This is a genomic window from Hyphomicrobiales bacterium, from assembly GCA_002869065.1.
Lineage (GTDB): Bacteria > Pseudomonadota > Alphaproteobacteria > Rhizobiales > Rhodobiaceae > Rhodobium.
The window spans coordinates 346029-387291 of record PKTR01000003.1; the positions used below are offsets into that span (position 1 = coordinate 346029).

Here is a 41263-nt window from a genome sequence, read left to right on the forward strand (position 1 = left end):
CCGCCAGTCGCTGCTCGACAGCGTCGGCTCGGCAACCGACGAACTCACCCGCTCGGCGGCCAGCCTGGAACACACCCTGGTCAACCGCAGCCGCACCGTCACCGACGATCTGCGCGAGCGTTCCGCCGAACTCAACACCCTGTTCGGCGCCCGCACCGCGGAACTGGCGGCAATCATCGAAAGCCAGGGCGGCGGCCTCGTGGAGGCGCTCGAAACGCGCAGCCGCGACCTGTCCGGCAAGGTCTCCGAAATCCGCGACGCCATCGTCAACGCGCTGTCCGTCAAGGGCCGCGACATTACTGACAGCATCGCCCGCCAGAGCGTCGATGCGACCAAGGCACTGTCCGAAACCGGCGACGCGATCGTGCGCACTCTCGAGGAAACCAGCGGCAAGACGCTGGCCGCCCTCGGCAGCACCAACGATCGCCTCCAGAACGAGGTCGGCGACATCCTCGGCCGCCTGGAATCGTCCAATCTCACGCTGCAGGACGTGCTCTCGAATGCCGGTGAGAACCTCGCCGAAATCGAGAACAAGCTCGCCCGCCGTGCCGGCGAATTCCGCTCGGCCATCGATCGCGCCGTGGACGACACCAACACCTCAAGCAGCGTCATCTCCGAACAGGTCACCCAGCTTCGCTCGGTATCCGACTCGGTGCTTGGCGACGTTGCCCGCATTGCCGCCCGCTTCGAGGAGCACGGCCGCACGCTGACCGACGCCGCCCGCATGCTGGAAGACAGCAACCGCACCGCGGAAACGACCATCGAAGACCGCCGCGCGGCCATCGATGCCATCGCCCGCGACCTGCAGGAGAAGTCGGAAGCCATGGGCGCCGTGCTCGGCTCCTTCACCAACGTCATTTCCTCGACGCTGGAAGATGCCGAAACCCGCTCGCGCGACGTCGCCGGCCTGCTTGCCGAGAGCGCCGAAACCGCGGCCCGCACCGTCTCCGAACAGTTCGAGTCGATGCGCGTGACCGCCGGCCTCGAAGGCCAGCGTGCTCAGGAAGCGGTCCGTTCGGCCCAGTCCGACATGTTGCGCGAGATGAACCAGGCGGTCGCCGAGGCGTCCGAACGGTTCACCGAAGCGAGCTCCCGCATGAGCGAGATCGCCCGCGAGATGCGTGGCGAACTGCAGCAGACCCGCGATGAGATGAAGCGCGGTATCTTCGAGCTGCCGAAGGAAACGCAGGAAAGCACCTCCGCCATGCGCAAGGTGGTGTCCGAGCAGATTCGCGCGCTCAACGAACTCTCCGAGATCGTTGCCCGTCAGGCCGGCTCCTTCGACGTCGCCCAGCCGGCGAAGCAGGAACGCGCCCAGGCCGCCTCGGCTGCCCGCAGCGCCCCGCGCCCGGCCGCCCCGCAGCCGGCCCGCCCGGCGCCTGCCGCCGCCGCACCGACGCTGCGCAAGCCCGCTCCGGAACCGGCTCGCAGCCAGCCGCAGCGCCCTGCACCGTCGCTCGACTACGACCGCCGCCCGAGCGCGCCGGCCGCTGACGACGGCGAACAGCGCGGCTGGGTCAGCGACCTGCTGCACCGCGCCTCGCAGAACGGCGAGACCGCCCAGAGCGGCCGCGGTGCCAGTGACCGTCAGGCCCGCCAGGTGGTCACCGAACGCTCGCCGCTGCACATGGTCGAGTCGCTGAACTCGCTCTCGGTCGATATCGCCCGGGCGATCGACAACGACGCCTTCGTCGATCTGTGGCAGCGCTACCAGCGCGGCGAACGCAACGTCTTCACCCGCCGGCTCTACACCCTGCAGGGCCAGCAGACGTTCGACGAGATCCGCCGCAAGTACAGCCGCGATCCGGAGTTCCGCAGCGCCGTCGACCGCTACATCGGTGACTTCGAGTCGCTGATCGACGAGGTCTCGCGCAACGATCGCGACAACATGCTGAGCCAGACCTACCTGACCTCCGACACCGGCAAGGTCTACACCATGCTGGCGCATGCAAGCGGCCGCCTCGACTAAACAAAGAGACCACAGCCGAGCTGGCTGGCACTGAAACGAAAACGGGCGCTTCCTTCACCGGGAAGCGCCCGTTTTGTTTGCGTCTGGAGACACGACAGAACGAGTGGCAGCAGCGGCATCCGTCGCGACAACCGGCGCACCAAGTCCTCCGGCACACGGCCAGACGCCCATACATTCAAACGAATAGAAAAATCAGATCCGCACGAGGACCCATTCGACCAGTTCGACCAGCACGCTGTGAAGCGCGGCGTCGAGGCCCTTGACCGCCGGATCGATGCTGTCGCCTCCGGTCGGAACCGCGGCGCGGAAGGTGCGCGTCGCCACCACACGACCGTTGCGGTCGTTGATGATCTTGGCGGCGATTTCGACGACGCCCTGCGAGCCGCCGTCGACCTCGAGCTGGAACGCCCGCACATTGGTCGAGATCTGGTAGTGGATCAGCAGACCTTCGCCAGGGCGGCCGATGGCACGCACGCGACCGGAATTCTCGAACGCCTCGATGACGCGGGCCTGCACCAGAACCGGCAGCCGGTCGGACCACTGGCCACCGGAAAAATAGGTGATGACGGTGCCGTCGGATTTGACTGCTATCGCATCGGTGTCGAGCGCCTTTACCGCGCTTGGAACCGGAATGAGGATCTGGGCCTGCGTGCTGCCGCGCACATCCTTGAACGAGCGCGGCGCATCGAGATCGTAAATGGAGGCAGGCGTCTTCGGCCCGAGGCCGCCTACACAGCCACCGAGCAGAACCGCGATCATCGCGCTTCCCAAAGCTCTTTTAATCACGCTCATGCCCCTACGGCCGTCCCGCGTCGCCTTCTACACAAAAGCATCGTCCCTGCCGGGACGTCAAATGCCCTTTGGCGGATAGCGCCGCGATGCAGTGCCTCTTTTTCAACCTGCTGCCAATTTACCACAAATGTACGCCGCGTTTCGTTAACGCCGTCGCGGCCGGTATTGCGGTGTACTTGATCCACCGAAGATAATCTGGCTCGGATCCCGCTCAAGATTGGAGAATGCCCGCTCGATTACGCTGAGCGTGCGTTGAGTTTGTCCGACAACCGCTTCGACGTTGCGCAGACCCCGCGTCGAAAACCGTTCGAGACCGGCGGCGATATTGTCGGCGCGCTTCTCGAACGCCGACGCCGCCTTGGCGATCGAGCGCGCCGCTTCCGTCGCCTCCGTGATGAAGCCCTTGCCGTCAGCGTCGATCATGTCGTCGAGCTTGACCAGCAGATTGTCGAGGCGTTCGCCGGTGCCGTTGATACGGTCGGCGAACTGCCGCGCCGATTTGACGATGCTGTCGATGTCTTCCTTGTTCTTCTCGAGCCCCGAGGTGAACCCGCGCACATCGTCCACCGCGCCTTTCGCATTGGTCATCATGGCGTCGAAATCGTCGGCCCGCGCCATGATCCGGTTCGACACCTCTTCGGCATTGGCGACCACCTTCTTCAGTGCGTCGCGATCCACATCGGTGACGATCGCATCCACCTTGGCGAGCGTCTCGTTGATGTTTTCGCCGAATGCCGAGAGATCCCCCGCCGCCTTGCGGATATCGGCAATCACCGCGTCGACATCGCCCGATGCCGCCGCCAGCTTGTCGGAAACGGTGACGGCGTTGTCGATCACCTTGCCGACCTTCTCGCTATCGACCGCGGTAACGAGGCTCTCGGCCTTCTCGACGAAGCTCTCGATACGTCCGGACAGACCCGACACCGTGCGTGCGGCCTCCGCCACGTCGGCGAGGAATGTGTCGACGCCATCGCTGTTCTTGGCCAGCGCGTCGGAGAACTTCTCGACATTCTTCACCGTCGTCGAGATCGACTCCTTGTTCTCGGTGGCGATTTTCTCGACCGCGTCGAGCGTCGTATTTGCCTTGGCAAGCAGCGTCTGCGCGCCCTCGATGAGGTTTTCGAACGCCGACATATCCGCCTGGATCACCGGCGTCCCATCGGTGTCGAACAGCGACTTGGCGTCCGGAGAGCCACCCTTCAACTGAATGTGGGCAACGCCGGTCAGGCCCTGATAACCGAGCTCGGCCTTGGTATCGGTCTTCAGCGGCACCGTGTTGTCGACCCGGGCAAGCACCAGAACCTTGTTCGGGTCTTCCGGATTGAGCGACATCCTGGCGACGTCGCCGATCTTGATGCCGTTGAACAGCACCTGCCCGCCGATGCCGAGTCCGGTCACCGTGCCGTCGAAAACGATGACGACCTCGCTGCTCGACTTGGTGTCGGACGTGTTCGACAGCCAGTAGACGAAGCCAAAGCCGGCGAACAGAACCGCCAGAACGAAGGCGCCGATCGCAACAAAATTCGCGCGTGTCTCCATTCCGTCCTCAAGCCCCGATGCGTCTTGCCCGCGTGCCGCCGAAATAGGCGTGCACCCAGGGGTGATCGTAGGTTCTCAGCTCTTCATACGTGCCGGTCACGAGAACCTTCTTGTTCCCGAGAACGGCGATTCTGTCGCAAACTGTATAAAGGCTGTCCAAATCATGGGTTACCATGTAGACGGTCAAACCCAAAGTATCCCGCAGTTTTCCGATCAGATCATCGAACTCCGACGCACCGATCGGGTCGAGCCCCGAGGTCGGCTCGTCGAGGAACAACAGCTCCGGATCGAGCGCCAGCGCACGGGCAAGGCCGGCTCGCTTGATCATACCACCCGACAATTCGGACGGATATTTGTCCGCCGCATCGGCTGAAAGACCGACCAGCTCCAGCTTCAAGAGCGCCAGCTCGTCCATCAGCCGGTCCGACAGCGACAGATGCTCGCGCATCGGCACCTGAATGTTCTGGCGCACGGTCAGCGAGGAAAACAGCGCGCCGTGCTGAAAGAGGACGCCCCAACGCTGACCGATCGAGCTGCGCTCGGCAACGTCCCTTGCATCGAACGGCACGCCGAACACCTCGACCGAGCCCTCGCGCATCGGCAGCAGACCGAGAATCGCCCGCATCAACACCGTCTTGCCGGTACCGGAGCCGCCGACGAAGCCGAGAATCTCGCCCGGATAGACATCGAGGTCGAGATCGTCCAGCACGAGATGGTCGCCGAACCCGACGACCAGATCGCGGATCGACAGGATCGGTTCGGCATCGGGGCGGATCGGTCGGCGCTGTACGGTTCCCATGGTCATCCGCCCCTACATGTCGATCGCTGCAAAGAAGATGGCGAACAGGCCGTCGACGACGATCACCATGAAGATCGCCTTGACCACCGAAACCGTGGTCTGGCGGCCAAGAGATTCCGCGCTGCCGGCAACTTTCAGACCTTCCGACGCCGCGATCAGCCCGATGATCAGCGCCATCATCGGTGCCTTGACGAGCCCGACGATCAGCGTGTCGAACGTCACCGCCTCCTGCAGCCGGGCGAAGAAGGCATTGAGCGGCAGGTCGAGATAGACCGCCGTCATCATCCCCGCGCCGAGCAGAGCCGCTAGGTCGGACAGGAAGGTCAGCGCCGGCAACGCCAGCATCAGCCCGAGAATGCGCGGAATAACGAGCACCTCGACCGGCCGAAGGCCGATCACATAGAGCGCGTCGATTTCCTCGCGCATCTTCATCGAGCCGATCTCGGCCGTGATCGCACTGCCCGAACGGCCGGCGACCATGATCGCGGTCAGCAGCACACCGAGTTCGCGCAGCACCAGAACGCCGACCAGATCGACGACCCACAGATCGGCGCCGAAGGAGCGCAGATAGAATGCGCCCTGCTGGGCGATGATGCCGCCGATCAGGAACGACATCAGCATGACGATCGGCACGGCGCGCAGGCCGGCCAGATCGAATTGATTGACGATAGAGGTGAAGCGCAGGCGGCGCAGCGTCACCAGACAGGTCGCGAGCCCGGCGCTGAACGCACCGAGAATGTCGAGAATGTCGATCGCGTCCTGCCAAGTGTTGTTGGCCAGACGCCCGATACGCTCCAGACCGGCGCTGATCGGATTGCGTCGTGCCGGCGCCTCCGGCTCGACCGGCTTGTGGTCGGCGATTTCCTCGAACAGCGGCATTTCGCGCGGATCGATCCCGGCGAACGCAATCGTCCGGCCGGAGGCGCCAAGACCATCGCGCAGGCGGAACAGCAGCCAGGCGCCCGCCGTATCGACCGTGCCGATCCCGGAAAGGTCGAGGCTGTTCGCCGCCGGAGCCTCGGCAATGAGCCGCTCGACCAGTGGCTCTGCCACCTCCGCGGTCGCCACCGTCCACTCGCCGACGACCGCAATACGGTCGCCCTCGCCGGACAGGCGAAGGTCGGGAGCGTATTGGCCGGCGTGAACATTCATATCGGTTCGGTCCGCGCAGAAACGGCAAGCGCCGGCATCATCCGGCGTTTTCCTTGGTCATTAGTACAGTCTCCCGCCGACCGGCGTCGAGAGGATGACGGACGCAGGTCCACCCCAGGTGGGCCCGGGACCTGAAAAAAGTCCTGATTCCCCGCCGCTTTTTTCGAACCTGTTGCACAGCCGCATCGCGCATGGTCTCATCATTGCCGCGAACCCGCACCCGAAAGGCAATCCGACAGCAGTGCACTGATTCCCCACCTCCTCCCAACGGGGAAGCACGTCTGCGGTATCGATGCCTGTACGGGGCACCGGGCACGCACCTTGAGGTCACGGAGCCCTACGGCCATGGAAATTGCCCATCCCTATCTTTTGTTCCTCGGCGACGTCGCCGACGCACTTGCCGCCAAGACCGCGCTTGGCATCGTCGACTGGCGCCGCGACTGGTGCACCGGCCAACTTCGCCTGCCCGGTTGCGCCGCCGACACCGGACTACCCGACATCACCATCGCCGAAGCGGCGGCTGCCGGCGTTCGCACCATGATCGTCGGCGCCGTCAATGCCGGCGGCGTTCTCCCTGACAACTGGGTAGGCACCATCGTCGAAGCCATCGAAGCCGGCCTCGACGTCGCCAGTGGCCTGCACATGCGGCTCGCCGACAATCCCGACATCGCAGCGGCCGCCAGCCGCCATGGCCGCCGCCTCATCGACGTGCGCCATTCGCGCGAAAGCTTCTCGGTCGGCAAGGGTATCCCCCGCTCGGGCCGCCGGCTGCTGACCGTCGGCACCGACTGCTCGGTCGGCAAGAAATACACCGCGCTGGCGCTTGAGCGCGGCATGCGGGAGGCCGGCCTCAATGCCGATTTCTGCGCCACCGGCCAGACCGGCATCTTCATTTCCGGCCGTGGCATCGCCATCGACGCCGTCGTCTCCGATTTCATCTCCGGCGCCGTCGAATGGCTGGCGCCGGCAGCGGACCCGGACCACTGGGACGTGATCGAGGGCCAGGGCTCGCTGTTCCACCCGTCCTTTGCCGGCGTCTCGCTCGGCCTCCTGCATGGCGCACAGGCCGACGCCTTCGTCATCTGCCACGAGCCGACCCGCCAGAACATGCGCGGCGTGCAGCACCCGCTGCCGAGCATTCGCGCCGTCATCGACCTGACCATCCAGCTTGGCAAGCGCACCAATCCGAAGATCCGTCCGGTCGGCATCGCCGTGAACACGGCAGCGCTCGACGAAGACGAGGCCCGCGCGTTGCTCGCCCGTATCGCCGAGGAACACGCCCTGCCGGCGACCGACCCGGTGCGTTTCGGCGTCGAGGAGATCGTCGCCCAAATCGCCGCGATGGGGCCGGCCGCATGACCCGCTCCCTGAACGTCGAACATCAAAGCTGGCCGATCACCGGTACCTTCACCATCTCGCGCGGCACCAAGACGAGCGCCGAGGTCATCGTCGTAACGATCCGCGAAGGGCGCCATGAAGGCCACGGCGAGTGCGTGCCCTATGCCCGTTACGGCGAGACCATCGACAGCGTGGTCACGGCCATCGAGGGCGCGCGTGACGCGATCGAGGGCGGCTGCAGCCGTAAAGCCCTGCAGGATCTGCTGCCGGCCGGCGCCGCGCGCAACGCGCTCGATTGCGCCCTCCTCGACCTCGAGGCAAAGGCATCCGGCACGCCGGCCTGGCAGATCCTTGATCTCCCGGCGCCGACGGAACTCATGACCGCCTTCACGATCAGCCTCGGGACGCCGGAAAAGATGGCCGCCGACACGGCGAAAGCGGCGGACCGGCCCCTGCTCAAGGTCAAGCTCGGTGGCGAGGGCGACGCCGCACGCATTGCCGCCATTCGTGGCGCCGCGCCGAATGCCCGCCTTATCGTCGACGCCAACGAGGCCTGGAGCGAGACGACTTTTGCCGACAACATGGCGGCCTGTGCCGCCGCCCGCGTCGAGCTGATCGAGCAACCGCTGCCGGCCGACAATGACGGCCTTCTGGCGCGCGTCGACCGTCCCGTCACCGTCTGCGCCGACGAAAGCGTTCACGTCGCAAGCGACCTTGCCGCCCTCGCCAGCCGCTACGACGCCGTCAACATCAAGCTCGACAAATCGGGCGGCATCACCGAGGCACGCCGCATGGTCGCCGAGGCCGACCGACTCGGCTTCAAGGTGATGATCGGCTGCATGCTGGCGACCTCGCTCGCCATGGCACCCGCCTGCCTGATCGCCGGCAAGGCCGACTTCGTCGATCTCGACGGCCCGCTGTTGCTGACCCGCGACCGCGACCCCGGCCTCGTCTTTGCGGGGTCGATCATCGCGCCGCCGAGCCGCACCCTTTGGGGCTGAACGGGGCAACCTGCAACGGAACATCCCGCCTTACCCCGCGATGAGGTCGACCCAGTTCTCGTGCACCCAGCCCTTGCGGCCGTCATAGGGCACGGGGCGGTCAACGGTCGAATTGCAGCTCAGACCCGGCGTATCGTAGACGATGCCGATCCACTTGCCCCGCTTGTCGAAGATCCACACCGGATCGTCGTTGTGGAGCTCGTCGAGCTTGCGGTAGGTGCTGCCCGGACCGGAGCGAACGGCGAGGAAACCGTCGCCATCGGCCTTCAGGCCCTTGATCTTCCCCCACGCGCAGGTGTCGGTGAACTCGTCGGCATGTTCCATCACCGGAACGTCGAGCTGTTCGGCTGCGGCAGGAAGCGCCGGCAGCGCGACCATCGCGGCGCAGGCGAAAAGAATGGCTTTCGTCGTCTTCATGGGATCTCCGGTGTTTCTTGAGGATTTCGGTGGAAACGCGATCCTCAAGGGATCGCCATTTCGACGCGGGTCGTGCGCCCGGCCATGACATCGAACGGCTTGGAGCGGTAGGTGCCGCCGTCATTCGCCGCCTCCATCACATAGCGGCCCGGCTCAAGCGCTTGCGTTCCCTTGGCGTAGATGTAACGGCCCGCGACCACGGACTTGCCGCCGCCATTGTCGAGCTTGAGGAAGCGCAGCTGGAAGGCGAAGAACTTGCCGCCCTTGGCCGTGACCTCGTGCTTCAACAGACCCGCATCGAGGTTGAACACCGGTTCCGCACGTTCGCCCGCGCCGACCTCGGCCGGAAAGATCCGCACGACCCGCGCGCCGCTGTTGTTGTTGAAGTCATAGACCGCCTTGACGAAATAGCTGCCGGGCTTCAGCGCGAAGCTCTTGCCGGTGAGGCCGAATTGCAGCCGGTTCTTGCCGCTCTCGGCATCGGCCTTCGATGCATAGACCTCATAATCCGTGCCCTTCGCCGCCGGACCGCCCGACCACACTGTCGCGGCGGGTTTCAGGAACCCGATGCGCATGTCGAAGCTGTGCTTGGTGGTCTGACCCGGCCGGATCTCGATCTCGGCACTCGCCTTGACCGTATCGTGGGTCGCCACGACGCGGTAGCGGCCGGCCGGCAGCCAGGTCAGCCCGTTCGAGTGCGCGGAGACGTCGAGCGGCTTCGCCTGCGCCTTGCCGCCGGCAAACGGATAGAACTGATAGAAGATCGGGTTGGCCGGCACGGTCTTGCGATCGGTCGCATAGGCAAACAGCGAGGCGCTACCGCCATTCAGATTGACCGCGCCAACCTGCTTGCCGTCCTTGCCAATTTCAAGGCGAGCACGGCGAACCAGCGCGCTCGAGTGATAGCGCACCGTCACATCGTAGCTGCCCGGCGCGATGGTCGGTCCATCGGAATAGAGGACGCCGAGGCCGTCATAGAGAACCTTGCCGTCCTTGCGCACATTCCAGTGCGCCTCGATGGCCGGCAGGCGGTCGCAGGAGGCGCACAGCTTCGCGTGCAGCGAAAGGGCGATCAGGCGCGCGGGCGCTGCTGCCGGTTTCGCCGGCTTCACACGCATCGGGGCTGAGACCTTGGAGTCGGACCTCGCCGGTTTGGCCGGAACAGGTTTCTGGACCTTGCGCGGCGCAGGCTTGCGCACATCGGCGAGCGTCCGGCGCAACGCGCTGTTCAACTCGCGTGCATTGTTGGCACGATAGAACTTGCCGCCGGTCTCCGTCGCGATGCATTGCAGCGCGCGGTATTCCTCCTCCGTCACGTCGAAACCGATGACGTAGGTCTTGGCAATTGCGTTGACCATCTTGAGCGAGCGGGCGACCGCGCAAGGATCTCCTTCGCACGTCTCCAGCCCGTCGCTGACCAGCACGATTGCCGTCTGCTCGCGGCGAAAGCCGAGCTTGTTCGAGGCCCGAATCAGCGATTGCGAGATCGGCGTTTTGCCCTTCGGCGAGATGGCCCGGACCTTGGCGATCAGCGAACGCTTGTCGACCCGGCCGACAGGACTGAGCACGGCAATATCGCGGCAATCGCCCTTGCGGCGGTGCCCGTAGGCCATCAGCCCCATATCGGTCTTCGGATCGAGATCGCGGATCAGCCCGGCCATGACATCCTTGGCGATCGTGATCTTCGGCTTGCCGTCGATCCGCCCCCACATGCTGCCAGACCCGTCGAGGATCATCATCACCCGGCTGCGTATGTCGGCCGCCTCGGCCTGAAACGGCAACGCCAAAACCAAAAGCACCATGACCAGAAAACGCATGGCTATCCCCCCTCGCTGTCTACCTCTTTGGAAATACTAGAGGGACGGAACGAAGCCGGGATGTGATCCGCATCACAATCGGGTTATCGGGCGGGTTATCGGGCGGGTTATCAGGCAGTACGCTTTTCGAGCAGCGCCGCAAGGGCGACGATCGCAAGTGCCAGCACCGACAGTCCCGCCATCACGAAATAGCCATGTACGGCGAAATCGCGATAAAGCGGCCCTGACGCCATCACCATCGTCGCCATCGCCGCGCTCACCGCGGTCGCAGCGAGCCCCTGGCCCGTGCTCGCCAGCCTTTCCGGCAGGCTGCGGGCGACGAAATGGACGATGCCGAGATGGGTCGCGCCGAAGGTGAAGCCGTGCAGGATCTGTACCGCGAAAACCGCCGGATAGGCCGTGACCAGCGGCAGCAGGCTCCAGCGGATGATCCCTGCGCCGGCGCCGATCGCCAGCAGGCCAAGCGGACTGACCCGCTGCAGCACCGACGCCGATGTCCAGAACAGAATGATCTCGGCGATCACGCCAACGGCCCATAGCGCGCCGATCTCGCCGCCGGAAAAGCCGATCTCCTTCCAGGCGAGCGATCCGAAGCCGTACAGAAACGCGTGGCTCGCCTGCACCAGCCCGGCCGCCGCCAGGCCCAGCACGAAAACCGGGCGCGACAATAGCTTGCGCGCCGGAATGCCCTCGTCGCTATCGTCGTGACCGCGCCGTTCGACCTTCGGCAGGAACAGAGACATCACCGCAACCGAAGTCAGCGCCAGAACGAGAAGCAGATAGACCCGGCTGCCGCCCTCAGCCTCGACCACCGCGCCGGCGCCGATATTGGCGCAGATGAACGAGATCGACCCCCACAGCCGCATGCGGCCGTAATTGGCGCCGTCGCGGCGGGAAACGGCAACGGCAAGCGCATCGCTCAATGGCAGGAGCGCGGTCCAGAACACCGCCATCGCCGCGATCACGGCGAGAATGCCCCAGAACCGATCGACCAGACCGATCAGCGAAAACAGCGCAACGCTGAGCACGGAATAGAGCACCAGCGCATAACGCCGGTCGGACACCTTGTCGGCATAGAGCGAGGTGAACGGCGTAGCGATGATCCGCACCACCATGGGGGTTGCAACGACAAAGCCGATCTCGGCTTCCGACAGGCCCTGAATCGCGAGAAACACGGGGAAGAACGGCAAATACGTGCCCTGCGCCAAAAAAATGGCGACGAAATACCCGGCCATGCGCACCGACGATCCCGTCGGGCGTGAAAAGCTAAGCATTGCGGACATCCGATCCGGTTCTTAAACTTTGGCTAAAGATTCGTTCGGTAGGTTTACTGTGAGAAGGCTTACCATAGCGTCGACTTCGACAGAATAGCGGCCCAGACAATGAACGAAAAACCGCTTACCCCGCTGCGCGAAGAGGATTACGAGGCCATTGAGGCCGCCGTAATGGAAACTGAACGCGGGCGTTGGTTCCTCGCCGAGTTCACGGTTCGCAACCGATCGGCCGACACGCGTATCCTGCTTGATGCCATCCAGAAACTGGAAAAGAACATCACGCGCGATCGCGGCAGCGACGACATGGACCGGGTTCGCATGGAACTCGCGGACATGGCATCGGCCATTCAGCGCACCAAGCAGGAAATCGCCGATATTCAGGGCGACACAGCAGAGGCCGACCGCTTCACGCAGGCCGCCAACGAACTCGACGCCATCGTCAACCAGACGGAAAAAGCGACCCAGGACATCCTGAATTCCGCCGAGATGGTTCAGGAAATGGCTTGGACCCTGCGCGAGAAGAACGCCGATCCCGAAATCAGCGACACGCTCGACCACCACGCGACCGAGATCTACACGGCCTGTTCGTTCCAGGACCTGACCGGCCAGCGGACCCGCAAGGTCGTCAATGTGCTCGCCTATCTCGAAGCGCATATCAACCGGATGATCGACATCTGGGGTTCGGACGAGATCACCGACATCATCGAAAGCGTCGATGCCAGGCCGGAGCCGCCGCATGTCGATCCCGACGCTCATCTGCTGAACGGCCCGCAGCTCGAAGGCCACGGCATGGACCAGTCGGCCATCGATGACCTGCTGGTCGATGCGGATTTCGATACCGGTTTTGATCCGATCGACACCTCCGACTCCCCCTTTGGCGGAAACGATGAAAGCGACCTGGCAGCGGATGACCTCCCCGAGGCCGTCGAGACCGCAGTGGTCGAAGACACCGAACTCGCCGCCGCCGTATCCAGCGAGGACAGCTCCGTATTCGAGGGGTTGGAAGAATCTCTGGCCGGCGTCGACGCAGACGCCATCATTGCCGATGCGGCCGACACCGAATTCGACGCGGTGCCGCCGATCGCCGAAACCGCTGAGACGGAAAGCGCCAACGAAGCCGCGATCCTCGACGGACCGGCGTTGGAAAACCAGACTTCGTTCGCCGGCATGCAGGTCGATGTCGATCTGAGCGCCGAGGAGTTCGGCGAAGCCGACGTTTTCCAGACCGACAATGCGGTGCCCGTATTCGAAGAGGTGGGCGACGACGAGGCAGACGCCTTCGCAGCCATCGCCAGCGACGAAGACGCTGCGACAAGCGAGCCCGATGTGGCTGATTTCGCCGAGGATGACTTCGCCGAGGCCGAATTCACCAACGGCGAAACAATGCCGGATACGGTAGAAGGGGATTTCTCAGCGGCCGAACAGGATTTCGATGCGGTCGAGGAAAATGCCTCCCTTGAAGCCGATACCTTCGAGCCGGCGGAAACCGACGAAAGCGCCGACGAGGCCGCAGCGCTGTTGTCGCAAGCCGTTGCCATCGCCGAAGTCGATGACACGCTGACCGAAACGTCCGACGTCGATATCGTCGAAGCGCATGTCGACATCGTCGAGGCCGATCTGGAGTTTGTCGAGTTCGACGAGCCTGCGCAGGATGCGTCGCAGCCGGCAGAAGCGGACGCCGACGCCGACACGATGGCCGATGCTGCGGCGATGGCCGAAATCGCCAAGTTCATCGTTGCCGAAACCAGCGACGTCGAACTGGCCGACACGGTATCCGAGGACGACACCGCCAGTTTCGATGCAGCCGGCGAAGCCGATGTGTTCGACATCGAAGCTGGCAATGACGAAGCCGCCGATGACGACTGGGGTCTCGACGACAGCGCCGACGATTTCGCAGCGATCGATGCGGAAGATGCCATCGACGAAACGCCGGAAAGCCCGGAAACGGTCGAGCTGACCCCGGAAGCAGCGGCCCTGGAAGAGATTGTCGAGGATCCCGAAGCGCTGGTCGCCAATCTGGAAGCGATTGCCGCGATGATGGCGGAAAAGGATGACGAGGAAGATCCGACCGCGCATCTGAGCGAGGCCGAACGGATCGCCCTGTTCAGCTGATCACCCGTCCTTGCCGATCGCCCTTGCCAGCATGTCCGGCTCGATATTGCCGCCCGACAGCACCACGACGACCGTCTTGCCGGCGAACGCGGCCTCGCCGGAGAGCAGGGCGCCAAGGCCGACGGCCCCGCCCGGCTCGGTCACGACCTTCAGCTCTTCCGCGGCCACACCGACCGCGCTGAGCGCGTCATCATCGCTGACCGCCAGGCCGCCCGCCACCTGATCCCGGTTGATCGCGAAGGTGTTCTCGCCCGGCGCCGCCGCGAGCAGCGCATCGCTGATCGAGCCGCCAAGTTTTTCGTTGTGTTCGCGCGCACCACTCGCGAGAGACCGGCGATGATCGTCGAAACCAGCCGGCTCCACAGCGTAGATCGCCACATCCGGCAATGCCGCTTTCAACGCCAGCCCTGAACCTGCAAGCAACCCGCCGCCGCTTGCCGGAATGAGCACTGCGTCCGGCACGACGCCGAGCGCCGCCGCCTGCGCAACGATTTCAAGCCCGACCGTCCCCTGCCCGGCGATCACGCGCGGGTCCTCGAAGGGATGGATGAAGGTCGCCCCAGTTTCCTCACCGATCGCGCGCGCAATCGCCTCGCGATCCTCGCGTACCCGGTCATACGGCACGACGCGGGCGCCGGAGCGCTCGGTACGCGCGCGCTTCAACGCCGGCGCGTCGTCGGGCATGACGATGGTGGCTGGAATGCCGAACAGCCGCGCGGCTTCGGCCACGCCCTGCGCGTGGTTGCCCGATGAGCAGGCGACGACGCCACGAGCGCGCACCTCCTCCGGGATCAGCGAAATGCAATTGTAGGCGCCGCGAAACTTGAAAGAGCCAGTGCGCTGCAGGCATTCCGCCTTGAACAGCACCCGCGCGCCGAAGCGTGCGTCGAGCGCAGCGGAAGAAAGAAGCGGCGTCTCCTGCGCCTTACCGGAAAGCCGCCCCGCAGCTGCACGGATATCGTCCAGGGTCACCTTCGTCGCCATCACCGCCTCCTGCAGGTTTGCACTGGAAGGCGGGTATCAGCTTGTCCGCAGCGCAACAAGAGGCGCTGCCGGGAAGGACCTATGCGGCGTTGCGGGTGGAAATGCCGTGTGCCGCGTGAATGTTGCCAAGAAACTGCGCAGCACTCGCTTCCCAGGAAAAGGTCAGCGCGAAGTCGCGACAGAAATCGCGCGGCACATCGAGCGCGCCGAGAGCCGCCTGCTGCAAATCCCAGTCGAGCACACCGGCCCCTGAATCGCCGATGATGTCGATCGGCCCGACCACCGGATAGGCGGCAACCGGCACACCGCAGGCAAGCGCCTCCAAAAGCACATTGCCGAACGTGTCGGTCAGGCTCGGGAACACGAACACATCGGCCGCGGTGTAGTGACTGACCAGTTCGTCGCCGACCTTCGCGCCGGTGAACACCACATCGGGATAGCGCGCTTGCAGCGACTGCTTTGCCGGCCCATCGCCGACGATCACCTTGGTGCCTGGCAGGTCGAGCTTGAGAAAGGCTTCGAGGTTCTTTTCCACCGCCACGCGACCGACATTCATGAAGATCGGCCGCGGCAGATCGGCCAGCGCCGGCGCCGGCGTCATGTCGGGACGGAAATCGCCCGCATCGACCCCACGCGCCCAGCGCATCAGATTGCGGAAGCCATGGGCCGCGAGTTCCTTTTCCAGCGTCGCGGTCGTCACCATGCAGCCGCTGCCGCCATTGTGGAACCGGCGCAGCCAGGCATAGGTCCAGCGCTCGGGCACCGGAAAGCGCGCCGAGAGGTATTCCGGAAACCGCGTGTGATAGCTCGTCGTATAGGTCTGCCCCATCGCCAGCACGGCACGGCGCGCGGAGATGCCGAGCGGCCCTTCCGTCGCGATGTGGACGTGATCGGCGCCGATCTCTTCCAGCCGCCGCCGCATCCGTCCGCTCGTCGTCAGCGACAGCCGGATTTCCGGGTAGGTCGGACAGGGAAGCGTGCGGTAGTCCTGTGGGGTGAGAAACTCGACGGTTTCGCCGACCTTGGTCATTTCCAGCGCGACACGCTCCAGCGAGCGCACGACGCCATTGATCTGCGGATGCCAGGCATCCGTCACGATAAGGATCTTGCTCATGCGGCGGCTGCCTGCCCGATCTTTGCCGGCTCGACGGTGCGCGCCGCGTGAACATCGGCCCAGCGGATGATTTCCAACGTGCCGTCATGGTGCTCGGCGATTGCCGTGCAGCTTTCCACCCAATCGCCGGTATTGTGGTAGGCGACGCCCTGCTCCTCACGGATAACCGCATGGTGGATGTGGCCGCAGACGACGCCGTCCGCTCCGCGCCGCCGGGCCTCGTTGGCAAGCGCTTCCTCGAAGGTACCGATGAAGTTGACAGCGTTTTTCACCTTCAGCTTCGCCCAGGCCGAGAGCGACCAGTAGGGAAAGCCGAGCTTGCGCCGCACCAGGTTGAACCAGGTGTTGAGGCCAAGCGCCGTGACGTAGGCCCAGTCGCCGAGCAGCGCCAGCCACTTGGCATGGCGGACGACGAGGTCGAACTGGTCTCCGTGGATCACCAGCAGCCGGCGGCCATCGGCGGTTTCGTGAATGGCGTCTTCCATTACCTCGACACCGCCGAAATGGGTGCCGACATAGTCGCGCAGGAACTCGTCGTGATTACCGGGGATATAGACGATGCGGGCGCCCTTGCGCCCCTTGCGCAGTACCTTCTGCACGACGTCATTGTGCGCCTGCGGCCAGTACCACGAGCGCCGCAGCCGCCATCCGTCGACGATATCGCCGACCAGATAGACGGTCTCCGCATCGTTGTAGCGCAAGAAATCAAGCAGCAGATCGGCCTGGCATCCGCGCGTTCCGAGATGAATGTCGGAGAGGAAAAGTGCGCGATAGTGTTTCGCGTCTTCGGTCTCGCTCATAGTCGCTTCCGGCGGCTTCAGGCCGTGTGGGCGAATTTGACACGCGGCCTAGGTCTAACTGCCGAAACTTAAAAGCGATTCACGTCTCAGTTTTATGACGCCGTGTCACAAATCTCCGACCCGCCGCCAAGGACGCGGCAAGAAAGCCGCCTGTGTTCGTGCAAAGAACAACTCCGCGGCAACCTTCTTTATACGATCATCGGAATGACGGTGACGATCAGCAGCAGCGCCATGGCGCCATTGGCGATGGCCGCCTTTTCCGGCGAGCGGAAGATCCCGGCCATCATCCGCCCCATGGCGCACCACAGAAGCGTGCAGGGCAATCCACACAAGGAAAACATCACGACGATGGTCACCGTTTGCGAAACGCTGTCGGCATCCGCGACCAGGAACAGCGACATCGCCGCGAGCGCCATGCTCCAGGCTTTCGGATTGACCGCCTGGAACAGGGCCGCCTCGTGGGGCTTCATCGGCCGGACCGTATCGCCGGCTTTCGCATCAATCGGCCCGGCGCGGGCGATCTTCCAGGCGATGAACACGACGAAGGCAACCGCAACCGCCTTCATGACCATGTGAACGCCCGGATTGTCGTTGACCAGCTGCGCGAAGCCGAGTCCCGCCAACACCATCATCGAGGAAAAGCCGAACCAGATACCGGCGATGTGCGGCAAGGTCCGCGCGACGCCGAAATGCGCGCCCGAGGCCATCACCATGATGTTGTTCGGACCGGGCGTAACGCTGCTGGCAAAAGCAAAGCCGGCAAGCGGCAGAAGCTGCTCTATCATGACGGGACCCTCGCGCGGTTTCCTCCGGCAATCTCGTTGGATCGCCGTTATTAGGTCAGAATCACTGACATAAATAGCGCCGTGTGACCAGACCTGTCCGCGCACGCCTCCCATGCGGCGAACACGCGGGTCGCCCCGCCCCTTGCGCATTCCAGCGCAGCTATGGGATGACTTCTCATCAACGGGCACCAAATACCCGAAGGGTCCGCCATGAGCCGGCGGAACCCCGAATGAACGTTTTCGCCGGCAGCCGCCGGTGTCACACCGCATGTGAGGAGGATTTCATGGATCTGGGCATTTCCGGACGCAAGGCTATCGTCTGCGCCTCGAGCAAAGGGCTCGGCCGCGGGTGTGCCGAAGCGCTTGCCGCCGCCGGCTGCACCGTCGTCATCAACGGCCGCGACACCGAAGCGCTTGCCGCAACGGCCGACGCCATCGCCAAGGCGAGCGGTTCGACGATCATTCCCGTCGCCGCCGACGTCTCCACCGCCGAAGGCCAGAAGGCCATTCTGGCGGCCTGCCCGGATCCGGATATCCTCGTCAACAACAATGGCGGCCCCCCGTTCCGCGATTTCCGCGAGCTTGACCGCGAGACGATGATTGACGGCGTGGTGCAGAATTTCATCACCCCGGTCGAACTGATCCAGAGCGTCGCTGACGGCATGGCGGAACGCGGTTTCGGACGCATCATCAACATTACGTCGCTGTCGGTGGTCATGCCGATCCCCGGTCTTGACCTGTCGAGCGCGGCGCGTGCCGGCCTCACCGCCTTCCTCGCCGGTGTGCGCGGCCAGTTTGCCGGCAAGAACGTCACCATCAACAACGTCCTGCCCGGCAAGATGGACACCGCCCGCCTGCGCGGCGGCTTCGACCGCAATGCCGCCAAGCTCGGCACGACCGCCGAAGCCATCGCCGAGAAGCAGCGCGTCGAAATCCCGGCCCAGCGTTTCGGCACCTCGGAGGAATTCGGCCAGCTCGTCGCCTTCCTCAGCTCGGTGCATGCCGGCTACATCACCGGCCAGAACATCCGCGTCGACGGTGGCTTGACCCCGATGGCGTTCTAGAGCGCATTCCCGAAAAGTGGGGACCGGTTTTCGGATAAGAATTCGCGAAATAAATGCGTGAGTATCCCGAAATCCGACAATTGCGGGAAAGCCCCCAGGCAGCGTTCCAAAACAAAAAGGGCCGGTTCGCGCGAACCGGCCCTTTTCCTTGAGAGAGTGGCGCGTGAATGCGCCCGCCGTCGGCCCGATTACGAACCGTTCGGACCACCGAGCGTGTAGCGAACCGAAACGCCGACGATGTCGAGGTCGGTCTCCGCGGTACCGATGAGCGACACGCCCGCATAGTCCTGATGGCCCGGAGTGATGCGGATATCGGCGTCTTCGACGAAGATGTGCGAGTAGCCGAGATCGACCGACAGGCGATCCGTGACGTTGTAGGAAAGACCGGCGCTCAGCCACAGACGGTCGTTGTCCGGCAGGCGGGTCGAACGGATGTTGGTGTCGATCGGCGACAGCTCGTAGCCGACACAGCCGCGAACAGTCAGCTCTTCGTTGATGGCATATTCACCACCAACCGCGAAGAACCAGCCATCTTCATAGTTGAACGGCAGGGTGGTGGCGACAACGCCACCGGTCGTCGTAACCGGGATCGTGCCGAGCACGCTCCAGTTGGTCCACTCGACCGTACCGGTCAGGGTGAAGGCGTCGGTGATGCGCTGGCGAATACTGGCCGTGATCATGTCCGGCGTGGTGATCGAGGCGTCGATCGGCAGGCTGATGGCACCGGTGAACAGCGAGCCCGAGAGCTCGTGCTTGATCTGCGAACGGTAACCGATACCGATCTCGGTGCCTTCCATCGGCGTGAAGGTCACACCGAGCGTGGCGCCGAAGCCCCAGTCGTCGCCTTCCAGCTCGGCCGACGGCGCACCGGAGAAGATGCTCGTCGCGCGCGAAAGGCGAACCTTGAGATACTGCGCCTGCAGGCCGGCGGCGATGCTGACCATGTCGTTGATCTTGTAACCGACGGTCGGGTTCACGTTGACCGAGAACACCTTGGAAACGCGCGAATAGACCTGACCGGCCCAGGCGGTCGGCGCATTGGTCGCCAGACCGTACTGGCCGTTGACGGCGAGGCCTACATAGACCTGCTCGGACACCTTGTAGGCCGAGTAGAACGACGGAACGAAGGCGCCCTGGCCGATGTCGTCGCCATTGCCGACGGCCGCGCCCGGGATCAGGCCGAGCGGCGTCGGCACGATCGCGAACGGCGGATCGAGCGTCGCGGAGGTGACGTTGATGTCGGAGTCCGGCACGACCAGCGTCGAGTGGCTTTCCACGACGAGGCCTTCGGCCGTCGTCACCGTCGCCGGGTTCCAGAACATCGAGCTGATCGACGGTCCCGGTGCGGCGCTACCGGCAAAGGACATGCCCTGGAAGTAGGCGCTCTGTTCGCGCAGCGCAAAACCGCCGGCCTGAGCGGCCCCGGCAGTCGCCATCACGGCAATCGCGGTACCGGCAAAGAGCACCCGGGAAAGGGAATTCGTCATGGCGTTTCCTGTCTATTTTTTTGGTCTGCCCCCCGGCGCGCGGAAACGCTGCCGGATTTGGTCATGAAGATGTCACTTTTTTGGGCAGGACGGCAATTCGCGGGGTTTTCCTAGCCGGCGCGGCACAACCGGCCCGGCGCGCCTGGATTCATTCCATTTCGAGCGAAGATTTATTGAAAAAACAAATTGATAAGCAGTTCTGTCGCACCCGCCTACAGACCTGGGGAGGCCCGCTAACCGGTTTGACATGGCTCGTTTTTCTGCGCTTCTGTCACTTTTTTGCAATAGTGCCGTAACGGCACCCCACTGCGTTTTTCGCAGCTTTGCAGCCGACGCCGGCGCCAATGGACCGCAATCGCGATCTCACGACCGCGATCCGGCGACGATTCCCTAGCCCCGATGAAGCCGAAAACCGCGCTCCGCGCGGGGAATGCGTGTCTAGCCTCGGTCGCGCGCGGCGAGAAAGCTCGCCTGAGAGATGCGGCTCCACGGCGCCTGGCGATTGCGCGCGGCGACGAACGATCCGACGATCTCGCCGGTCAGTTCATCGCGCGCCGCAAGGTCGGCAAGAACCGCATCCGCCGTCGTCTTCATTTCGGCGAGAACCGCGCTCGGGAAGAGACGCACATCGACGCCGTCCTCTTCGCGCAGCAGCCGCAGGCTCTCTGCGTTCTGCCATTCGGCTTCCGCCAGCGCGAAGATATTTTCCGCCGCGCAGGCATGTTTCAGGATCGCCCGCAGATCGGCAGGCAGGGCCTGGAAGGCAGCCCTGGAAATGAGCGCCTCACCGGTGCCGTTCGGCTCGTGGAAGCCGGGTGCGTAGTAGAATTTCGTCACCTTGTAGAAGCCGAGCGAACGGTCGCTCCACGGCCCAAGGAACTCGGCCGCATCGATGAGGCCGGATTGCAGGGCGGAAAAGATTTCGCCGGGCGGCAGCGACACCGGCGTTGCGCCGAGCCGCCGCATCACCTCGCCGCCCAGGCCCGGCATACGGATCTTCAGACCCTTGATGTCATCGAGCGTATCGATCGCGCGGGAATACCAGCCGCCCATCTGGAAGCCGGTATTGCCGGCCATCAGCGGCAGGATGCCGGACGGCGCATAGAGCTTTTCCCAAAGCGCCTGGCCGCCGCCATGCTCGATCCAGGCGATGTGTTCCAGTGGGGTGAGCCCGAACGGGCCGGCGGTGAACAGCGCCGAAGCCCGCATCTTGCCCTGCCAGAACAGCGAGGCGGTGTGCGCCATCTCGGCAACGCCACCCTCGACCGCGTCGAACACTTCGAGCGCCGGCACCAGTTCACCGGCGGCGTGGACGTGGATCGTGAAGCGCCCCTCGCTCATTGCCGCAACCCGTTCGGCGATGCGCGCCGCCGACATGCCCGGCCCCGGCAGGTTCTTCGGCCACGACGTCACCATGCGCCACTCGACGCGTTCCGAGGCAATCGCGGGGCGGGAAAGGCCAGCCGTGACCACCGTCCCAACCGCCGCACCGGCCAGACCGAGCGCGCGCCGGCGCCCCGGATCGAACGTTTTGCTTTCAGCCATTACGCGTCTCCCTGCCAGAAGGCGTGGAAATGTTGCACCGGGCCGTGCCCCTTGCCGATGGCGAGCCCGTCTGCCGCCTTGATCGCCGCCGTCACATAGGCTTTCGCATCGCCAACCGCCTGCGCCAGCGTCTTGCCAAGCGCGAGGCCAGAGGCAATCGCCGAGGAAAGCGTACAGCCCGTGCCGTGCGTGTTCATCGTGTCGTGACGGGGCGCACTGAACCACTCGGCCTCGCCGTCGGCGGTCAGCAGCAGATCCTCGCTCTCCGGCCCCTCGCCATGCCCGCCCTTGACCAGCACCGCGCGCGGCCCGAGCTTCAGGAGAGCCTCTGCCTGCGCCTGCATCGCCGCGCGATCCTCGGCAACCGGCCTACCGAGCAGCCGCGCCGCCTCGTGCAAATTCGGCGTGATGACGAGCGCCTTCGGGATGAGAACGGAGCTCAACACCGAAACGGCCTCCTCGGCCAGCAACGGGTCCCCGCTCGCCGCCACCATCACCGGATCGAGAACCACGGTGGTTTGCGCGTAAGCATCGAGCCCGGCGGCCACAGCCTCGATGATGTCGGGGCGCGACAGCATGCCGATCTTCACCGCGTCGACCGCGAGATCGGAAAACACCGCATCGATCTGCGCGCGCACGAACTCCGGCGGCACGTCGTGGACGCCGGTGACGCCGAGCGTGTTCTGCGCGGTCAGCGCGGTGATCACGCTCGCACCATAGACACCGAGCGCCGAAAAGGTCTTCAGATCCGCCTGGATACCGGCCCCGCCGCCCGAATCCGAACCCGCAATGGTGACTGCAATCGCCGTCATATCGTCCTCTCCCTAGCCGCGCTCGGCGAGCGCGCCATCGACCGCCCGGCGCAACGTCTCCGCCGCCGCCCTGACGTCGTCCTTACCGAAAATCTCCGAAATCACCGCAACGCCGTCGGCGCCGACCGCGATCAACGAGCCAGCCGTCTCCGCGGTGATGCCGGCAATCGCCCCCACCGGATAACCCGGCACCCGCGCGCGGATCGCATTCACCAGCGTGGCGAAACCTTCAACGCCAACCGGCGGGTTCGGGTTGTTCTTGCTCGAGGTCGCGAAGACCCCGCCCATGCAGACATAGTCCAGCAGGTCGAGCGGTGCGGCTTCGGCCTCCGCGTGCGTCTTGACCGACTGGCCGATGATGGCGTCAGGCCCGAGCAGCCGGCGCGCATCCTCCGGCGCCATGTCGTCCTGGCCCACATGCACACCGTCGGCACCAGACACGAGCGCCACGTCGACCCGGTCGTTGATGAGGAACGGCACGCCGCTGCCGGCAAGAGCGGCGCGGATCGCCTTTGCCGCCGCGATCATGTCCTGCGTCGAGCCGGTCTTGTCGCGGAATTGCAGGATGGTGATGCCACCGGCCACCGCCTCGCGCGCCAGATCAGGCAGCGAGCGGTCGCCCGCCACCGCCGGATCGATGATCCCGTAGACCCGCAAAACATCGCGTTTCATGTCAGTCTCGCCTTCTCGTGCAAAATGGCTTCGTCGAGGGAATAGAGCGCGTCGAGCAGCGCGACCGCGAACGAGCCGGGTCCGGCAGCTGTCTCGCCGGCAATTTCCGCTGCAACCCCGAACACCGTCAGCGCCGCCGTCGCGGCAACGACCGGATCGGGCTCGACGGCGAGGAACGCGCCGACAACAGCCCCCGCCGCGCAGCCGGTCGCGGTAATCTTCGTAAGCATCGCCGACCCGTTGTCGACCCAGGCCGTGCGCGTGCCATCGGTAACCACATCGACCGCGCCGGTCCGCGCAATCGTCGTCTTCGCCCGCAGCGCCGCCTCTCCGACATCGCCGCCGGCAAGCGCGGCAAGCTCGCGTTCATTCGCCCGCAGCACCGTCGGCCCGCGCTTCAAAAGGAAGGACGCCACGTCGAGGCGAGGCGCGGAAACATCGGCAAACACCGGATCCAGAACCCAGGGAATCGCGCGGTCGCCGACAACGTCAAGCGCTACCTCGATCGCCTCGTTACGCGCCGGATCGAGCGTGCCGAGATTGACCAGCAGCGCACCGGCGCCGGCAACGAAACTCGGCACCTCCTCGCGCGCAATCGTCATCGACGGCACCGCGCCGAGCGCCAGCAACACATTGGCAGTGAACGCCTGCGCCACCGCATTGGTCAGGCAATGGACGCGCGGCGCCTGTGCCCGAAGACGCGTCAGCGCACCGGCGACATCGGCCGCCGTGATCGGATCGGAATGATCGGGAGTGTCGTTTGCCAAGACCTCAATCCCTCCGCCGGCATAACCCGGATCAGGTTCCAGGAGTTGGCCCCATGCCTCTCAGCCCGCGTGCGGACGACTGTTAGCCGCCAAACGGGCACCCCCTTGAGTTCCTTCTGACTTAGATCGCCGGGCGACCGAATGCAAGGCCGCGAGAAGCCGGCCCGGCGCGGCGAAAAGTCAGGCTCGCGCCCTCGCCGCCTCTTGCTCCCGGCGCGCCGATCTGATGGAGTGGCGCGCAAATTCGCAACGCCATTCGGAGCCCTGCCATGAAGCCCTTCTTCGTGTTGATCAAATGCCAGCTCGGCAAGGCCTACGAGGTCGCCAACCAGATCGCCGATGCCGAGATCGCGTCAGAGATCTACTCGACCGCCGGCGACTACGACCTGCTCGCCAAGTTCTACGTCGAGGACGACGCCGACATCGGCCATTTCGTAAATGAAAAGGTCCACTGCTTCGCCGGCATCATCGACACCAAGACGATCATCACCTTCAAGGCATTCTGAGCGCGGGCGGCGTTAGCCGCCCGTCCACCGTTCATCCACAGCTTTTCGACAGGGAATTCACAGGCGGCGATGCCGCCTCAGGCCCGCGACGGGCTGCGCGCCTCGCGGGCGGCCTTGCGGTCGATGCCGAGCCGGTGCTCGCGGTAGATGACGAACATGCCAGCGGCGATGATGATCGCCGAGCCGAGGAAGACCGGCCATTCCGGCACCTCGGCAAACACCAGCCAGCCGACGATCAGCGCCCAGATAAGTGTCGTGTAGTCGAACGGCGCGATGGTCGAGGCATCCGCATAGCGATAGCTCTCGGTCAAAAGGATCTGGCCGATGCCGCCGATCAGCCCCATCAGGACGAGCAGAGCCGCGTCATGCGGGCTCGGCATCACCCAGCCGAACGGTGCTGTCAGCAACGACAGCATCGCCGCGGTCGCCGTGAAATAGATGACGATGGTACCGGTCTGTTCGGTCGCCGTCAGTTTGCGCACGAAGATCATCGCAAGCGCCATGAACACCGCCGCACCGACCGCGAACATCACACCCTCCGCCGCCCGGCTGCTGCCGTCGCCACCGAAATCGCCGAGATGCGGCGACATGATCAGGAGCATCCCGCAGAAACCTATGGCGACCGATGCCCAGCGATAGGCGCGCACCTGTTCGCCGAGCAGGAGAGCGGCGAAAGCCACGGTCATCAGGGGAGCGGAATAGCTGATTGCGGTTGCGTCAGGCAGCGGCAGACGGGCGAGCGAGGCGAACCACATCGCCATCGCCGAGGTGCCGACGACCGCGCGCAGGACATGGCCGAGCGGCCGATCCGTCTTCAGCGCCGTGGTGAGCTGTCCGCGCACAGCAACCAGCATGAGAACCGGGAAGAGACCGATAAAAGTCCGCGCAAAGACGATTTCACCGACCGGCACCCGCCCGCCGATAAATTTGACCATCGTGATCATCGCAGTGAAAAGAAGCGCCGACATGACCTTGAGGGTCACGCCCAGAACCGGTCTCACGATGTGCCCTCCTCGGCCGGCCGCAGATCAGGCGGCCATTGCCAGCCTGCGTGCCACGGCGCTCGCGTTTCCACAAGCGCCGTTTGGGCAGGGCAGCCCTGCAAAAAAGTGCGAGAGGTTCGCAACAAGGAGGCCGGAGATCAGCCTTCGGCCATCGCCAGCAACCGGTCGAGAACGGAGCGTTCCATCGCTTCGGGGATGGCCTCGATGTCGAACATCTTGCTCATCCACAGCCCGTCGACGGCAAGCCGGACGATCGCCGCGATCTCGGGTTCGATCCCGTCATTGAGCAGCATGGCGTGCATCTCGCCCTGATAGGCGCGGATGCGGTCGATCATCCATGGCCGAAAGGCCGTCGATTGCAGCAGCACCGAACCGATACGAGAGAACGTATCGGGCTCGCCTTCGGGGAACGAGCCTCGCACATAAGCGCGCACCCAGGCGCCCGGGCTTTCATCATTGCCGAGTTCACCTTCGACGCGGCCGACAAAGGTCTGGAACATCCGGTCGGCCACTTCGCCGACCAGCGTTTCGAGGTTGCCGAAGACAGCGATCAGATCGGCCTCTTCCAGATCGGCGGCAGCCGCGACCGAGGCCAGCGTCAGCGTGTCGACACCGCCTTCCTGGATCAGCAACGCGGCGGAATCGAGCGTGAACTCACGTATCCGCTCCGCTCGCACGGTCGCCTGATTGTCCATACTGCCCCCTCCCCGTTCTTTCGCCCACAAACGGGCGCGTTGGGCATAGAAAGGAACGATGCGCGCCCGGTTCAAGGCTTGTCCCGCGTTTATGCCGCCGAACCGGCCTCGCGGATCGCCTGCCAGATGCGCGCCGGCGTCGCCGGCATGTCGATATGGTCGACACCGCAACCACGCTTCAGCGCATCGACAACGGCGTTCATCACCGCCGGCGTCGCGCCGATGGTGCCCGCCTCGCAAGCGCCCTTGATGCCCATCACGTTGGTGGTCGAGGGCACATTGCGGGTCTCGAAATGGAACCCGGGCACATTGTCGGCGCGCGGCACGCCATAGTCGAGGAAACTCGCCGACAGAAGCTGGCCGTCGGCATCATAGATGGTCGCCTCGTGCAGCGCCTGACCGATGCTCTGCACCACGCCGCCATGCACCTGGCCGGCAAGCAGCAGCGGGTTCACCGTGACACCGTAGTCGTCAACGATCCAGTAGCCGAGAATTTCCGTCGTGCCGGTTTCCGGGTCGATTTCGACCTCGCAGACATGGGTGCCGTTCGGATAAGTGGCTTCGGCCTGCTTGAACTCGCCAATCGCCTTCAGCGTTTCCGGATCGGACGCGCCCTTGGCGATATCGGCGAGCGTCACCGACTGATCGGTGCCGACAACATGCACCGCGCCGTCGACCAGTTCGAGATCGGAGGGCGAGGCTTCGAGCCGCTCCGACGCCAGATCCTTGATCTTCTCGACCAGCGACTTGCTGGCGATGTCGATGGACGGCAGGCCAAGCGGGATCGAGCGCGAGCCACCAGTGCCGCCGCCGCGCTCCAGCCGGTCGGTATCGCCCTGCACCAGCGTCACCTTGTCGAGACCGACGCCGAGATGTTCGGCAACCACCTGACCATAGGCCGTCGCATGGCCCTGCCCGTTCGACATGGTGCCGATCAAGAGCGTCAGCGAGCCATCGTCCTCAAGCTGCAGCTTGGCCGGTTACGAACCGGCAAAAGCGCAGGCCTCGACGTAACTCGACAGACCGATGCCGCGATAGAACCCGCGTGCCCGGCTTTCCGCGGCACGCGCCTCGAACCCTGCCCAGTCGGAAACGTCAAGCGCCCGGTCGAGATGGCCGGCAAACTCGCCGGTGTCGTACATGCGGCCCGCCGGCGTCGTATAGGGCATCTGCTCGGGCTGAATGAAATTGCGCCGCCGGATCTCGTCGACCGAAAGGCCGGCGACCGCCGCCGCCTTGTCGACCAGCCGTTCGAGCACATAGGCCGCTTCCGGCCGTCCCGCGCCGCGATAGGCGTCCGTCGGCAGCGTGTTGGTGAAGGCGCCGCGAATGCGTACGAAGACCTTCTCGATGTCGTAGACACCGGTCGCCATCGACAAGCCGAACCACGGAATGATCGGCCCGAACTGGTGCAGATAGGCACCCATATTCGCAATGGTGTCGACCTTCAGCGCGAGGAACCGTCCATCGGCATCCATCGCCACTTCAGCGGCTGCGAGATTGTCGCGCCCCTGGCTGTCGGCGAGGAAGGATTCGGAGCGCTCGGCAACCAACTTCACCGGCCGGCCGAGCTTTTCGGCCGCCACCAGACAGAGTGGATATTCGGCAAAGACAAAGACCTTGGTGCCGAACCCGCCACCGACATCGAGCGTGCGCACGCGCAAGCCTTCCTTATCGATGCCGAAGATTTCCCTGGCGATGATGTTCTGCATCGAGTGGACGCCCTGCGAGCCCACGGTCAGCGTCAGTCGCTCGCCGTCATATTCGCCGATGCAGCCGCGCGTCTCCATGTAGCTGGTGACGATGCGGTTGTTGACGATCTCGACGCGCGCGACCTTGGCGGCATCGGCGAAGACCGCGTCGACCTCGGCCTCCTCGCCGAGCTGATATTCGAAGGCGAGATTGGAGCCCCGCTCCGGCCATACCAGCGGCACGCCGTCTTTCAGCGCATCGCCTGTCTCGACCACCACATCGAGGGGATCCCAGTCGATCTCGATCGCCTCAGCCGCCGACTTCGCGATGTTGAGATCGTCGGCGACGATGAAGGCAACGCCCTCGCCGATATGGCGCACTTCGTCCTCGGCGAGCACGGGATGGCGCGGCGCATCGGGGAACGAGCCGTCCGGCTGCTTCGCCATTCCCTTGCATGGCAGACCGTTCAGATGCGCGATGTCGGCGGCCGTCAGGATGAGATGCACGCCCGGCAGCGCGCGGGCGTCATCGAGGTCGCCGATGGTGAAACGCGCATGCGCAAACGGTGAGCGCACAACGAAACCGGCCAGCGTGCCCTCCGGCGCGTAGTCGCTGACATAGTTGCCGCGCCCGGTCAGGAATGCCGGGTCCTCCTTGCGCCGCACTGGCGCGCCGACCCCGAATTTCTGCTGCATGATCTCGTTCATATCCCGCTCACCCGCCTGATCGTCCGTCGCCATCATCCGCAAAAACAAAAAAACACGTCGAGAAGATTTCCCGCCGCGTTTTGATGCAGTTCGAACAAAGCATACCGATTTTCCCGTAGGTCCACCAGCCACGCGCACGCATCGCTGCCATCCCGGCCGCGCCCCTATCGCACGGCGATATTTTCGGGCAGAAAATGTCGATGGCCATGGAAGATCCCACCCCTATCGATCCCGCACCGGCAAGACGGTTCGGCGGCGACCGGCGCACCCGCCTCGTTGGCTGGTGGTCCGAGCTGCCCGGCAATGTGCGTGGCGGATTGTGGATGCTGGTCGGCGGCTTCTTCCTCACGGTCATGGTCGCGCTGGTCAAGATCCTCGGCGCGCGGTTGCATATCACCGAGATCCTGTTGTTCCGCCAAACCATCATGATCATCGTCGTGCTGCCGACGATTGCCGCCAACTTCCCGTCCGTGCTGAAGACCAGCCGCTACGGACTGCACGCGGCACGCGTCACGCTCGCGACCATGGCAATGCTGTTCGGCTTCACCGCGGCAATCCACCTGCCACTTGCCGACGCCACCGCGATCGGCTTCGCCCGCAGCCTCTTCGTCACCGTCTTCGCGATCATTTTCCTGAAGGAAGTCGCCGGCCCGCGCCGCTGGGCGGCCACCCTGATCGGCTTCGTCGGTGTGCTGTTGATGCTGCGCCCGGGCAGCGATGCCGCCATCAGCACCTACGGCCTGATGGCAGTCGCGGGAACCGCCGGCGCCGGCGGCGTCATGATCATCCTGCGGATTCTCTCGCGCACCGACCGGCCGGTAACGATCCTCACCTACCAGGCGCTGCTGGTCGGACTCATCATGCTGGTGCCGGCAATCTGGCACTGGCAGACGCCGACGCTGCACGAGTTCTTCATGCTGATCGGACTCGGCGTCGTCTCCTGGGCCGGCCAGATGTGCAACATCCAGGCCTACCGCGCCGGTGAAGCAACCGCCGTCGCCGCCATCGACTACACGCGGCTGATCTACGCGGTGATCCTCGGCGGCTTCATCTTCGCCCAATGGCCGGGCGCCAATACGCTGATCGGCGCTGCGATCATCATCGCCGCCTCGTTCTACACGCTTCACCGCGAGAACGTCGTTGCCCGCAAGCGCGGCCTAGAATCGGCCAAGAGCAAGGACTAAAAGCGGCTTACGCTATTCTTTGCCCTGCATCTTGTGCAGATAGGCGACGAGGCCCTGCGTCGAGCCGTCGTGACCGTCCGCCGGCGCGCGTCCCTCGACCACATCGAACAGGCTGGCGGCCAGTTCCTTGCCGAGTTCCACACCCCACTGGTCGAACGAGTTGATGTCCCAGATCGCGCCCTGCACGAAGATGCGGTGCTCGTAGAGCGCCAGCAGCGCACCGAGCGTGTACGGATCGAGCTTGCGGTAGAGCAGCGTCGCCGTCGGCCGGTCGCCGGGGAAGGTCTTGTGCGCGGCGAGCCGGTTGATCTCGGCCTCCGCCATGCCGGACGCGGCGAGCTTTTCGCGCACCGTCGTCTCGTCGCGGCCCATCATCAGCGCCTCGCTCTGGGCAAGGCAGTTGGCGACCAGATTGGCGTGATGGCCGGTGAGATCCTCATGGGGCACGGCGGCGAGCAGAAACTCGACCGGCACGATGTCATGGCCCTGATGCAAGAGCTGGAAGAAGGCGTGCTGCGCGTTGGTGCCGGGCGCACCCCACACGACCGGCCCGGTCGCCATCGCCACCGGCTTACCGTCGAGCGTCACCCGCTTGCCGTTCGACTCCATGTCGACCTGCTGCAGATGGGAGACGAACTTGTCGAGCCGCTGGTCGTACGGCACCACGGCGGCGGTTGCGAAGCCGCAGACATTGCGATGCCACAGCCCCATCAGACCGAGCAGCACCGGCAGATTATCGCCGAGCGGCGCGGTGCGAAAATGCTCGTCCATCGCATGCGCGCCATCGAGAAAGGCGAGGAAGCTCTCGCCGCCGATTGCAATCGCCAGCGACAGGCCGACCGCCGACCACACCGAATAGCGCCCGCCGACCCAGTCCCAGAACCCGAAGATGCGGTCTTCCGGCACGCCGAAGCCGGTCGCAGCCGGGATATTAGTCGAGATCGCCGCGAAATGCGCCGGCAGCGCCTCTTCGCCAACGGCATCCGCGATCCACGCCCGCGCCGTGCGCGCATTGGTCATCGTCTCTAGCGTCGTGAAGGTCTTTGAGGCGACGAGAATCAGCGTCGTTTTCGGATCGAGCCCGGCCAGCGTATCGGCGATGTGTGCACCGTCGACATTGGAGACGAAATGCACCCGCGGCCCGCCGCCGAAATAGGGCGAAAGCGCGGTCGCCGCCATCGCTGGGCCGAGATCGGACCCGCCGATGCCGATATTGACCACATCGGTGAAGCGTTCACCGTTCGAGGCGGCAACCTCGCCGGACCGCACCGCGTCGGCAAAGGCGACGACCCGATCGAGAACTTCGATCACGTCCGGCATGACGTCAACGCCGTCGACCATCACCGGCCGGCCCGAACGGTTGCGCAGCGCGACATGCAGCACCGCACGCCCCTCGGTCGAATTGATCTTCTCGCCGGAGAACATCGCCGCGCGCTTCTTCTCAAGCCCGCCGGCCTCGGCCAGCTGCAACAGCAGGTGGAAGACCTTCTCGGTCAGCTTGGTCTTGGAGAAGTCGAGCAGAATCTCGCCGCTGATGCGGGAGAACCGGCGGAAGCGGTCGGGATCGGCGGCAAACAGGGCGGCGATCGAGGTGTCGCCAAGGGCGCGCCACTCGGTGGCCAGGTCGACCAGGACGGAGGAAACGGTGCGGGGCATTGGGAAAGTCCGGCGGTGAGATGAGAGACGCCGCAATCATACCCCCGAGCGGCGCGGCTTTCACCCTCGTTATCGGCGAAGTGCCACAATAACGCGCCTTGTGTCACGAACCCGCTGTCGCACGGCGGAGAGACCGCTGGCGTTTCAGCCCTCGGCCTTCGATGCCTTTTCGGCCTCTTCCTCGATCAATTCCTTCTTCGACAGCTTGCCGACCATGGTCTTCGGCAACTCATCGCGGAATTCGATCTCGCGCGGCATTTCGATCTTGGAAATCTGATCGCGCAGGAAGGCCATCAACTCGTCAGCGGTGATTTGCGATCCGGCAGCGCGTTTCACGAAGGCTTTCGGTGCCTGGCCGCGATATTTGTCGGTGACCGCAATGACGATGGTCTCGACCACATCCGGATGCTGATAAAGCGCTTCCTCGACAACGCGCGGATAGACGTTATAGCCCGAACACAGGATGAGGTCCTTGATCCGGTCGACGAGGAAGATGTAGCCGTCCTCGTCGATATAGCCGACATCGCCGGTCATCAGCCAGCCATCGACCAGCGTCGCGCCGCTCTCGCCGGGACGTTCCCAATAACCCTTCATGACCTGAGGGCCGCGAACGGCGACCTCGCCGCGCCCACCCTGCTCGAGAACCTTGCGCTTGTCCTCCAGATCGCGAATCTGCACCTCGGTACCGACCACCGGCATGCCGATAGAGCCGGCCTTAACCACACCCTCGGGCGGATTGACGCTGACCACCGGCGAGGATTCGGTCAGTCCGTAGCCCTCGACCAGCTTGCAGCCGGTCAGGCTCTCGAACTGTTCCTTGACCTCGACCGGAAGCGGCGCGCCGCCTGACAGGCAGAACCGGATCGAACCGAGATCGGTCGTCTTGGCCTGCGGTGCGTTAAGAATCGCCGTGTAGATCGTCGGCACGCCGGGGAACAACGTCGGCTTGGTGCGGGTGATGGTCTTGAACAGCAGCCCCATGTCGAGCCGCGGCATCAGCACCATCTGCGCGCCAATCGCGACCGAATAGTTCTGCACCACGGTCATCGCGAAGACGTGGAAGAAGGGCAGCAACGCCAGCAGCCGCTCCTCGCCGCGTTTCGCGCCGGGGAACGCCGCCCGCACCTGCTCGGTGTTGGCGCACAGATTGGCGTGCGTGAGCATCGCGCCCTTCGGCGTACCGGTCGTGCCGCCGGTATATTGCAGCACGGCGATATCGTTTTGCGGATCGATATCGACCGGGCGCAACGAGCCGCTCGACGCGAGCATATCGGCAAAGGCGATATGGGCGCCGTCATAGCGCACCGCCGCCATTTCCTTGCGCTTGAACAGGCGGAACAGCAGCCGCTTCGGCTGCGGCAGGATATCGGCCATCGGGCACACGATGATGTGGCTCAACAGGCCCTTCGCCCGCACCGCCTCGACCTTGTCGTAGATCGCTTTCAGATCAAGCGTGACCATGATCGAGGTGCGCGAGTCCTCGACCTGGAACGACAGCTCCCGCTCCACGTAGAGAGGATTGTAGTTGACCACCGTGCCGCCGATCTTCAGCACCGCGAAGTAGAACACCGGGTAGTAGGGCGTATTCGGCAAACAAAGGCCGACCTGCACGCCCTTGGCAACGCCCATCGCCTGCAGGCGCGCCGCCACCTTGTCGACCATCGCGCCGACTTCGCTCCAGCTCCATGTCAGCCCGAAGAAGTCGACGGCCTTCTTGGCGCCGTACTCGGCGACCGTCTTGTCGAGATAGTGGTGCAGCGGATGCGGCTTGAACCCGGCAAGCCAATCGGTTTCGCCCGGCATGGTGGCAGTCTCCCTGGTGGCCGCCGCGTTCCTTCGCGTGGGAACGGATTGTCGCACGGGGCGGCGATGTTTTCGCCACAGTGCCGACGCGCCCCGGCAACGTCAACTCGTGCGGTGCATTGCGTGCACCCAAGCACCCCCGTGCGCGCGTTGAGGCGACCCGGACGCGACGTCCGTCAGTGGCCGCATGCTGTGGAAAAGCTGTGGATGATGATGCAGCCCTCAGCGGCCTTCCTCAAGCGCGGCCTTGATCGACAGGAAATCGCGCCACGCCAAACGCTTCTCCAGCGGCTGGCGAAGGAGATAAGCCGGATGCAGCGTCGCGATCGCGCGGATCTCCCGCTTGCCCGTCGAAAAACCGTGCCACTTGCCGCACAGCTTCAGGATGCCCTGGCTGGTGCCGAGCAGCTGCTTGGCCGACGCGCCACCGAGCAGAACCAGAATATCCGGGTCGACCAGTTCGATCTGGCGTTCGATGAACGGCCGGCAGATCTCGGTCTCCGTCGGGCTCGGCATGCGGTTTCCCGGCGGCCGCCACGGCACGACATTGGCGATGTAGACGTCTTCGCGGGCAAGCCCGATCGCTTCGAGCATGCGATCGAGCAGCCGCCCCGAGCGGCCGACGAAGGGCACGCCCTGAATGTCCTCGTCACGCCCCGGCGCTTCGCCCACCATCATCACGCGCGCATTCGCGCTGCCATCGGCAAACACCAGATTCTTCGCGGTGAAGCGCAGGCTGCAGCCCTCGAAGGTCTCAAGCGTCTGACGCAGGCTGTCGAGATCATGCGCCTGGCGCGCCGCCTCGCGCGCGGCCATCACCGCCGCGTCCTTCGGCCCGCCCGAAGCCGCCGCAGGACCCGAAACGGCGCCTGCCTGGGGTGCCCGCGCCACCGGCGGCTGGCCCCGGCTCGTTTGCGGCGCCTGTTGCGCGCCACGAACCGGCTGCGCGTCCTGCACGGGAATGGCCGTCGGCGAACGGGATTCGGCAGGCATCGCCGGCATCATCGCCGGGCGTGGATTACGGCTTTCAACGAACCGGTCAACCGGCTCCTCCGACAGCGCGCAGTCGATCCCCGCTTCCAGATAGAACTCCAGAAGCGCGCGCGCGTCGCCCGGATCGGCGTCGAAATCGCTCGGCATGTCGTTGTCGGTCATGGCTGGCGACTCTACCCTTTCACCGCCCTTCGGCAAGAGCTAACCGTTAGACGAAGGATCACACGGTCGCACGACACCTCGCCGATTGCCGATCAGCGTGCGGTGCAATAAACAGGAAGCGACAGTTTTCGGCCAAAGACGGCAAAATGATCCGTCTGGCGAGATCGACAAGAGATGAAAACAATTCCGGGAGCGCACCCATGACCGATACCAGCGAGCTGCCAGAACGCGACGCGATGGAGTTCGATGTCGTCATCGTCGGCGCCGGCCCCGCCGGCCTTGCCGCGGCGATCCGGCTGAAACAGCTCAACGAGGACCTCTCCGTCGTAGTGCTGGAAAAGGGCGCCGAGGTCGGCGCCCACATCCTGTCGGGCGCCGTCGTCGATCCGATCGCCATCGACAAGCTGCTGCCGGACTGGCGCGACGACGACAGCCCGATCAAGGTTCCGGTCCGCCAGGACAAGTTCCTCTATCTCGGCCCCGCAGGTGTCGGCCGTTTGCCGAACTTCCTGATGCCGCCGCTGATGAACAATCACGGCTGCTACATCGTCTCGCTCGGTAATGTCTGTCGCTGGCTCGGCGAAAAAGCCGAAGCGCTAGGCGTTGAGATCTATCCGGGCTTTGCCGCCGCCGAGGTTCTCTTTGACGACGAAGGCCGCGTCAACGGCGTCGCCACCGGCGACATGGGCGTCGGCCGCGATGGCGAGATGAAGGACAGCTTCACCCGCGGCATGGCGCTGTACGGCAAATACGTGCTGTTCGCCGAAGGCGCCCGCGGTCATCTCTCCAAGCAGCTCATCGCCCGCTACGGCCTCGACAAGGACCGCGAGCCGGCCAAGTTCGGCATCGGCATCAAGGAACTGTGGGAGATCGATCCGGCCAAGCATCAGGAAGGTCTGGTGCAGCACTCCTTCGGCTGGCCGCTCGATAGCAAGACCGGCGGCGGCTCCTTCCTCTACCATCTGGAAGACAATCAGGTCGTCGTCGGCTTCGTCGTCCACCTGAACTACGAGAACCCCTACCTCTCGCCGTTCGAGGAGTTCCAGCGCTTCAAGACGCATCCGGCGATCTCGGACGTGTTCGAGGGCGGCCGCCGCATCGCCTATGGCGCGCGCGCCATCACCGAGGGCGGCTGGCAGTCGGTGCCGAAGCTGACCTTCCCGGGCGGCGCCCTGCTCGGCTGCTCGGCCGGCTTCCTCAACGTGCCGCGCATCAAGGGCTCGCACAACGCCATGCTGTCGGGCATGCAGGCAGCCGAAGAGGTCGCCGCGGCGCTCGCCGCTGGCCGCGCTCAGGACGAGCTGACCGGCTACGAAGACGGCTGGCGCGCTTCCGAGATCGGCAAGGACCTCAAGCCGGTCCGCAACGCCAAGCCGCTGTGGTCGAAGCTCGGCCTCGTCGGCGGCATCGCGCTCGCCGGCATGGATATGTGGACCAACTCGCTGTTCGGCTTCTCGTTCTTCGGCACGATGAAACACGGCAAGACCGACGCCCAAAGCCTCAAGCCGGCCTCGCAGTGCAAGCCGATCGACTATCCGAAACCCGATGGCGTCCTGACCTTCGACCGTCTGTCCTCGGTGTTCCTGTCGAACACCAACCACGAGGAAGAACAGCCGGTGCACCTGAAGCTCGGCGACGAAGCGCTGCAGCTGAAAAGCGAGCTCGGCGAATTCGCCGGCCCCTCGACACGCTACTGTCCCGCCGGTGTCTACGAATGGGTCAGCGAGGGCAACGAGACGCCGCGCTTCGTGATCAACGCGCAGAACTGCGTCCACTGCAAGACCTGCGATATCAAGGATCCGAACGGCAACATCACCTGGGTCACCCCGGAAGGCGGCGGCGGCCCCGTATACCCGAACATGTAAGCCTACCCGAACATGTGATCCAACAGCGGATCACCACAACAGAAAGGGCCGCGCTGCACCCGCCGCGCGGTCCTTTTTTGTGGCTGACAGCACTCACTCAGATCAGGAAGTCGTCCGCCGACAGATCGCTCCATCGCAGCCCGACGAAGGTGATCGAACCCCCGCCGCCGAGATCGGCGACCGCATTGCCGTTACCGTCGTGCGATTTGCCGATATCGCGATAGGCGGAAATGCTGCTGTGCGCACGCAGATCGACGTCGTCGAGGCCAACCGTGAAACCAGCGATCCGGTCGTTGTCCGATCCGTCATCGATCTTGAACACGTCACGCCCATCGCCACCGTTCATGAGGTCATTGCCGGCGCCGCCGACCAGTGTATCCCGGCCGTCACCGCCAAACAGCGTATCATTCGCACCACCGCCGAAGAGCTGATCGTTACCGCCGAGCCCCCTCAGATCATCGCGGCCGGCCTGCCCGGACAGCCGGTTGACCGCGCCATTGCCGATCACACTGTCCGCGCCGTCACCGGCGTTGACGTTTTCGATGCTGAGCAGCTTGTCGCGCCCTTCGCCGGTGTCCTGGCGAACCGTGCTGCGCAGGTCGATGGAGTTGTCCTGACCTCCGTCGAAAACGGCCGTGTCGCGTCCCTTGCCACCATTGAGCGTGTCGTTGCCGACACCGCCATCAAGCGAGTCGTTGCCGACGCCACCGTTCAGCAGATCGCGGCCGGAACCGCCATCGAGATCGTCGCCCCTGCCGCGCCCGAAGAGCTTGTCGCTGCCGCCGCGCCCCGTGAGCTCGTTGGCGGCGCCATTGCCATTCAGCGTATCGTGACCATTGCCGCCGACCGCATTCTCGATCTTCACGCCCTTGGCGATCGTGAAACCGCCAAAGATCGTTCCCACCTGCGAGACAAACCCGCCCGCATGGGGATCGCCTTCCTTCAGCGTCGCCGGCCGCAGATCTATCATCGCGTCCAGATTGGTTGCGCCGGCCCGGATCGTATCCCTGCCGCCGGTGTCCCAGATGCATTCCCAGAAAGTGCCGGCCTCGTTCGCCGTCGGCAACGTGTAGGTTGTGTTGCCCTTCGCGGTCGATGTGTTCGCCCCGTAGAGATACTGCAGCGCGGCGATATCGAACGCCATTGCGCCAGCCGCATACCCGTAGGCTTCCGTCGCCGCGTAACCGGGCGTGTAGTCACCGTCATTGTAGCTCATGATGGTGAAAATCTGCTGGTTCAGGCCGTTCGTACCGCCGCTGCCCGAGCCGGCCACACCGGGTATCTTGCCCGAGCCGCCGCCATGATCATGAGGATGCGCGAGCCCCAGCGAATGGAGGATTTCGTGCACGATGGTGGCGTATCCGTAGCCGCCCTTGCCGAGATGGCTCCAGCTCGAGTCCTGCCAATTGAAGATTGTCTGCAGGCGCGCCGCCGATGAATCCGACCCCGGCACATCGGAAATCCCGAGCGTCCCGTAACCGAGATCGGCATTGTCGGCATTCAGATATTGCAGGTTCGACGAAGAGCCCGAGGGGACCTGCACGAAATCGATGTTCGCCACCTTGGCGATATCGGCAAGCGCACGCTTAATCGCCGCTTGCTCGCTCGACGTCCAGGAGTAGTTGTAAACACTCTGCCCCAGCAGCGCGCTGTCGTAGGACGTGCTGTCAGCGCCAAACGCGTATTTGACGGCTCCCGACGCCTGGCTCCATTTGCCGCCCCACACAAGGGCATTGAGGTAGACGTTGCCAGGGCGGAACAGGATATCGGTTTGCGTTGCCATCGGTCTCCATCCGGTTCGCACGAATCATGGGTTCACAGCGAATCACCTAGAGGAAAGCTACAAACAATGGCTTGCGCGGACCGTTCAAAGTTTCGTCATTGGGATGAAGAACAGCCGTCCGGACGATGAACATCAGGCGTCCGGAAATCCGTCGAGAGCGCCCTCCCGCATCGCCCGATCCGCTTCCGTGGTGAAACCGCCATCGGCCTCGTGCAGCACCATGCCCGGCAACAGGCGCAGCGGCGCGCGGCTTCCTTTCACCGCACAAACGATGACGCGGAGCGCCGCCGCATCGACCTTCGGGAACAGCGGATAGACCGTCGCCGCCCCGAAACGGCCCTCGATTGCCGAAAGCAGCGCGGCAAGCCGGGCCGCCGGCCAGCTCACCGTCACCCGGCCATCGCCGGCAAGCAGCGAAGCGGCGACGCGCATCCAGCCCTCGAGCCCTTCGTCGCTCAGCACATGCGCTGCCGCGCGCGCTTCATCCGGCGAGGCGCACACCGATCCCGGTTCGTAGAAGGGCGGATTCATGATCACCTGCGCCGCCATGCCGGGGAGAAGCCCCGCATCAACGCGCTGTTTCTGGGGGGCGAGAAGATCGCTCTCGATCACGCGGACCCGCGCCGCGATGTCCGCGTTTTCCTCCAGCAGCCGACTTTGACGGGCAAGGTCGGCGGCAACCGGGTCCTTGTCCACCAGCACCACTTCGGCATCCGGGCAAAGCCGCGCGGCACACAGCCCGGCAACCCCGACGCCGGCGCCGAGGTCGACGAGAACACCCGACGCCGCGCGCGGAACCGCAGCCGCCAGCAGCACCGCATCGGTTCCCGCCCGATGGCGCCCCTTCGCCTGCTGGAGCGCTGCCACCTTACCGCCGAGAAACCGGTCCCGGCTGATATCGCCCGCCGCAAGGCTCATGCGCCGTCCTGCTCCTTAGACGAGGTGAGTTCGGCTTCGAGACCGCTGTCGACGAGCAGCTCGCGGGCCGCATCCATGTCGTCCGTATCGACCAGAATGCGCTTCGGCAGGATCCCGAGCGAACCCTCCAGAATGCTCATATGCTGGTCGAGAAGGATGTGACGCAGCCCGGCGCCTTCGAGCAGCGCCGTAACGTGAGAGATCAGCACCGGGTCATTGGTCTTCAGCAATTCTTCCATGCGGATTTTCCATGTTCCGGCCGGCGTTCATCGCCCTGCACCCGTTCTGCCGGAAGCTTTTCCGGCTTTTTCGTCGCACACAAGACCTAGTTTGAAGCGACATCGAATGTTGACTCGCCTTCCGTTCCCATGTCCCTATCTTCCGTCTTACCATTTGGTGATGGAGTGATAAGGGTGGGCGTCGTCGTTTCCCTCGAAGAAAAGAAGAAACCTGAAGCGGGCATCGAAGACCTGATCCGGCTGGTCGCCGACGACATGGACCGGGTCAATCAGCTGATCCTGTCGAAGGCCGGCTCCGATGTCGAAATGATCCCGGAGATCGCGAAGCACCTGATCAATTCCGGTGGCAAGCGGCTGCGTCCGATGCTGACCATCGCCGCCGCGCAGATGTTCGGCTATGAGGGCGCGCACCACATCAAGCTCGCGGCAAGCGTCGAATTCATGCACACCGCGACGCTGCTGCACGACGATGTCGTTGATGAAAGCGACATGCGCCGCGGCAAGCTCGCCGCCCGCAAGCTGTGGGGCAACCAGGCGACCGTGCTGGTCGGCGACTTCCTGCTCGGTCAGGCCTTCAAGATGATGGTCGAGGTCGGCTCGCTGGAATGCCTGCGCATTCTCTCCGACGCCGCCGCCGTCATCGCCGAAGGCGAGGTCATGCAGCTCGCCGCCGCCAAGAACATGGAAACCACCGAGGACGAATACCTCGCCGTCATCCGCGCCAAGACCGCCGTGCTGTTCACCGCCGCCTGCGAGGTCGGCGCCGTCATTGCCGATCGCAGCCGCACCGAACAATCGGCCTTGCGCTCCTACGGCACCAATCTCGGCCTCGTCTTCCAGCTTGTCGACGACGCGCTCGACTATGGCGGCAGCTCGCAAACACTCGGCAAGAAGGTCGGCGACGATTTCCGCGAAGGCAAAATCACCTTGCCGGTGGTGCTGTCCTATCGCCGCGGAACCGACGAGGACCGCGCCTTCTGGAGCCGCTGTCTCGAGAAGGGCGACATCCAGGACGGCGATCTCGAACACGCCATGGAACTGATCGCCAAGCGCGACGCCATCACCGACACCATCGAACGGGCCCGCCACTACGGCGCGATTGCCCGCGATGCGCTTGCCCCGCTGCCGGAAGCCCCGCAGAAGCAGGCACTGCTCGACGTCGTCGATTTCTGCATCGCCCGCGTCTACTGACGTCGTCAAAACTGGACAATGAAAACGGCGACCTCCCGGGCCGCCGTTTTTGTTTGTGTCCCCGATTGCCTTGCCGACCGGATCAATTGCCTGCTGTCGGCGGCACGAAGGCCGGCTTGCGGGGTGCAAGGTTGAACGCCCCCTGGGGTGCCGTCTGCACGGCAGCCGGTGCCGGCTGCTGCAGAAAAGCGGGCATTTGCGCCACCGGCGGCACAAACGGGAGTCCGCCCGGCGTGGCCGCTTTCGGCGCGACCGGCGCAGGTTTCACGGGTTGGATCGGCGCCCGCGCCACGACCTTGGGCGCAAGAAATGCCGGAAGCTGCGCGACCGGCGGCACGAAGGGCAGAGCCCGCGGCGACAGATCGAACGGTTTTGGTGCCATCGCCGGCTTCGCCATAACCGGAGCCGCCATCGGCCTCGGCTGCTGCAAGAAGGCGGGCGGCTGGGCCATCGGCGGCACGAAAGGCAAGGCGCGTGGCGTCAGGTCGAACGGCTTTGGTGCCATCGCCGGCTTCGCCATAACCGGAGCCGCCATCGGCTTCGGCTGCTGCAGAAAGGCGGGCGGCTGGGCCATCGGCGGCACGAAAGGCAAGGCGCGTGGCGTCAGGTCGAACGGCTTTGGTGC

General features: G+C 64.6%; 34 protein-coding genes, 1 pseudogene and 1 riboswitch (1 of these 36 running past the window's edge). Of the genes and pseudogenes, 10 read left to right on the forward strand and 25 right to left on the reverse strand.

All coding sequences use genetic code 11. The features are described from left to right. Positions 1–1969, forward strand: partial view of an antitoxin gene (locus tag C0606_12375; GenBank protein ID PLX37280.1) — the 3' end only. Its footprint begins 3425 nt before the window's first position; only the last 1969 of its 5394 coding nucleotides appear in the window; its start codon lies off the left edge, out of view; the stop codon is at positions 1967–1969. A 192-nt stretch (positions 1970–2161) separates the two neighbouring features. Here C0606_12375 and C0606_12380 read toward each other — a convergent pair whose 3' ends face one another. From C0606_12380 to C0606_12395, 4 genes are all read right to left on the reverse strand, one after another. Further along, a complete protein-coding gene (locus C0606_12380; protein PLX37281.1) occupies positions 2162–2761 on the reverse strand; it encodes an ABC transporter in 600 nt (199 codons plus the stop codon). Positions 2762–2905: 144 nt separating this feature from the next. Then, complete coding sequence (locus C0606_12385) at positions 2906–4300, reverse strand: hypothetical protein (protein ID PLX37282.1); 1395 nt, start codon at positions 4298–4300, stop codon at positions 2906–2908. Positions 4301–4307: 7 nt separating this feature from the next. Further along, complete coding sequence (locus C0606_12390) at positions 4308–5105, reverse strand: ABC transporter ATP-binding protein (GenBank protein PLX37283.1); 798 nt, start codon at positions 5103–5105, stop codon at positions 4308–4310. A 6-nt stretch (positions 5106–5111) separates the two neighbouring features. Beyond that, positions 5112–6251, reverse strand: coding sequence for an ABC transporter permease (locus tag C0606_12395; protein ID PLX37284.1), 1140 nt, complete (start codon positions 6249–6251; stop codon positions 5112–5114). Positions 6252–6596: 345 nt separating this feature from the next. Between C0606_12395 and C0606_12400 the strand changes: the two genes are divergently transcribed. Next, on the forward strand, positions 6597–7610 hold the full coding sequence (locus tag C0606_12400; GenBank protein PLX37285.1) for a DUF1611 domain-containing protein: 1014 nt from the start codon (positions 6597–6599) through the stop codon (positions 7608–7610). Next, entirely contained in the window at positions 7607–8590 is a 984-nt protein-coding gene (locus C0606_12405) for a dipeptide epimerase (protein PLX37286.1), read from the forward strand. The genes C0606_12400 and C0606_12405 overlap by 4 nt, the downstream gene beginning before the upstream one ends. 30 nt (positions 8591–8620) lie before the next feature. On the opposite strand, the gene C0606_12410 is transcribed toward C0606_12405, so the two are convergent. The 3 genes from C0606_12410 to C0606_12420 form a co-directional block, all read right to left on the reverse strand. Next, a complete protein-coding gene (locus C0606_12410) occupies positions 8621–9007 on the reverse strand; it encodes an SH3 domain-containing protein (GenBank protein PLX37287.1) in 387 nt (128 codons plus the stop codon). Between the two features lie 44 nt (positions 9008–9051). Then, the gene (locus C0606_12415; protein ID PLX37288.1) at positions 9052–10824 is read right to left on the reverse strand and encodes a hypothetical protein; all 1773 of its coding nucleotides are present in this window, start codon (positions 10822–10824) and stop codon (positions 9052–9054) included. A gap of 110 nt (positions 10825–10934) precedes the next feature. Continuing rightward, on the reverse strand, positions 10935–12107 hold the full coding sequence (locus tag C0606_12420; GenBank protein PLX37289.1) for a hypothetical protein: 1173 nt from the start codon (positions 12105–12107) through the stop codon (positions 10935–10937). A 99-nt stretch (positions 12108–12206) separates the two neighbouring features. Between C0606_12420 and C0606_12425 the strand changes: the two genes are divergently transcribed. Next, on the forward strand, positions 12207–14210 hold the full coding sequence (locus tag C0606_12425) for a hypothetical protein (protein ID PLX37290.1): 2004 nt from the start codon (positions 12207–12209) through the stop codon (positions 14208–14210). Here the strand turns inward: C0606_12425 and C0606_12430 are convergent, their stop codons facing one another. From C0606_12430 to C0606_12445, 4 genes are all read right to left on the reverse strand, one after another. Next, positions 14211–15194 carry a pyridoxal-5'-phosphate-dependent protein gene (locus C0606_12430; GenBank protein PLX37291.1) on the reverse strand — a complete coding sequence of 328 codons (984 nt, stop codon included), beginning with the start codon at positions 15192–15194 and terminating at the stop codon, positions 14211–14213. 79 nt (positions 15195–15273) lie between these two features. Further along, positions 15274–16308, reverse strand: coding sequence for an alpha-mannosyltransferase (locus C0606_12435; protein ID PLX37292.1), 1035 nt, complete (start codon positions 16306–16308; stop codon positions 15274–15276). After that, a complete protein-coding gene (locus tag C0606_12440) occupies positions 16305–17108 on the reverse strand; it encodes a UDP-2,3-diacylglucosamine hydrolase (GenBank protein ID PLX37293.1) in 804 nt (267 codons plus the stop codon). The genes C0606_12435 and C0606_12440 overlap by 4 nt, the downstream gene beginning before the upstream one ends. A gap of 188 nt (positions 17109–17296) precedes the next feature. Beyond that, entirely contained in the window at positions 17297–18163 is an 867-nt protein-coding gene (locus tag C0606_12445) for a hypothetical protein (protein ID PLX37294.1), read from the reverse strand. 14 nt (positions 18164–18177) lie between these two features. On the opposite strand from C0606_12445, the gene C0606_12450 reads away from it, so the two are divergent. Next, entirely contained in the window at positions 18178–18957 is a 780-nt protein-coding gene (locus tag C0606_12450; protein PLX37295.1) for a 3-oxoacyl-ACP reductase, read from the forward strand. Positions 18958–19145: 188 nt separating this feature from the next. Here the strand turns inward: C0606_12450 and C0606_12455 are convergent, their stop codons facing one another. From C0606_12455 to C0606_12475, 5 genes are all read right to left on the reverse strand, one after another. After that, positions 19146–20444, reverse strand: coding sequence for a hypothetical protein (locus C0606_12455; GenBank protein ID PLX37296.1), 1299 nt, complete (start codon positions 20442–20444; stop codon positions 19146–19148). A gap of 438 nt (positions 20445–20882) precedes the next feature. Next, the gene (locus C0606_12460) at positions 20883–21989 is read right to left on the reverse strand and encodes an ABC transporter substrate-binding protein (GenBank protein ID PLX37297.1); all 1107 of its coding nucleotides are present in this window, start codon (positions 21987–21989) and stop codon (positions 20883–20885) included. Further along, entirely contained in the window at positions 21989–22801 is an 813-nt protein-coding gene (gene thiD / locus C0606_12465) for a bifunctional hydroxymethylpyrimidine kinase/phosphomethylpyrimidine kinase (GenBank protein ID PLX37298.1), read from the reverse strand. Before thiD ends, C0606_12460 begins: the two co-directional genes overlap by 1 nt. 12 nt (positions 22802–22813) lie before the next feature. Further along, a complete protein-coding gene (gene thiE, locus C0606_12470) occupies positions 22814–23473 on the reverse strand; it encodes a thiamine phosphate synthase (protein ID PLX37299.1) in 660 nt (219 codons plus the stop codon). After that, positions 23470–24207 (reverse strand): hydroxyethylthiazole kinase, encoded by a 738-nt coding sequence (locus C0606_12475; protein PLX37344.1) that lies wholly within the window; start codon positions 24205–24207, stop codon positions 23470–23472. Before C0606_12475 ends, thiE begins: the two co-directional genes overlap by 4 nt. A gap of 24 nt (positions 24208–24231) precedes the next feature. Then, positions 24232–24355: riboswitch (TPP riboswitch) on the reverse strand. Between the two features lie 154 nt (positions 24356–24509). On the opposite strand from C0606_12475, the gene C0606_12480 reads away from it, so the two are divergent. Next, positions 24510–24746, forward strand: coding sequence for an AsnC family transcriptional regulator (locus tag C0606_12480; protein ID PLX37300.1), 237 nt, complete (start codon positions 24510–24512; stop codon positions 24744–24746). A gap of 77 nt (positions 24747–24823) precedes the next feature. Here the strand turns inward: C0606_12480 and C0606_12485 are convergent, their stop codons facing one another. The 3 genes and pseudogenes from C0606_12485 to C0606_12495 all read right to left on the reverse strand — a co-directional run bounded on the left by C0606_12485 (position 24824) and on the right by C0606_12495 (position 28844). Further along, entirely contained in the window at positions 24824–25747 is a 924-nt protein-coding gene (locus tag C0606_12485; GenBank protein PLX37301.1) for an EamA family transporter, read from the reverse strand. 140 nt (positions 25748–25887) lie between these two features. Beyond that, complete coding sequence (locus tag C0606_12490) at positions 25888–26445, reverse strand: hypothetical protein (protein PLX37302.1); 558 nt, start codon at positions 26443–26445, stop codon at positions 25888–25890. A gap of 89 nt (positions 26446–26534) precedes the next feature. Then, a pseudogene (locus C0606_12495) lies at positions 26535–28844 on the reverse strand (carbon monoxide dehydrogenase). 206 nt (positions 28845–29050) lie between these two features. Between C0606_12495 and C0606_12500 the strand changes: the two are divergent. After that, a complete protein-coding gene (locus tag C0606_12500; protein PLX37345.1) occupies positions 29051–30028 on the forward strand; it encodes an EamA/RhaT family transporter in 978 nt (325 codons plus the stop codon). Between the two features lie 12 nt (positions 30029–30040). On the opposite strand, the gene C0606_12505 is transcribed toward C0606_12500, so the two are convergent. The 3 genes from C0606_12505 to C0606_12515 all read right to left on the reverse strand — a co-directional run bounded on the left by C0606_12505 (position 30041) and on the right by C0606_12515 (position 34627). Beyond that, entirely contained in the window at positions 30041–31684 is a 1644-nt protein-coding gene (locus C0606_12505) for a glucose-6-phosphate isomerase (GenBank protein PLX37303.1), read from the reverse strand. Positions 31685–31828: 144 nt separating this feature from the next. Then, positions 31829–33487, reverse strand: a complete 1659-nt coding sequence (locus C0606_12510; protein PLX37304.1) for a dicarboxylate--CoA ligase PimA — start codon at positions 33485–33487, stop codon at positions 31829–31831. 222 nt (positions 33488–33709) lie between these two features. After that, the gene (locus tag C0606_12515; GenBank protein PLX37346.1) at positions 33710–34627 is read right to left on the reverse strand and encodes a uracil-DNA glycosylase; all 918 of its coding nucleotides are present in this window, start codon (positions 34625–34627) and stop codon (positions 33710–33712) included. Between the two features lie 215 nt (positions 34628–34842). On the opposite strand from C0606_12515, the gene C0606_12520 reads away from it, so the two are divergent. Continuing rightward, on the forward strand, positions 34843–36507 hold the full coding sequence (locus C0606_12520; protein PLX37305.1) for an electron transfer flavoprotein-ubiquinone oxidoreductase: 1665 nt from the start codon (positions 34843–34845) through the stop codon (positions 36505–36507). A gap of 97 nt (positions 36508–36604) precedes the next feature. On the opposite strand, the gene C0606_12525 is transcribed toward C0606_12520, so the two are convergent. The 3 genes from C0606_12525 to C0606_12535 all read right to left on the reverse strand — a co-directional run bounded on the left by C0606_12525 (position 36605) and on the right by C0606_12535 (position 39447). Further along, positions 36605–38290 (reverse strand): hypothetical protein, encoded by a 1686-nt coding sequence (locus C0606_12525; protein PLX37306.1) that lies wholly within the window; start codon positions 38288–38290, stop codon positions 36605–36607. Between the two features lie 132 nt (positions 38291–38422). Next, on the reverse strand, positions 38423–39208 hold the full coding sequence (locus C0606_12530; protein ID PLX37307.1) for an SAM-dependent methyltransferase: 786 nt from the start codon (positions 39206–39208) through the stop codon (positions 38423–38425). Then, positions 39205–39447 (reverse strand): DUF2007 domain-containing protein, encoded by a 243-nt coding sequence (locus tag C0606_12535; GenBank protein ID PLX37308.1) that lies wholly within the window; start codon positions 39445–39447, stop codon positions 39205–39207. Before C0606_12535 ends, C0606_12530 begins: the two co-directional genes overlap by 4 nt. A gap of 174 nt (positions 39448–39621) precedes the next feature. On the opposite strand from C0606_12535, the gene C0606_12540 reads away from it, so the two are divergent. Together C0606_12540 and C0606_12545 are read left to right on the forward strand one after the other, a co-directional pair. Next, a complete protein-coding gene (locus C0606_12540; protein PLX37309.1) occupies positions 39622–40638 on the forward strand; it encodes a polyprenyl synthetase in 1017 nt (338 codons plus the stop codon). 233 nt (positions 40639–40871) lie between these two features. Continuing rightward, positions 40872–41263 (forward strand): hypothetical protein (locus tag C0606_12545; protein PLX37310.1); only part of this gene is annotated, 392 nt, incomplete at its 3' end.

Excerpts from the sequence above, each read along its gene's own strand:
- C0606_12380 (PLX37281.1), bottom strand. The coding sequence starts at position 2,761 with ATGAGCGTGATTAAAAGAGCTTTGGGAAGCGCGATGATCGCGGTTCTG.
- C0606_12385 (PLX37282.1), bottom strand. The coding sequence starts at position 4,300 with ATGGAGACACGCGCGAATTTTGTTGCGATCGGCGCCTTCGTTCTGGCG.
- C0606_12390 (PLX37283.1), bottom strand. The coding sequence starts at position 5,105 with ATGACCATGGGAACCGTACAGCGCCGACCGATCCGCCCCGATGCCGAA.
- C0606_12395 (PLX37284.1), bottom strand. The coding sequence starts at position 6,251 with ATGAATGTTCACGCCGGCCAATACGCTCCCGACCTTCGCCTGTCCGGC.
- C0606_12400 (PLX37285.1), top strand. The coding sequence starts at position 6,597 with ATGGAAATTGCCCATCCCTATCTTTTGTTCCTCGGCGACGTCGCCGAC.
- C0606_12405 (PLX37286.1), top strand. The coding sequence starts at position 7,607 with ATGACCCGCTCCCTGAACGTCGAACATCAAAGCTGGCCGATCACCGGT.
- C0606_12410 (PLX37287.1), bottom strand. The coding sequence starts at position 9,007 with ATGAAGACGACGAAAGCCATTCTTTTCGCCTGCGCCGCGATGGTCGCG.
- C0606_12415 (PLX37288.1), bottom strand. The coding sequence starts at position 10,824 with ATGCGTTTTCTGGTCATGGTGCTTTTGGTTTTGGCGTTGCCGTTTCAG.
- C0606_12420 (PLX37289.1), bottom strand. The coding sequence starts at position 12,107 with ATGTCCGCAATGCTTAGCTTTTCACGCCCGACGGGATCGTCGGTGCGC.
- C0606_12425 (PLX37290.1), top strand. The coding sequence starts at position 12,207 with ATGAACGAAAAACCGCTTACCCCGCTGCGCGAAGAGGATTACGAGGCC.
- C0606_12430 (PLX37291.1), bottom strand. The coding sequence starts at position 15,194 with ATGGCGACGAAGGTGACCCTGGACGATATCCGTGCAGCTGCGGGGCGG.
- C0606_12435 (PLX37292.1), bottom strand. The coding sequence starts at position 16,308 with ATGAGCAAGATCCTTATCGTGACGGATGCCTGGCATCCGCAGATCAAT.
- C0606_12440 (PLX37293.1), bottom strand. The coding sequence starts at position 17,108 with ATGAGCGAGACCGAAGACGCGAAACACTATCGCGCACTTTTCCTCTCC.
- C0606_12445 (PLX37294.1), bottom strand. The coding sequence starts at position 18,163 with ATGCGGTGTGACACCGGCGGCTGCCGGCGAAAACGTTCATTCGGGGTT.
- C0606_12450 (PLX37295.1), top strand. The coding sequence starts at position 18,178 with ATGGATCTGGGCATTTCCGGACGCAAGGCTATCGTCTGCGCCTCGAGC.
- C0606_12455 (PLX37296.1), bottom strand. The coding sequence starts at position 20,444 with ATGACGAATTCCCTTTCCCGGGTGCTCTTTGCCGGTACCGCGATTGCC.
- C0606_12460 (PLX37297.1), bottom strand. The coding sequence starts at position 21,989 with ATGGCTGAAAGCAAAACGTTCGATCCGGGGCGCCGGCGCGCGCTCGGT.
- thiD (PLX37298.1), bottom strand. The coding sequence starts at position 22,801 with ATGACGGCGATTGCAGTCACCATTGCGGGTTCGGATTCGGGCGGCGGG.
- thiE (PLX37299.1), bottom strand. The coding sequence starts at position 23,473 with ATGAAACGCGATGTTTTGCGGGTCTACGGGATCATCGATCCGGCGGTG.
- C0606_12480 (PLX37300.1), top strand. The coding sequence starts at position 24,510 with ATGAAGCCCTTCTTCGTGTTGATCAAATGCCAGCTCGGCAAGGCCTAC.
- C0606_12490 (PLX37302.1), bottom strand. The coding sequence starts at position 26,445 with ATGGACAATCAGGCGACCGTGCGAGCGGAGCGGATACGTGAGTTCACG.
- C0606_12500 (PLX37345.1), top strand. The coding sequence starts at position 29,051 with ATGGAAGATCCCACCCCTATCGATCCCGCACCGGCAAGACGGTTCGGC.
- C0606_12505 (PLX37303.1), bottom strand. The coding sequence starts at position 31,684 with ATGCCCCGCACCGTTTCCTCCGTCCTGGTCGACCTGGCCACCGAGTGG.
- C0606_12510 (PLX37304.1), bottom strand. The coding sequence starts at position 33,487 with ATGCCGGGCGAAACCGATTGGCTTGCCGGGTTCAAGCCGCATCCGCTG.
- C0606_12515 (PLX37346.1), bottom strand. The coding sequence starts at position 34,627 with ATGCCGAGCGATTTCGACGCCGATCCGGGCGACGCGCGCGCGCTTCTG.
- C0606_12520 (PLX37305.1), top strand. The coding sequence starts at position 34,843 with ATGACCGATACCAGCGAGCTGCCAGAACGCGACGCGATGGAGTTCGAT.
- C0606_12525 (PLX37306.1), bottom strand. The coding sequence starts at position 38,290 with ATGGCAACGCAAACCGATATCCTGTTCCGCCCTGGCAACGTCTACCTC.
- C0606_12530 (PLX37307.1), bottom strand. The coding sequence starts at position 39,208 with ATGAGCCTTGCGGCGGGCGATATCAGCCGGGACCGGTTTCTCGGCGGT.
- C0606_12535 (PLX37308.1), bottom strand. The coding sequence starts at position 39,447 with ATGGAAGAATTGCTGAAGACCAATGACCCGGTGCTGATCTCTCACGTT.